The 56764-nt window shown below is 71.9% G+C and carries 50 protein-coding genes (2 of these 50 only partly in view); 27 read left to right on the top strand and 23 right to left on the bottom strand.

What is annotated here, in order from left to right:
* Positions 1 to 211, top strand: partial view of a class I SAM-dependent methyltransferase gene (locus tag ACWPOB_RS12200; RefSeq protein WP_455400970.1) — the end only. The gene continues 350 nt to the left of window position 1, outside the view; only the last 211 of its 561 coding nucleotides appear in the window; the start codon falls outside the window, past its left edge; the stop codon is at positions 209 to 211.
* Here the strand turns inward: ACWPOB_RS12200 and ACWPOB_RS12195 are convergent.
* Positions 162 to 1670 (bottom strand): dolichyl-phosphate-mannose--protein mannosyltransferase, encoded by a 1509-nt coding sequence (locus tag ACWPOB_RS12195; protein WP_455400988.1) that lies wholly within the window; start codon positions 1668 to 1670, stop codon positions 162 to 164. The two genes, ACWPOB_RS12200 and ACWPOB_RS12195, sit on opposite strands and share 50 nt — an antisense overlap.
* Before the next feature lie 71 nt (positions 1671 to 1741).
* Here ACWPOB_RS12195 and rsmI point away from each other — a divergent pair, with 71 nt between their 5' ends.
* The 3 genes from rsmI (at position 1742) to ACWPOB_RS12180 (ending at position 8400) form a co-directional block, all read left to right on the top strand.
* Positions 1742 to 2602, top strand: a complete 861-nt coding sequence (rsmI, locus tag ACWPOB_RS12190; RefSeq protein ID WP_455400969.1) for a 16S rRNA (cytidine(1402)-2'-O)-methyltransferase — start codon at positions 1742 to 1744, stop codon at positions 2600 to 2602.
* 33 nt (positions 2603 to 2635) lie between these two features.
* Positions 2636 to 4030, top strand: a complete 1395-nt coding sequence (locus tag ACWPOB_RS12185; protein WP_100057762.1) for an alanine/glycine:cation symporter family protein — start codon at positions 2636 to 2638, stop codon at positions 4028 to 4030.
* 386 nt (positions 4031 to 4416) lie between these two features.
* The gene (locus ACWPOB_RS12180) at positions 4417 to 8400 is read left to right on the top strand and encodes an nSTAND1 domain-containing NTPase (RefSeq protein WP_455400968.1); all 3984 of its coding nucleotides are present in this window, start codon (positions 4417 to 4419) and stop codon (positions 8398 to 8400) included.
* On the opposite strand, the gene ACWPOB_RS12175 is transcribed toward ACWPOB_RS12180, so the two are convergent.
* The 5 genes from ACWPOB_RS12175 to metG form a co-directional block, all read right to left on the bottom strand.
* Positions 8339 to 9643: an aminodeoxychorismate synthase component I gene (locus ACWPOB_RS12175; RefSeq protein WP_455400967.1), complete on the bottom strand. Its 1305-nt coding sequence runs from the start codon at positions 9641 to 9643 to the stop codon at positions 8339 to 8341. The two genes, ACWPOB_RS12180 and ACWPOB_RS12175, sit on opposite strands and share 62 nt — an antisense overlap.
* A 51-nt stretch (positions 9644 to 9694) precedes the next feature.
* Positions 9695 to 10570: an RNA polymerase sigma-70 factor gene (locus ACWPOB_RS12170; protein ID WP_100059174.1), complete on the bottom strand. Its 876-nt coding sequence runs from the start codon at positions 10568 to 10570 to the stop codon at positions 9695 to 9697.
* The gene (locus tag ACWPOB_RS12165) at positions 10567 to 11712 is read right to left on the bottom strand and encodes an FAD-dependent oxidoreductase (RefSeq protein WP_455400966.1); all 1146 of its coding nucleotides are present in this window, start codon (positions 11710 to 11712) and stop codon (positions 10567 to 10569) included. The genes ACWPOB_RS12170 and ACWPOB_RS12165 overlap by 4 nt, the downstream gene beginning before the upstream one ends.
* 107 nt (positions 11713 to 11819) lie before the next feature.
* Positions 11820 to 13028, bottom strand: a complete 1209-nt coding sequence (locus ACWPOB_RS12160; RefSeq protein WP_455400965.1) for a DUF2786 domain-containing protein — start codon at positions 13026 to 13028, stop codon at positions 11820 to 11822.
* Positions 13029 to 13070: 42 nt separating this feature from the next.
* Positions 13071 to 14618 carry a methionine--tRNA ligase gene (gene metG / locus ACWPOB_RS12155; protein ID WP_100057461.1) on the bottom strand — a complete coding sequence of 516 codons (1548 nt, stop codon included), beginning with the start codon at positions 14616 to 14618 and terminating at the stop codon, positions 13071 to 13073.
* A gap of 36 nt (positions 14619 to 14654) precedes the next feature.
* Here metG and ACWPOB_RS12150 point away from each other — a divergent pair, with 36 nt between their 5' ends.
* Both ACWPOB_RS12150 and ACWPOB_RS12145 read left to right on the top strand, forming a co-directional pair.
* Positions 14655 to 15485: a TatD family hydrolase gene (locus ACWPOB_RS12150; protein ID WP_006944914.1), complete on the top strand. Its 831-nt coding sequence runs from the start codon at positions 14655 to 14657 to the stop codon at positions 15483 to 15485.
* 52 nt (positions 15486 to 15537) lie between these two features.
* The gene (locus ACWPOB_RS12145) at positions 15538 to 16596 is read left to right on the top strand and encodes a maleylacetate reductase (RefSeq protein ID WP_029542080.1); all 1059 of its coding nucleotides are present in this window, start codon (positions 15538 to 15540) and stop codon (positions 16594 to 16596) included.
* A gap of 25 nt (positions 16597 to 16621) precedes the next feature.
* Here the strand turns inward: ACWPOB_RS12145 and ACWPOB_RS12140 are convergent, their stop codons facing one another.
* Positions 16622 to 17602, bottom strand: a complete 981-nt coding sequence (locus ACWPOB_RS12140; protein ID WP_455400964.1) for a pirin family protein — start codon at positions 17600 to 17602, stop codon at positions 16622 to 16624.
* A complete protein-coding gene (locus tag ACWPOB_RS12135; RefSeq protein ID WP_100057463.1) occupies positions 17603 to 18112 on the bottom strand; it encodes a VOC family protein in 510 nt (169 codons plus the stop codon).
* Between the two features lie 205 nt (positions 18113 to 18317).
* Here ACWPOB_RS12135 and ACWPOB_RS12130 point away from each other — a divergent pair, with 205 nt between their 5' ends.
* A complete protein-coding gene (locus ACWPOB_RS12130; RefSeq protein WP_455400963.1) occupies positions 18318 to 18743 on the top strand; it encodes a DoxX family protein in 426 nt (141 codons plus the stop codon).
* A gap of 40 nt (positions 18744 to 18783) precedes the next feature.
* On the opposite strand, the gene ACWPOB_RS12125 is transcribed toward ACWPOB_RS12130, so the two are convergent.
* Complete coding sequence (locus tag ACWPOB_RS12125) at positions 18784 to 19554, bottom strand: amino acid ABC transporter ATP-binding protein (RefSeq protein WP_100057465.1); 771 nt, start codon at positions 19552 to 19554, stop codon at positions 18784 to 18786.
* The gene (locus ACWPOB_RS12120) at positions 19551 to 21014 is read right to left on the bottom strand and encodes an amino acid ABC transporter substrate-binding protein/permease (protein ID WP_455400962.1); all 1464 of its coding nucleotides are present in this window, start codon (positions 21012 to 21014) and stop codon (positions 19551 to 19553) included. Before ACWPOB_RS12120 ends, ACWPOB_RS12125 begins: the two co-directional genes overlap by 4 nt.
* Positions 21015 to 21237: 223 nt before the next feature.
* Here ACWPOB_RS12120 and ACWPOB_RS12115 point away from each other — a divergent pair, with 223 nt between their 5' ends.
* From ACWPOB_RS12115 to ACWPOB_RS12095, 5 genes are all read left to right on the top strand, one after another.
* Positions 21238 to 22365 carry a transglycosylase family protein gene (locus ACWPOB_RS12115; RefSeq protein WP_455400961.1) on the top strand — a complete coding sequence of 376 codons (1128 nt, stop codon included), beginning with the start codon at positions 21238 to 21240 and terminating at the stop codon, positions 22363 to 22365.
* Positions 22366 to 22377: 12 nt separating this feature from the next.
* Positions 22378 to 23505, top strand: coding sequence for a transglycosylase family protein (locus tag ACWPOB_RS12110; protein ID WP_455400960.1), 1128 nt, complete (start codon positions 22378 to 22380; stop codon positions 23503 to 23505).
* Between the two features lie 87 nt (positions 23506 to 23592).
* Positions 23593 to 24459, top strand: coding sequence for a 16S rRNA (adenine(1518)-N(6)/adenine(1519)-N(6))-dimethyltransferase RsmA (gene rsmA / locus ACWPOB_RS12105; protein ID WP_455400959.1), 867 nt, complete (start codon positions 23593 to 23595; stop codon positions 24457 to 24459).
* Positions 24460 to 24726: 267 nt separating this feature from the next.
* The gene (locus ACWPOB_RS12100; protein ID WP_003937832.1) at positions 24727 to 24933 is read left to right on the top strand and encodes a cold-shock protein; all 207 of its coding nucleotides are present in this window, start codon (positions 24727 to 24729) and stop codon (positions 24931 to 24933) included.
* A 465-nt stretch (positions 24934 to 25398) separates the two neighbouring features.
* Positions 25399 to 25605, top strand: a complete 207-nt coding sequence (locus ACWPOB_RS12095) for a cold-shock protein (protein ID WP_003937833.1) — start codon at positions 25399 to 25401, stop codon at positions 25603 to 25605.
* A gap of 81 nt (positions 25606 to 25686) precedes the next feature.
* On the opposite strand, the gene ACWPOB_RS12090 is transcribed toward ACWPOB_RS12095, so the two are convergent.
* On the bottom strand, positions 25687 to 26676 hold the full coding sequence (locus ACWPOB_RS12090; RefSeq protein ID WP_455400958.1) for a helix-turn-helix transcriptional regulator: 990 nt from the start codon (positions 26674 to 26676) through the stop codon (positions 25687 to 25689).
* Positions 26677 to 26751: 75 nt separating this feature from the next.
* On the opposite strand from ACWPOB_RS12090, the gene ACWPOB_RS12085 reads away from it, so the two are divergent.
* Positions 26752 to 27678, top strand: coding sequence for a 4-(cytidine 5'-diphospho)-2-C-methyl-D-erythritol kinase (locus ACWPOB_RS12085; RefSeq protein WP_455400957.1), 927 nt, complete (start codon positions 26752 to 26754; stop codon positions 27676 to 27678).
* A 23-nt stretch (positions 27679 to 27701) separates the two neighbouring features.
* Positions 27702 to 29501: an ABC-F family ATP-binding cassette domain-containing protein gene (locus ACWPOB_RS12080; protein ID WP_455400956.1), complete on the top strand. Its 1800-nt coding sequence runs from the start codon at positions 27702 to 27704 to the stop codon at positions 29499 to 29501.
* 7 nt (positions 29502 to 29508) lie between these two features.
* Here the strand turns inward: ACWPOB_RS12080 and ACWPOB_RS12075 are convergent, their stop codons facing one another.
* On the bottom strand, positions 29509 to 30690 hold the full coding sequence (locus ACWPOB_RS12075; RefSeq protein ID WP_455400955.1) for an FAD-dependent oxidoreductase: 1182 nt from the start codon (positions 30688 to 30690) through the stop codon (positions 29509 to 29511).
* Positions 30691 to 30742: 52 nt separating this feature from the next.
* Here ACWPOB_RS12075 and ACWPOB_RS12070 point away from each other — a divergent pair, with 52 nt between their 5' ends.
* Positions 30743 to 31303, top strand: coding sequence for a PadR family transcriptional regulator (locus tag ACWPOB_RS12070; RefSeq protein WP_100057778.1), 561 nt, complete (start codon positions 30743 to 30745; stop codon positions 31301 to 31303).
* A gap of 27 nt (positions 31304 to 31330) precedes the next feature.
* Here the strand turns inward: ACWPOB_RS12070 and ACWPOB_RS12065 are convergent, their stop codons facing one another.
* The 3 genes from ACWPOB_RS12065 to ACWPOB_RS12055 are packed head-to-tail and all read right to left on the bottom strand — an operon-like array spanning position 31331 to position 34790.
* Positions 31331 to 32488 carry an acyl-CoA dehydrogenase family protein gene (locus ACWPOB_RS12065; protein ID WP_100057777.1) on the bottom strand — a complete coding sequence of 386 codons (1158 nt, stop codon included), beginning with the start codon at positions 32486 to 32488 and terminating at the stop codon, positions 31331 to 31333.
* Positions 32485 to 33279 (bottom strand): enoyl-CoA hydratase-related protein, encoded by a 795-nt coding sequence (locus tag ACWPOB_RS12060; protein WP_100057776.1) that lies wholly within the window; start codon positions 33277 to 33279, stop codon positions 32485 to 32487. The genes ACWPOB_RS12065 and ACWPOB_RS12060 overlap by 4 nt, the downstream gene beginning before the upstream one ends.
* A complete protein-coding gene (locus ACWPOB_RS12055) occupies positions 33276 to 34790 on the bottom strand; it encodes an acetyl-CoA acetyltransferase (protein ID WP_455400954.1) in 1515 nt (504 codons plus the stop codon). The genes ACWPOB_RS12060 and ACWPOB_RS12055 overlap by 4 nt, the downstream gene beginning before the upstream one ends.
* Before the next feature lie 99 nt (positions 34791 to 34889).
* Between ACWPOB_RS12055 and ACWPOB_RS12050 the strand changes: the two genes are divergently transcribed.
* The 4 genes from ACWPOB_RS12050 (at position 34890) to ACWPOB_RS12035 (ending at position 37697) form a co-directional block, all read left to right on the top strand.
* Positions 34890 to 35519 (top strand): TetR/AcrR family transcriptional regulator, encoded by a 630-nt coding sequence (locus ACWPOB_RS12050; RefSeq protein ID WP_100057175.1) that lies wholly within the window; start codon positions 34890 to 34892, stop codon positions 35517 to 35519.
* 101 nt (positions 35520 to 35620) lie between these two features.
* Positions 35621 to 36100, top strand: a complete 480-nt coding sequence (locus ACWPOB_RS12045) for a nuclear transport factor 2 family protein (protein ID WP_100057174.1) — start codon at positions 35621 to 35623, stop codon at positions 36098 to 36100.
* Between the two features lie 29 nt (positions 36101 to 36129).
* Positions 36130 to 36576, top strand: a complete 447-nt coding sequence (locus ACWPOB_RS12040; RefSeq protein ID WP_006938929.1) for a VOC family protein — start codon at positions 36130 to 36132, stop codon at positions 36574 to 36576.
* Positions 36577 to 36659: 83 nt separating this feature from the next.
* Entirely contained in the window at positions 36660 to 37697 is a 1038-nt protein-coding gene (locus ACWPOB_RS12035; RefSeq protein WP_455400953.1) for an enoyl-CoA hydratase/isomerase family protein, read from the top strand.
* Positions 37698 to 37823: 126 nt separating this feature from the next.
* Here ACWPOB_RS12035 and ACWPOB_RS12030 read toward each other — a convergent pair whose 3' ends face one another.
* Both ACWPOB_RS12030 and ACWPOB_RS12025 read right to left on the bottom strand, forming a co-directional pair.
* Entirely contained in the window at positions 37824 to 38357 is a 534-nt protein-coding gene (locus tag ACWPOB_RS12030; protein WP_455400952.1) for a hypothetical protein, read from the bottom strand.
* Positions 38358 to 38442: 85 nt separating this feature from the next.
* Complete coding sequence (locus ACWPOB_RS12025) at positions 38443 to 40110, bottom strand: peptide chain release factor 3 (RefSeq protein WP_006938923.1); 1668 nt, start codon at positions 40108 to 40110, stop codon at positions 38443 to 38445.
* A gap of 199 nt (positions 40111 to 40309) precedes the next feature.
* Between ACWPOB_RS12025 and ACWPOB_RS12020 the strand changes: the two genes are divergently transcribed.
* Positions 40310 to 41944 carry a fatty acyl-AMP ligase gene (locus tag ACWPOB_RS12020; RefSeq protein ID WP_100057172.1) on the top strand — a complete coding sequence of 545 codons (1635 nt, stop codon included), beginning with the start codon at positions 40310 to 40312 and terminating at the stop codon, positions 41942 to 41944.
* 38 nt (positions 41945 to 41982) lie between these two features.
* Here the strand turns inward: ACWPOB_RS12020 and pth are convergent, their stop codons facing one another.
* The 4 genes from pth to ACWPOB_RS12000 all read right to left on the bottom strand — a co-directional run bounded on the left by pth (position 41983) and on the right by ACWPOB_RS12000 (position 46205).
* A complete protein-coding gene (pth, locus tag ACWPOB_RS12015) occupies positions 41983 to 42555 on the bottom strand; it encodes an aminoacyl-tRNA hydrolase (RefSeq protein WP_455400951.1) in 573 nt (190 codons plus the stop codon).
* A gap of 100 nt (positions 42556 to 42655) precedes the next feature.
* A complete protein-coding gene (locus tag ACWPOB_RS12010; protein WP_455400950.1) occupies positions 42656 to 43261 on the bottom strand; it encodes a 50S ribosomal protein L25/general stress protein Ctc in 606 nt (201 codons plus the stop codon).
* A 206-nt stretch (positions 43262 to 43467) separates the two neighbouring features.
* Positions 43468 to 44937, bottom strand: coding sequence for an FAD-dependent oxidoreductase (locus ACWPOB_RS12005; RefSeq protein ID WP_455400949.1), 1470 nt, complete (start codon positions 44935 to 44937; stop codon positions 43468 to 43470).
* An 89-nt stretch (positions 44938 to 45026) separates the two neighbouring features.
* Complete coding sequence (locus ACWPOB_RS12000) at positions 45027 to 46205, bottom strand: aminotransferase class V-fold PLP-dependent enzyme (protein ID WP_100059090.1); 1179 nt, start codon at positions 46203 to 46205, stop codon at positions 45027 to 45029.
* A gap of 45 nt (positions 46206 to 46250) precedes the next feature.
* Here ACWPOB_RS12000 and ACWPOB_RS11995 point away from each other — a divergent pair, with 45 nt between their 5' ends.
* From ACWPOB_RS11995 to ACWPOB_RS11970, 6 genes are all read left to right on the top strand, one after another.
* The gene (locus ACWPOB_RS11995) at positions 46251 to 47495 is read left to right on the top strand and encodes an APC family permease (RefSeq protein ID WP_455400948.1); all 1245 of its coding nucleotides are present in this window, start codon (positions 46251 to 46253) and stop codon (positions 47493 to 47495) included.
* Between the two features lie 79 nt (positions 47496 to 47574).
* Positions 47575 to 48807, top strand: a complete 1233-nt coding sequence (gene egtA, locus ACWPOB_RS11990) for an ergothioneine biosynthesis glutamate--cysteine ligase EgtA (RefSeq protein ID WP_100057957.1) — start codon at positions 47575 to 47577, stop codon at positions 48805 to 48807.
* Complete coding sequence (gene egtB, locus ACWPOB_RS11985; protein ID WP_455400947.1) at positions 48804 to 50099, top strand: ergothioneine biosynthesis protein EgtB; 1296 nt, start codon at positions 48804 to 48806, stop codon at positions 50097 to 50099. The genes egtA and egtB overlap by 4 nt, the downstream gene beginning before the upstream one ends.
* A complete protein-coding gene (gene egtC / locus ACWPOB_RS11980) occupies positions 50092 to 50838 on the top strand; it encodes an ergothioneine biosynthesis protein EgtC (protein WP_455400946.1) in 747 nt (248 codons plus the stop codon). The genes egtB and egtC overlap by 8 nt, the downstream gene beginning before the upstream one ends.
* A complete protein-coding gene (egtD, locus tag ACWPOB_RS11975) occupies positions 50835 to 51791 on the top strand; it encodes an L-histidine N(alpha)-methyltransferase (RefSeq protein ID WP_100057954.1) in 957 nt (318 codons plus the stop codon). The genes egtC and egtD overlap by 4 nt, the downstream gene beginning before the upstream one ends.
* A gap of 81 nt (positions 51792 to 51872) precedes the next feature.
* On the top strand, positions 51873 to 53072 hold the full coding sequence (locus ACWPOB_RS11970; protein ID WP_455400945.1) for an MFS transporter: 1200 nt from the start codon (positions 51873 to 51875) through the stop codon (positions 53070 to 53072).
* Here the strand turns inward: ACWPOB_RS11970 and ACWPOB_RS11965 are convergent.
* Positions 53069 to 54352, bottom strand: a complete 1284-nt coding sequence (locus ACWPOB_RS11965; protein ID WP_455400944.1) for an MFS transporter — start codon at positions 54350 to 54352, stop codon at positions 53069 to 53071. The two genes, ACWPOB_RS11970 and ACWPOB_RS11965, sit on opposite strands and share 4 nt — an antisense overlap.
* Before the next feature lie 54 nt (positions 54353 to 54406).
* Between ACWPOB_RS11965 and ACWPOB_RS11960 the strand changes: the two genes are divergently transcribed.
* A complete protein-coding gene (locus tag ACWPOB_RS11960) occupies positions 54407 to 55048 on the top strand; it encodes a class I SAM-dependent methyltransferase (RefSeq protein WP_455400943.1) in 642 nt (213 codons plus the stop codon).
* Positions 55049 to 55157: 109 nt separating this feature from the next.
* On the opposite strand, the gene ACWPOB_RS11955 is transcribed toward ACWPOB_RS11960, so the two are convergent.
* On the bottom strand, positions 55158 to 56764 hold the 3' portion of the coding sequence (locus ACWPOB_RS11955) for a LuxR C-terminal-related transcriptional regulator (RefSeq protein ID WP_455400942.1). The gene runs 952 nt beyond the window's last position; only the last 1607 of its 2559 coding nucleotides appear in the window; its start codon lies beyond the right edge, outside the window — the gene reads right to left on this strand; the stop codon is at positions 55158 to 55160.

Raw genomic sequence — 56764 nt, 5'->3', positions numbered from 1 at the left:
ACCCGAGGGCGAGTTGTGGGTGTTCGACGAACCGCCGCCCGGCCTCGCCCTCGGACCGGTGTCGATGCGGATCAGCGCGCTGCTCTCGCGCTGCGGCTACGCGATCGTCGACATCGTCGAGCGCGACCGGACCATCGGCGTGCGGGCCGCGCCGGCGGACGTCACCGCCAGCTCGGCAGCCACAACTGCTGCTGCCACGTCTCCACGGTGATCGGCGCTGCGGTGAGGATCGGCCACAGCCACACGAAGTTCGCCACCACCAGGCCGACGTAGAGGCACACGACCAGCAGGCCGGTCGAGCGTCGCTCGGCCGAGGCCCGCGGCGAGCCGAGGACGTCGCCGAGCACCAGCGCCAGCCCCATGACTAGGAAGGGCGCGAGCGGGACCGCGTAGAAGTAGTACATCTGCCGGTCGAGCGTCGCGAACCACGGCAGCAACGTCGCCGCGTAACCGGTGAGCACCGCGGCCCACCGCCAGTCCCGCCGCACCAGCAGCTGCCACCCACCCCACGCGAGCATCGGCAGCGCCAGCCACCACATCGCCGGGGTGCCCACCAGCATGACCGCCTTGACGCACTGCTCGCCGCCGCACCCACGGATCTGCTCGCCGTCGGCGAAGTAGTACAGCATCGGACGCAACCCCATCGGCCACGTCCACGGCTTGGACTCCCAGGGATGCAGGTTGCCGGCCGAGTTCGTCAGCCCCGAGTGGAACTCGAGCACGGAGGCGCTGTAGTACCACAGCGACCGCAGGGCGTCCGGCACGAATGTGAACGCCCCGTCCGTGCCGATCTGACGACCCACCGCGTGCCGGTACACCCCGGTCTCGCCGGCGAACCACGCCCAGAACGTCGCCAGGTACACCCCGAGCGGCACCACCACCAGCGCGTACAGCGCCGGACCGACGTCGCGCAGCCCGGTCCCGAGCCACGGCCGTCGCACGCCGTAGGCCCGGCGGGCGGCGACGTCGAACGCCACCGACATCAGCCCGAAGAACGCGATCAGATACAGCCCCGACCACTTGGTGCCCACCGCCAGACCCAGCAGCACACCGGCCCCGAACCGCCACCACCGCACGCCCAGCCGGGGACCGCACACCGTGTCGGCGATGCGTCCCTCGGCGTGCACGCGCGCCATGCGTTCCCGCACCTCGTCCCGGTCGACGACCAGGCACCCGAACGCGGCGACCGCGAACAGCGCCAGGAAGATGTCCAGCATCCCGAGGCGCGACGAGACGAACGTGACGCCGTCGGCGATCAGCAGGATCCCCGCCAGGCCGCCCAGCAGGGTCGAGCGGGTCAGCCGCCGCACGATCCGCACCACCAGCAGGACCAGCAGCGTCCCGGCGACGGCGGCGGAGAACCGCCACCCCCACCCGTTGTAACCGAACAGCGCCTCGCCGAGCGCGATGAGCTGCTTGCCCACCGGCGGGTGCACGACGAGGCCGTAACCGGGGTTGTCCTCGATCCCGCCGCCGGTGAGCACCTGCCAGCCCTGCGGGACGTAGTGCTTCTCGTCGAACACCGGCGTCTTCGCGTCGGTGGGGTAGTGCAGCATCGTGAACCGGGTGATCGCCGCGATCGCGGTGACGAACAGCGTCACCACCCAGCCCCGGCCGCGGTCGACCGGACCGAAATCCGGTGCGGGCACCGTCGGGCCCGGGCTGTTCATCCGGCGGCGGTCCGATGCCACGGCAGGGCGCTCGTCCGTCACGGTCACGTCCCGATCGTAGGCTGAGACGCATGCAGGCAGACAATCCGGGACAGGGCCGGCTCGTGCTCGCCGCCACCCCCATGGGCGACATCGGCGACGCCTCGAAACGGCTCTGCGACGCGCTCGGCAGCGCCGACGTCGTCGCGGCCGAGGACACCCGTCGCACCAGGGCGCTCGCCGCCGCGCTGGGGGTCACCGTCACCGGACGGGTGGTCAGCTTCTACGACCAGGTGGAGGCCGCCCGGACGCCGGCGTTGGTCGCCGACGTCGAGGCCGGCAAGACGGTGCTGCTGGTCACCGACGCCGGCATGCCGTCCGTCAGCGACCCCGGCTACCGCCTGGTGTCGGCGTGCGTCGCGGCCGGGCTGCCCGTCACGTGCCTGCCCGGCCCGTCCGCGGTGACCACCGCACTCGCGCTGTCCGCGCTGCCGGTCGAGCGGTTCTGCTTCGAAGGCTTCCCACCGCGCAAGGCCGGGGCCCGTCGCGCCTGGCTGCAGACCCTCGCCGCCGAGCCGCGCGCGGTGGTGTTCTTCGAGGCCCCGCATCGCCTCGCCGCGTGCCTCGCCGACGCCGTCGACGTGCTCGGCGGGCAGCGGCGCGCCGCGGTGTGCCGGGAGCTGACCAAGACCTACGAGGAGGTGCGTCGCGGCACGCTCGCCGAGCTGGCGCAGTGGGCGGCCGACGGTGCGCGCGGCGAGATCACCGTCGTGCTCGAGGGCGCGTCGGCGCAGGTCGCGGAACCGGCCGAGCTGGTCGACGCGGTGGAACGGTTGGTGGCGGACGGAGTGCGGCTGAAGGACGCGTGCGCGCAGGTGGCGACGTCCGGGGTGTCCAAACGCGAGCTGTACGACGCGGTACTGGCCGCGCGGCAGGACGAGCCGTCGTCGTAGACTCTGCCCCTTACCGCGCAGCAGGAGGTACGGATGGAGTCGGTGAACGAATTCCTCGTCGAGGTCGCGTCGGTGGTATGGGGGCCGTACTTGCTCATACCGCTGCTGCTGGGCACCGGCGTGATCCTGACGGTGCGGCTGCGGGGCGTGCAGTTCCGCAAGCTGTGGCCGGCCCTGCGGCTCGGGCTGATCATCCGCAAGGACCCGGACGCCACCGAGGGTGACATCTCCCAGTACCAGGCGCTGACGACCGCGCTGGCCGCCACCGTGGGCGTCGGCAACATCGCCGGTGTCGCCACTGCCATCTACTTCGGCGGCCCGGGCGCCCTGTTCTGGATGTGGGTCACCGGTCTCGTCGGCATGGCCAGCAAGTACTCGGAGGCGTTCCTCGGCGTCAAGTACCGCGTCACCGACGCCAAGGGCGAGCAGTCCGGCGGCCCGCAGTACTACCTGGCCCGCGCCATCCCCAACAAGTTCGGCCTGGCGCTGAGCCTGATGTTCGCGGTGTTCGCCGTGCTCGCCAGCTTCGGCATCGGCAACATGACGCAGGCCAACACCGTCGCCACCCAGATGGACTCCACCTTCGGGGTGCCCACCTGGTTGTCCGGCATCGTCATGACGGTGCTCGCCGCCGCGGTGCTGCTCGGCGGCATCAAGTCCATCGGCAAGGTCACCGCCGGGTTCGTGCCCGCGATGATCCTGCTGTACGTCGGCGCCGGGATCATCGTCCTCGCGGTCAACATCACCGACATCCCGCAGGCGTTTGCCCTGGTGTTCTCGGACGCGTTCACCGGGACCGCCGCGACCGGCGGCTTCATCGGCTCGGTGTTCATGATCGCCCTGCGTTACGGCGTGGCCCGCGGCATCTTCTCCAACGAGTCCGGTATGGGCAGCGCCGCGATTGCCGCCGCCGCGGCGCAGACCACCCATCCGGTGCGGCAGGGCCTCGTGTCGATGACCCAGACGTTCATCGACACGATCATCGTCGTGACCTTCACGGGCATGGTCATCATCACCACCGGCGCCTGGAAGTCCGGCGAGCAGGGCGCGGCGATGACCTCGCTCGCCTTCTCGGAGGGCCTCGGCGGCGACTGGGGTAGCTGGATCGTCACGATCTCCGTGGTGTTCTTCGCCTTCTCGACGATTCTCGGGTGGTCGTACTACGGCGACCGCTGCGTCGAACGCCTCGTCGGCCGGGGCGGCGTCCTCCCGTACCGGGCGATCTTCGTGCTCGTCGTCTACGTCGGCGCCACCACCGAGCTCGAGGTGGTGTGGAACTTCTCCGATGTGATGAACGGGCTGATGGCACTGCCCAACCTGGTCGGCCTGCTCGTCCTCTCGGGTCTCATCGCCCGCGAGACGAAGGAGTACCTCGCCCGCGATCCGTACCTGCTCGGCGAGAAGAACAGCAGCACGCCGGCCCGGTAGGCGCGACCGGCCGCCGCTACGGCGCGGCCGAGGAGAGCGCGACGATCAGCAACACGGCGACGGCCACGATCAGGGCCGCGACCAACGTGGGCGGAACTCCGTTGACGATCCGGTCGACGAGCTTGTACACGATCCCTCGGTTCGGGTCGCGCGCTGCCTTCCCTCCGCATCGGGCGGAACCACCCCTCGTCGGGTTCCGGCCGGTGCGGAGGTGCAGCGCGTCGCGGGGTCTTCCCGCTCGGGAACAACTCTGTCGGGTGCATCCGGGGCGACCAACCGGTTCGCGGGCCGATCGCGATATCATCCCAGGTCAGGACTGGTGAGGAATTTTTCCGCAGCGGACGATCCGGGCCCGCGAGGGGTGCGGAGCAGGGAGGATGCGGGAGATGGAACCGGCGGACGAGCGAACCGAGGCGGAGCCGCGGCAGGTGTTCGCCGACCAGCTCCGGATTCTGTTCGCGGCGGCGGGACGTCCCGCACTCAAGAAGGTCTCCTCCGAGGCGTCGGCCGTCGCCCGCGCCGTGGGCAGCGATCGCACCGTGTCCGTGCAGCGGCTCAGCGACTGGCGATCCGGCGCCCGGGTCCCCGCCACCTTCGAGGCGATCCGCCCGGTCCTGGTCGTCCTGATCCGGTCCGCCCGGGCCCTGCACGCTCAGCCGCCGGCGCCCGGCCTCTACTCGATGAAGCAGTGGGAGCGGTGGTGGGAACTCGCCCGGGGACCAGCCGGGCGGGCCCGGGCGGAGACGTCCGAGGTGCCCGCCGCGGCGCCGCCCACCGGGGTGCGGCCCTACCGGGGCCTCGAGGCGTACCGCGAGCGGGACGCACAGCTGTTCTTCGGCCGGAGCCGGAGTGTGCGCGAGCTCGTCGAGACCGTCGTCGCCGCCCACGGGCACGGCATCGTCGTGGTGACCGGAGCCTCCGGCGTCGGCAAGTCCTCGCTCGTGCAGGCCGGCCTCATCCCGGAACTGTGCCGCGACGGCCGCTGGCGGCCGGTGGTCCTGACTCCGGGGCGGCACCCCGTGGCGCAGCTCGTCGAGTGCATACCCGACCTCGCCGAGATCCCGGACGCGGACGAGCCCTCCGCCGTCGCGCGGCTGCGCGCCGCCGCCGACCGTCAGGGCAGCTCGGGCCTGCTGATCGTCGTCGACCAGATCGAGGAGCTGTTCACCCACTGCGAGGACCCGGCCGAACGCTCGGCGTTCCTGGCGCTCCTCGATCGGGCCGCGACCGTGGGCGACGGCGACACCCCGATCGCGGTGGTGGCCACTCTGCGGTCGGACTTCTACGAGCGGGCCGTGACGTATCCCGTGCTGGCCCGGGCGCTGGAGCGGCACAGCAAGACGGTCCAGCCCCTGACCCGCGACGATCTGGTGGAGGTGATCTCCGCACCGGCGCGGCTGCTCGGCCTGCGGTTCGAGCCGGGGCTGGTGGAGCTGATCCTGCACGACCTCGGCGTGCTGACCGCCGACGACGTCGGCGGGGCGGAGCTGCCGCTGCTGTCGCACCTGCTCGACACCCTGTGGGAACGCCGGCGCGGCGGCCACCTGACCGTGGCCGGCTACGGCGCCACCGGCGGGGTGCGCGGATCGATCGCCGCCAGCGCGGAACGCGCCTGGGAGGAGCTCGACGACCGTGGCCGGCGCCTCGCTCGCGCGATGCTCGTGCACCTGGTCTACGTGACCGACACCGGCACCGACGTGAAGATCCGGCGTCCGCTGGACCGGTTGCTCGCCGTGGCCGGAGACGACGTCGACGCGGGGCGCCGGGTGGTCGACCACTTCGTCGCCGCTCGGGTCCTCGTCGTCGACGCGGGCAGCGTCGAGCTGCTGCACGACGCCGTGATCGACGCCTGGCCGCGTTTGAAGTCCTGGATCCAGGCGGACCGCTCGTACGCGGCGCTGCGCCAGCAGATCGAGGCGGACGCCGCCGGGTGGGTCGCGGGACGTCGGCATGCGGACCTGCTCTACCAGCGCGGCCGAATGGACCTCATCGCCGAGCACGAGGCCGGGGACCTCGCGGGGGGGACGCAGGCCGTCGGCGTCGAGGCCGCGCTGAGCCCGACCGCGGTGGCGTTCCTCCGGGAGTCGCGGCGGCAGATCCGCCGGCGGGCCCGGATCCGCAACGGCGCGATCGCCGCCCTCGTGTTGTCCACGATCGTCGCGGTGGTGATGGGGACGCTGGCCTGGGCGGGCAAGAACCGCGCGGAGGCCGAGCGCAGCGCCGCCCAGTTCCAGCAGGTCGTCGCGCTCGCCGACTCCATGCGCGAGAAGGACCCGTCCACCGCGGCCCAGCTGGCGCTCGCGGCGTGGCAGCTGCAGCCGGACAGCGAGGTCGCGTACTCGCGGCTCGTCGCGACCGAGCAGATGCCGCTGGCGCTGCCCCTCGAAGGCCACAGTGGTCCCGTCTACGGGGTGGCGATCGCGCCGGACGGCACGACCCTCGCCTCGGCCAGCGACGACGGCAGCGTGCGGTTGTGGGACCTGTCCGACCGGACCGCCCCGCGGCCGCTCGGAGCGCTGGTGTCGGACGAGCCCGAGTATCTGGCATCGGTCTCGTTCAGCCCGGACGGCACCCTGCTCGCGGCGGGTGGGGCGACGGGTGCGGTGTGGATCTGGGACGTCACGGATCGCGACCGGCCCGTCGCCCTGCTCACCGCCGAGATGCTCGTGCCGGAGGTCATCCACAACGTGCGGTTCAGCCCGGACGGCCGGTTGCTCGCCGTGCCGTACGACAACGGGTCGGTGGTGCTCGTCGACACGAGCGAACCCCGGACGCGGGGATTTCCCCGCACCGTCCTGCCCGCGCACGGGGCGGCCGTGCGGACCGTGGCGTTCCACCCCGGCGGCACCGTGCTGGCCACGTCGAGCGACGATCGCTCGGTGCGGTTGTGGGACCTGACCGATCCGGCCGCCGCCGCGCCCCTCGGCGAGCCGCTGACCGGTTTCCGCGACGTGGCGCATTCCGTCGCGTTCGCCCCCGACGGCCGGACCCTCGCGGTCAGCAGCGACGACGGCGTCCTCACGCTGTTCGACACCGCCGAGCCCGGGGCGGTACGGCCGGTCGGCCCGCCCGTGCAGGCGCACACCGGTGGGGTGTGGACCGTGGCGTTCGCGCCCGACGGCCGCACCCTGGCGAGCGCGTCGTGGGACGGGACCGCGAAGCTGTGGTCGATCGACTCGGAGACGCGAGCGGTCGACGAGATGCGGCCGGCCCTCGCCGGCAACGGCGGCGGCGTCCCGGCGCTCGCGTTCACCCCCGACGGTGCCGCGCTGGTCACCGGCGGTCACGACGGCACCATCCGGGTTTGGACGCTGCCGCGCGGACGCGTCCCGGTCGCGGATTCCGCCCTGACCCTCCCGGCGATCGATCGCACCGGCTCGCTCGTCGCGACCGGGGGCTACAACCCCACCGTGCCGCTGTGGCGGATCGGTTCCGACGGGCGCTGGTCACCGCTCGGTGCCGTGAACCGCCCGCGACCGCTGGGGGGTGCGGTGACGACCGCCCTGTCTCCCTCCGCCGCGACCTTGGCCACGGCCTCGACGACGGACGGCGAGGTCCACCTGTGGGACGTCCGGGACCCCACCGTTCCGCGGCTCTGGGCGAACCCGATCGTCACCGAGACCCGGTTCACGTCCGAACTCGCATTCGGTCCCGACGGCACCACCCTCGTCACGGGAGACGACGACCACTCCCTCGTGCTGTGGGACGTGTCGGATCCGGCGCGTCCGGTGAGCCGGGGAGCGCCGCTGCGGGGTCCGACGAACCTCATCCGCGCGGCGGCGTTCGCGCCGGACGGCCGGCACCTGGTGGTGGCGAGCGCGGACGGCTCGCTCTACGCCTGGAACGTCGCCGATCCCGCGGCCCCGGTCGCGGTGCCGGTGTCGGACGGCCATGCCACCGGCGTCAACGCCCTCGCGTTCAGCGCCGACGGCAACGTCCTGGCCACCGGCGGCGACGACCACACGGTCCGCGTGTGGGACCGCGGACCCGACGGGTCGTTCACCGTCCGCCCCGAGGCGCTGCGCGGGCACGCTGGCACCGTCTATTCGGTGTCGGTGACGCCGAACGGCCACGAGGTGGTCAGCGGCAGCGACGACGGGACGGTGCGGCTGTGGCACGTCGGCGACCCGGAGGACATGCACCCGGTGGGCGGCCCGATCACCGACGTCGGCGTCGGGCGGTGGCAGGTGGGCTTCCTGCCGGGCAGCAACGCCGTGATCGCGGCGGGTGGCGACGGGATGGTGCGCACGTGGGGCCTGGACGTCGAGTCGATCATCGCGCGGATCTGCGCGGCGACGACGGGCCGGATCACCGGATCGCTGCCGCAGTCCGATCTGCCGGTGGCCGGCCGGACGGTGTGCGGGGGCTGAGCGCCAGGATGCTGGCGGCCTTGTCGAGGCACTCCTGCCATTCGGCGTCCGGATCGGAATCGATGGTGATGCCCCCGCCGACGCCGAGACCACACGACCCCGGCGTGTCCGCGTCGCCGCGGCCGAACTCGACGGTGCGGATCGCCACGTTGAGTTCCAGCCCGGCGAGCGGGCTGGCCATGCCCACGGTGCCGCAGTACACGCCCCGCGAGTGCGGCTCCCAGACCTGCAGGAACTCCCGCGCCCGGAGCTTGGGACAGCCGGTCACCGAGGCCGGCGGGAACGCGGCCCCGAACAACCGCGCGGTGTCCACACCGGCTCGCAGCGTGGCCGCGACGGTGGACACCAGGTGCCAGACTCCGGGGGCCGGATGCACCCCGAGCAGATCCGGCACGGTGACCGTTCCGGTCTCGGCCACGCGTCCGAGGTCGTTGCGCACGAGGTCCACGATCATCACGTTCTCCGCGACGTCCTTGACGGACGCGCGCAGCCGGGCCGGATCCGCGCCGATCGGGAGCGTGCCCTTGATCGGGCTCGACGTCACCCGGTCGTCGTGGCGCGCGAGGAACAACTCCGGCGACAGCGACGCGACCGCCCCCCACCCGCCCGCGACGTAGGCGGCCCGGGCCGGCGCGGTGCGCTCGATCCCGTCGGCGAAGAAGTGCAGCGGGCTGCCCGACCAGGCGCCGGTGAAGCGAGTGCACACGCACGCCTGGTAGACCTCGCCGGCCCGGATCGCGTCGAGGCACTGCCGCACGCCGCGGCGGTGGGCGCCGCGGTCCGGCGCGGTCCAGTCGATGCGCCACGGCGCCCGACCGGAGGCCTCGGGCGCCTCGCGGACGGCGGCGGCGAGCCCGGCCGGGCACGGCGCGTCGGTGAGGCTCTCGTACCACCAGCAGCCGTCGTGGTCGAGCCGCAGCACGGTGTCCGCCCACCCCCCGGCCGCGCGAGGCAGCGCCGGGTGGGCGGGGGCTCGGTCCGGGTACGCCAGGTAGCCGATCCACCCACCGCCGACGACCGGCCCGTCGTCGCCGGGGCGCAGGGACGGGCCCTCGCGCAGGACGAACGCGTCGGAAGGCGGGGTGGCGACGGCCTCGACGTGGGGCGCGAGGACCGCCGCCGCGCCGAACCACGTGCCGGTCAGTGCGGCCGGAGGGGGCGCTCCCGCCGCCTCGGCGCGGGCGCCCAGCAGCCGCAGCACCTGCGCCGGGCTACCCCCGCCGCCGAGCCGTTCCATCCGCATGGGCACAGCCTCCCATGCGCTGCCGGACCGGGCCGAATCACACCGGGGCGCTCAGCGGACCGGCGGCATCACCCTGTCCGCCGCGCCGAGCTTGTCCGGGTTCCGCACCACATACAGGCCGGTGACCAGGCCCGCGTCCATCTCGATCATCATGACGAGGTCGAGCCGCTCGGCCGAGTACACCGCCAGCGCGGGCAGACCGTTGAACGACGCGAACTCGAAGCGCATGTCGGGCAGGGGCTTGCGCCCCAGGTTCCGCAGCAGCCGCGCGACCTTCTTCGCCCCGGACACCGGAACCCGTGCGGCCGTCGCCTTGCCACCGCCGTCGGCGACGTAGACCACGTCCGGGGACAGCACCTTCATCAGCGCCTCCACGTCGCCGGTGCCGGCGGCGGCGAGCAGTTCCTCGACCACCCGGCGGGTCTCCGCGCCGGACGCCGTGTACCGCTTGCGCCGCGCGTGCACGTGGCTTCGGGCGCGGTGGGCGATCTGCCGCACCGTCGCCTCCGGCCTGCCGACCGCCGCCGCGATCTGGGCGTGGTCGAATCCGAACACCTCGCGCAGCACGAACACCGCCCGTTCGAGCGGGCCGAGTGTCTCGAGCACCAGCATCATCGCCATCGACACCGACTCCGCGAGCAGGACGTCCTCGGCTGCATCCGGCGCCGTGCGTACCGGCTCGGGCAGCCACGGCCCGACGTAGTCCTCGCGGCGCCGCTGCGCAGTGCGCAGCGCGTTCAGCGCCTGCCGGGTGACCACGCGGCTCAGATACGCCCGGGGGTTGGCGACCTCGTCGAGGTCCACCTCGGCCCAGCGCAGGTAGCTGTCCTGCAGGATGTCCTCGCTGTCGGCGACGCTGCCGGTGATCTCGTACGCGATGCCGAACAGCAGGCCGCGGTGCCGGGTGAACAGCTCGTCGTGCGTCATCGCGGCGCCGCGATCGGATCGTGCGCAGCGGCCGGTCCCTTCGGGAAGGGATAGCCGTGCCCCCGTGCCTGCCGGCGCAGTGTCCACACCGTTCCGCGCACCACCATCTCCTTGCCGAATGCGCCCAACGTACCGCGCAGGGCGCCGCCGCGGGCCGTGTCGTCCGGGCGGGTGAGTTGCACGACGCCGGAGTCCCGGCCCAGCGAGATGCACTGCGCCACGAACCCGAGCGACAGCGGCTGCGGGTCCGTGCCCGTCAGCAGCGCCCATGCCGTGTCGGCACCGTGCGCGCCGAGCGGCAGCGCCGCCTGGCAGCTCATCCGGATGTGATCCTGGCCGTCGACGGTCACGGCGTCGCCCACCCCCACGACGTTCGCTGCGCCCGTGCTCCGCAGGGTGCCGTCGACCCGGAGCCGGCCGGCCCCGTCGACCGGCAACCCGCTCCGCCGGGCCAGGTCGGGCACCGTGAAGCCGCCCGCCCAGATCGTGAGTTCCGCGGGCACCGCGTCGCCGTCGGCGAGCAGCACCTCCCGCCCGGTGACCGCGACGACCCGGCCCGGCCGCACCCGGACACCGAGCCGTCGCAGCCGCGCGGCGACGAACCGCCGGGTGGCGCCGGGCAGGTGCGCGACGGGGTCCCCGACGAGGGTGCAGGTCAGGTGGGGATGTGCCTCGGCGATCTCGGCGGCCGATTCGACGCCGGTGAGCCCGCCGCCGACGACCACCACGCCGGCACCGTCGCCGAGCCCGTCGAGCGCGGCGGCCGTGTCCATGGCGCGTTCGAACTCGGCCGGCGAGTGCAGCCGGTCGGCGCCCGGGATCGCGGGCACGCCGGCGCCGCTGCCGACGGCGTAGATCGCGACGTCGAACGGCAGTGCCGTCCCGTCGGCGAGCAGCACCCGATCCGCACCGATCTGCACCGCGGTGCCGAGGTGCACGACCGCCGCCGGGTGCAGCACCTCGGCGAGGTCGTGCGCGGCCGCACCGGACCCGGCCGCGAGCTGGTGCAGCCGCACCCTCTCGACGAACACCGGTCGCGGGTTGACGACCGTCACCGATACCTCCGGATGCGCGGCGAGCATGCGGTTCGCTGCCATCACGCCCGCGTACCCGGCCCCGAGCACCACCACGTCGGTTGCCATCCTGACCACCCCTTCTGCTGTCGACGATTTCGCGGTCGTGCATGGGACACCGGCCGGCCTGCGAATGTGACAGGGTGCGGCGCGGCAGTGCTCACACAGCCGGGCCGCTACGGGGAACCGGGCGCGAGGAAGGCCGACTCGGCCGCGTCCCGGCCCGCGAACCACCCCTCGGCGTCGACGCTGCGTGTGCGCGTCGACCGGGTCATCGGGAACAACCGGCGGAACTCCGAGTCCACGGCCTCGGAGCGACGGGCCAGCAACGGGGCGAGCTGGGTGACGGCCATGCTCGCGTCGGCCGCGGCGGCCGCGGTGGCGCGCACGTCGGCCTGCCGCAGCCGTTCGCCGATCCGGTATGCGAACCCCGCCAGGAAGGCGCGACGGAACGCCGTTGCCGCGCCGCCGGTGCGGCCCCGGGTCCCGGCCGCGCCGCCGGTGCGGCCCCCGGTCCCGGCCGCGCGCACGGCCCGGCTCGCCTGCACCGACAGCGACGTGAACAGCACCTCGACCTGCTGCAGGTCGACGTCGGCGCCGACGATCGTGGCGATCCCGACCTTGGTGAACCACACCGTGCGCGTGCGGTTCGCGTTCCCGATCGCGGTGAGCAGCAGCACCTTCTCCTTCGCGTACGGGTTGTCGACGTGTACGCGGCGCCCCCGCGCGGTGCCGGTGTCGGCGCCGGTGAGCAGGGCCGCGCCGATCGCGTACCGGGTCATCAGCTCCTGTGCCTTGGCGGTGAGGGCCTCGGCCTCCTCCGGATAGTCCGTGGACTCGGCCTTCGCCAGGAGGCCGCGGATCCGTGCGAGCACTTTCGGGTCCGGGCACAGGGATTCGCCGGCCGTGGGGCCCGGGCGCAACGGCGGCCACTGCGACGGCGGCGGCAGGAGAGGGGCGAACCGCGGCAGGTACTTCCAGGCGAACGCGAGCCCCATCACCTGGAAGCGGGACAGGCCGGGCAGCTCGCGCAGCAGTTCGGCGCCGAGGTGGCGCACCGGTGCGTCGGGCGGAACCCGCTCGGCGATCCGCGCGGCACCGGGACAGCGCTCCGCGATCACACCGAGCTGCTGCACCCAGTCCATGGGCGCCCGGTCGGCCGCGTGGCTGCGCCGGGCGTCGTACAGCACCGCGGCGGCCGCCAGCGGGACGTCCGTGGCGTCGCCGGACCGGGCCGTCACGTGCAGCACGTCGGCGGGCTGCCAGCCGCGCTCGTAGGCGGCGCACAGTTCGTCGAGAAGTGGCCGGGTGCCGAGGTGGAAGACCTCGTCGGATGCCCCGGACCCCGCCGGCGCCTGTCGAAAGTATGTTCTATCTCGCCCCATGCGCGGGAGTGTGCACGAGGCCACCGACAGGCGGCGGGATGCCTATTCGTACCGCGGGAACACCGGGGCCGGAGCCGGCAGCTGCGTGCCCGGGGCGAGACGTGTGGCGATGTCCGCGAACTGCCGCGCCTGCGGGTCCTGACCCACCAGGTCGAGGATCTTCGCGGCCGAATCGGGCATCACCGGCTGCACGAGCAGGCCGACGATCCGCACGACCTCGAGCGTCACGTACAGCACCGTCGCCATCCGGGCCGGGTCCGTCTTGCGCAGCACCCACGGTGCCTGCGCGGAGAAGTACCGGTTCGTCTCGCCGAGGACGTGCCAGATCGTCTCCAGTGCGAGGTGCAGTGCCTGCACGTCGAACTCGGCCCGGACCTTCTCGAGCAGGGCGTCGGCCTGCGCGAGCAACGCGCGGTCGTCCTCGGTGAAGTCGCCGGGGGTCGGCACCACGCCGTCGAGATTCTTGGCGACCATCGTCAGCGAGCGCTGCGCCAGGTTGCCGAGTTCGTTCGCCAGGTCCGCGTTGATGCGCGTCACGATCGCCTCGTGGCTGTAGCTGCCGTCCTGGCCGTAGGAGATCTCCCGCAGCAGGAAGAAGCGCAGCGGATCGAGGCCGTACTGTTCGACCATCTCGAGCGGGTCGACGACGTTGCCGACCGACTTGGACATCTTCTCGCCCTTGTTGAACAGGAAGCCGTGCACGAACACCCGCTCGGGCAGCTCGATTCCGGCCGACATCAGGAACGCCGGCCAGTACACGGTGTGGAACCGGGTGATGTCCTTGCCGATGATGTGCAGGTTCGCGGGCCAGTAGCGGCGGAACGACTCCGCCTCGGTGTCGGGGAAGCCCGCGCCCGTCAGGTAGTTGGTGAGCGCGTCCACCCACACGTACATCACGTGCTCGGGGTGGTCCGGCACCGGCACGCCCCAGTCGAAGGTGGTGCGGGAGATCGACAGATCCTTCAGCCCGCCGGAGACGAAGCTGACGATCTCGTTGCGCCGGGTGGCGGGGGCGATGAAGTCCGGTCGCTCCTCGTACAGCTTCAGCAGCTTGTCCTGATACGCCGAGAGCCGGAAGAAGTACGTCGACTCCTCCGTCCACTCCACCGGGGTGCCGGACTCGGTGGCGATGCGCGCACCGTCCTCGAGCACCGTCGTCTCGGCTTCGGCGTAGAACGCCTCGTCGCGCACCGAGTACCAGCCCGAGTAGGTGTCGAGGTAGATGTCGCCGTTGTCGGCCATGCGCTGCCAGATGGCCTTGCTCGCCTCGCGGTGATCGGCGTCCGTGGTGCGGATGAACCGGTCGAAGGAGATGTTCAGCGACTTGTCCATGGCCTCGAACACCCCGGAGTTGCGGGCCGCGAGGTCCCGCACGTCCAGGCCTTCCTTCGCCGCCGTCTGCTGCATCTTCAGGCCGTGCTCGTCGGTGCCGGTCAGGAAGAACACGTCGAAGCCGTCGAGGCGCTTGAACCGGGCGATCGCGTCCGAGGAGATGTACTCGTAGGCGTGGCCGATGTGCGGGGCGCCGTTCGGATAAGCGATCGCGGTCGTCAGGTAGAACGGCGGGCGGGAGGCGGCAGGAACAGTCATGGTGCGTCCACTTTATAGGTAGATAGTGTATGGGCCGTGAGCCGAACCCGCCCCGCGCCCGAGCCTCCGCAGCCGCTCTCGCCTCTCGTCGATGCCCACACGCACCTCGACGCGTGCGGCGCGCACGACGCCGAGTCGGTGGCGGCGATCCTCGACCGGGCGGCCGCGGTCGGGGTCGGACGGGTCGTCACCGTCGCCGACGACATCGTCGCCGCCCGCTTCGCCGTGGACGCCGCGCACTGGGACGAGCGGGTCTACGCCGCCGTGGCGATCCACCCCACCCGTGCGAACGCGCTCGACGACGCCACCCGGGCCGAGATCGAGAAGCTCGCCGCCGACCCGCGCGTGGTCGCGGTGGGGGAGACCGGCCTGGACCTGTACTGGCCCGGCAAGCTCGACGGCTGCGCCGACCCGATCGAGCAGGAGGACGCGTTCCGCTGGCACATCGACCTGGCCAAACGGCTCGGCAAGACCCTCATGGTCCACAACCGCGACGCCGACGCCGAGTTGCTGCGCGTGCTGCACGACGAGGGTGCGCCGGAGACGGTGATCTTCCACTGCTTCTCGTCGGACGCGGACATGGCGCGGGCCTGCGTCGACGCCGGTTACCTGCTCAGTTTCTCCGGGACGGTGAGTTTCAAGAACGCCGCGGCGCTGCGTGCCGCGGCCCCGCTGGTGCCGCTCGAGCAGGTGCTGGTGGAGACGGACGCCCCGTTCCTGACGCCCCATCCGTTTCGCGGCGCACCCAACGAGTCGTACTGCCTGCCGTACACCGTGCGGGCGCTGGCGGAGGTCCGCGGCGCGGACCCGGCCGAGCTGGCCGCCGCGACCACCGCGAACGCCGAACGGGTGTACGGACTTTCGTAATGGTGTCGCCGTTCCGAGGCGGCCGGCCCGTGCGGCCGGGACAATGGACGGCATGCACAGCTTCGTCTACAACGCTCAGCCGTCCCGGGTGGTGTTCGGGCCGGGAACCGCGGCGCGGGTCGCCGACGAGGTGCGCCGCCTCGACCGCTCCCGGGTTCTCCTGCTCGGTGGTGAGCACGTCCGCCCGCAGGTGGAACTCGTCGAGAAGGCCCTCGGTGGGCTGCAGGTCGCCCGGTTCGACGGCGCCGTCATGCACACGCCGGTGGCGGTCACCGAGAAGGTGCTGGGCCTGGTCTCCGAGCACGACATCGATGCCGTCGTCGCCGTGGGCGGGGGGTCGACGACGGGACTGTCGAAGGCGATCGCGGTGCGCACCGGCGTGGACCAGGTGATCCTGCCGACCACCTACGCCGGATCCGAGGTCACTCCCGTCCTCGGGGAGACCGCCGACGGTGTGAAGACCACGCACTCGTCGCCGGCCATCCTGCCCGAGACCGTCATCTACGACGTCGAGTTCACCCTGTCGATGCCGATCCCGATGGCGGTGACCAGTGCGATCAACGCGATGGCGCATGCCGTGGAGGCGTTGTACGCCGAGCATGCCAACCCGATCGTCGACACGCTGGCGCTCGAGGCCATCCGCGCGATCGCCCGTGGCGTGCCGGTCCTCGGCGCCGACGCCGCGGACCGGGAGGGCCGCTCGGACCTGCTGCTCGCGGCGTGGCTGGCCGGCACGTGCCTGAGCGCGGTGGGAATGGGCTTGCACCACAAGCTGTGTCATGTCCTGGGCGGCAGTTTCGACCTGCCGCACGCGCCGACGCACACCGTGGTGCTACCGCATGTGATGGCGTTCAACGCGCCGTCGGTGCCGACCGTGATGAGCCGCATTGCCGACGCCCTCGGCACCCCCACGGCCCCGGCCGGGGTCTTCGACCTGGTGGCGGCGGCGGGCGGCCCGACGACGCTGGCCGAACTGGGGATGTCCGAGGGCGACCTCGACGAGGCGGCACACCTGGCCACCGAGCGGCAGTACCCCAACCCGCGGGAGGTGACCCGGGTCGGGGTGCGGCGACTGCTCGGGGATGCCTATGCCGGAGTCCGCCCCGAGTGACGGTGCGCGCCCAGTGTGTGCTCGCTCAGTGGGCGGTCGGGGGGTTGCGGCGCGGCCGGATCTGCGCGTTCGGCAGCGTCGGCGCGGGTAGCCGCGGCACCTTCCCGGTGTAGCCCTCGACCCGCCCGAAGCGTTCCCCCTCGCGCTGCCACTCGTCCCGGAACGCGACGATCTCGTCGTGGCTACGGCCCACGAAGTTCCACCACATGACGATCTCCTCGCCGAACGGCGTACCGCCGAGCAGGACGGCCCGCGCGGGTTCGTCGGTGAGATTGGTCAGGGGGAGCGTGGGGACTCCGGTGCCGACGTAGCCGAGCGCGGAGCGGGCGAGGACGGTGCCGGCGAGGCGGACGCTGCCGGTGTCGACGAGGAGACCGTGCTCGAACTCGGGATCGACGGCCAGTTCGACGGTCGCGCCCGGGTTGAGGGTGATCTCGGCGCCGAGCAGCGGGGTGAAGGTGTGCACGGGCGACGTGGACCCGGCGAGGGAGCCGAGGAACACGCTCACGGTCGCGCCCTCGATCCGGACGGGTTCGGGGGCATAGTGCTGGAAGTCGCGGGGTGCGCCGCGGTGCGCGTCGGGCAGGGCCACCCACAATTGGACGCCGTGCAGGACCGTCGTGGCCGGCGTGGAGACCTCCGAGTGGGCGATGCCGTGGCCGCCGGTCATGAGGTTCAGTTCGCCGGGGCGGACGAACGCGTGCTTGCCGAGGCTGTCGCGGTGCTCGATCTCGCCGGCGAACAGCCAGCTCACCGTCTGCAGGCCGGTGTGCGGGTGCGGCGCGACGTCCATTCCGCCGGTGGCGGCGACGTCGTCGGGCCCGTAGTGGTCGGCGAAGCACCAGGCCCCGATGAGGGACCGGGCTCGCTGCGGCAGGGTGCGGCGGACCGGCATCGCGCGCGGGCCGCCGAGCGGCACCTCGCGGGAGGTGATGATCTGCACACGGGTGGGGGCGGGCTCGGATTCGCAGCGGATCTCGGTGGGCTCGGCGTCGACGTTGCTCATCTACAGGACCTTGCTTCCGTACATCTCGCCGAGGGGGTCGGCGATGAGTTCGATGCGGGCGCCGTCGGGGTCGCGGAAGTACAGCGAGACCTCGCTGTGCTCGACGAGCTCGACGCCCGCGTCGGTCAGCTTGGTGCGCAGGCGTTCCCACCTGCCGGGCTCGACGCTGATCGCGATGTGGTGCAGGCCGCCGAGGACCTCCCGGTAGGGCCCGACGTCGAGCCCGGGGAAGTCGAAGAACGCCAGCAGGTTTCCGTTGCCGATGTCGAAGAAGAAGTGCGAGGAACCGGGGTAGTCACGGTTCTCGATCAGTTCGGTGAGAGGGAATTCGAGCACGTCCTGGTAGAAGCGCACGGTGCGTTCGACGTCGCTGCTGACGAGCGCGGTGTGGTGCAGCCCGCGGGCCGACGACGCGGGTCGCTCGTCGACCGGCCGGAGGTAACGGCTGCGCAGTTCCTCCCGCAGCGTCGCGGATCGGCGGCTGCGCTCCTCTTCCACGCTGGTGCCCACGATAGTGCTCCTTCGGCCGGTGATTGCCCCTTCGAGGAGCATACTCCACATTGTTGATTAGTCAACTACTTTTTGGTTCCCGACCCTCCGGCGGTCGAGGTGCCCGGGCACCCCAAGGTTGAACCTTCAACCTTGCGCAGCTACCGTGGACGCGGCTTCGATCGAAGGACGAGCCCCCCACCGCCCGCACCGAAAGGTCATCCCCATGAACAACCCCGTCCTGCGCAACGTCGGGCTGCTCGTCGCCCGAGTGGTCATCGGCATCGTCTTCCTGGTCCACGGCCTGCAGAAGATCAACCAGGGATACTCCGCCACCAAGACCGGATTCGAGGGCATGGACGTGCCCGTGCCCGCCCTGTCCGCCTTCTACGCCACCTGGGTGGAAACGCTCGGTGGCATCGCCCTCATCATCGGCCTGCTCGTGCCGATCTTCGGCGTCCTGCTGCTGATCAACATGCTCGGTGCGTTCTTCTTCGTCCACATCGGCAACGGCATCTATGTCACCGACGGCGGATGGGAACTCGTCGGCGCCCTCGGCATGGGTGCGCTGGTGCTCGCCGTCGTCGGCGCCGGCGCCTACAGCGTCGACGCCCTGCTCGCTCGCCGGGTGCGGTTCCTGCAGACCGCGTAGCCGTGGGCGAGGGCCGGCGTCCGGGGACCGGGCGCCGGCCTCAGAGCACTTTCGCGAGGAAGTCGCGGGTCCGTTCCTGGCGGGGGCTGCCGAACAGTTCCTTCGGCGTGCCCTCCTCGAGGACGTACCCGTCGGCCATGAACAGCACCCGGTCGGCGACCTCCCGGGCGAAACCCATCTCGTGCGTGACCACGACCATGGTCATGCCCTCGGCCGCCAGGTCGCGCAGCACCTGCAGCACCTCGCCCACCATCTCCGGGTCGAGGGCGCTGGTCGCCTCGTCGAACAGCATGATGTCCGGATTCATGGCCAGCGCCCGCGCGATCGCGACGCGCTGCTTCTGCCCGCCGGACAGGTTGGCCGGCTTCGCGTCGGCCTTCTCGGCCAGCCCCACCCGGTCGAGCAGGGCGAGCCCCCGCGCGCGTGCCTCCTCCTTGGTCGCACGCTTCGTCAGCACCGGTGCGAGCACGATGTTCTCGAGGGCCGTCATGTGCGGGAACAGATTGAAGTGCTGGAACACCATCCCGATGTGGCGGCGCACCCGGTCGATGTCGATCTTCCGGTCGGCGAGGTCGAACCCGTGCACCACCACCGAACCGGCGCTGATGTCCTCGAGCCGGTTCAGGCACCGCAGGAACGTCGACTTGCCCGAACCGGAGGGGCCGATCACGCACACCACCTCGCCGGCGAGGATGTCCACATCGATGCCCTTGAGCACCTCGTTCTCGCCGAACGACTTCTTCAGGCCGCGCACGCGGATCTTCACCTCGCGACCGTCCTCGAGCGGCTGGGCCGCGGCTGCCTCGGTCAACGGTTGATCCTCTTCTCGAGTCGGTCCGACAATTTGGTCAGCGCCATGATGACGACGAAGTAGATCACCCCGATGATCAGCCACATCTGGAACGACTGGAAGTTGCGGGCGATGATGATCCGCCCGGTCTGGGTGAGCTCGGCGATGCCGATCACCGACAGGATCGAGGTGTCCTTCAGCGTGATCACGAACTGATTGATGTACGACGGGATCATGGTGCGCACCGCCTGGGGCATGACCACCTTGCGCATCGCGGGCAGGTAGCCGATGCCGAGGCTGCGGGCGGCCTCCATCTGCCCCTTGTCGACGGACAGGATGCCGCCACGCACGATCTCGGCCATGTACGCGCCCGCGTTGAGCGAGAGCGTGATGATGCCCGCGGTGAACGCCGACATCTGGAATCCGGCCGCGGCCGGGATGCCGAAGTAGATGAAGAAGGCCTGCACCAGCAGCGGGGTGCCGCGGAACACGTCGACGTAGGTGGTGCCGATACCGCGCAGGACGATGTTGTGCGAGACCCGCATGAGGCCGAACAGCGCGCCGAGCACCAGCGCGATCGCGATCGAGACGACCGACAGCACGAGGGTCAGCCACAGCCCCTCGAGGAGCAGCTGCCAGGTGCTGCGGAGCAGGCCCGGGATGGAGTTGTCGGCCTGCGCGGCGCCCTCGCCGAGGTAACTCTCCACGATCTCGTCGTAGCGGCCGTTGTCCCGCAGGTTCTGCAGGCCCGCGTTGAACGCCGTGAGCAGCTCCGGGTTGCGGCCCTTGTTCACCGCGAACCCGTAACTCGCACCGGCCTCCTTCTCCGTGACCGTCTTCAGCCCGTTGCCCTGGGCGATGCCGTACGCCAGCACCGGGTAGTCGTCGAAGACCGCGACCGAGTTCCCGGTGCGGACCTCGTCGTACATGCTCGCCGAGTCGGCGAAGTAGACCGTGGTGAACCCGTACTCGTCCTTGATGGACTCGGCGAACGCGGCGCCCTCGGTGCCGTTCTTGACCGCGACGCGCTTCCCTGCCAGATCGGCGTACGACGCGACCTCGTCGTTGCCGGCGAGTACCGCCATCTGCACGCCGGACTCGAAGTAGGGATCCGAGAAGTCGAAGACCTGCTTGCGCTCCTCCGTGATCGACATGCCCGCGATCACGCCGTCGGCCTGGTCGGCCTGCACCGCCTGCAGGGCGGCATCGAAGCCCAGCGGACGGACCTCCACGGTGAAGCCCTGGTCCTCCGCGATCTCCCGGATCAGGTCCATGTCGATGCCGACGAAGTCGCCCTGCTCGTTCTGGAACTCGAAGGGCGCAAAGGTCACGTCAGTGGCGATGACATAGGTGCGGCCGGCGGCGGGGGACTGCGCCAGGGCCGCCGGCGCGGCAGCGAGCAGCAGCGCGCCGAGCATGCCGAGCAGGGTCAGCAGGGCCGCACTCCGCCGCGCCGGCGGACGGTGAATTCGGTCACCCAAAGTAATCCCACCTCTGTAATTCGCGCGTCGTGCGGCACGTTTTCCCGAGCGTCGAATCGACGCTAGCCCGCCCCTTCGTTCGCAGCCCGGCGATTGATCGAAAATTACGAATCGTCACCTACCTCGTTACCGAGAAACCGCAGGTAGAAATGCTGCAGTTGCCGTATCAATGCCGATTCGTTACCGTGCCGTGATCGAAGTTGTCGACAGTGCAGGAATAGCCGTGTCACCTTTCACCAAGATCAACCGAGCGAAATCGCCCACGCTGTACGTGGTCGTCGCCGCACTCTTCCTCACCCTTGCGGCCGGCGGCATCGCCGCCCTGATTCAGCACAAGGAACTCACCCTCGACGTGGACGGTGAGCGGATCGCGCTCAGCACCATGAGCTCCGAGGTCGGCGACGTTCTCGCCGGCGCCGGCTACCCCGTCGGCGAGCACGACGTGGTGGCCCCGGCCGTCGACGCCGAGGTGTCGGACGGGGACACGGTGGTGCTGCGGCGGGCGCGTGAGGTGCAGCTGAGCGTCGACGGTGCCGAGCGCACGGTGTGGACGACGGCGACGACGGTGGACGAGGCGCTGGCGCAGTTCGAGCTGGCGGCGGATGTGTACACCTCGGCGTCGCGGTCGCACCGGTTGCCGCTCGAGGGTGCCGAGCTCGACGTGGTGAGCCCGAAGACGGTGCGGTTGCTCGACGGCGGTGCGCCGGCGGTTCAGGTGCGGATGGCGGCGCCGACGGTCGGGGAGTTCCTGGCCGCGCACGGGGTGGCGCTCGAGCAGGCCGATTCGGTGGTGCCGGCGGTCGATGCGGCGCTGACCGACGGCCTCGAGATCCGCATCACTCGCGACCGTATCGAAACCCGCATCGAGAACCAGCCGGTCCCCGCGCCCGAGCAGCGCGTCGACGACCCGAACATGACCGAGGGTGAGACCGCGCTCGACAACCCGGGTGCTCCCGGTGAGCGCACCGTGACCCTCGACGTGCACACGATCGACGGCGTCGAGGTCGGCCGCACCGAGAAGTCCTCGACCACCGTCCGGGAGCCGGCTCCCGCGATCGTCCGCGTCGGCACCAAGCCGAAGCCGGCCGTGCCCGCCTCCGGACGCTCCTCCACCTGGGACTCCCTCGCGCAGTGCGAGGCCACCGGCAACTGGGCCATCAACACCGGCAACGGCTTCTACGGCGGTCTGCAGTTCACCCAGCAGACCTGGGCCGCGTTCGGCGGCACCCAGTACGCGCCGCGCGCCGACCTGGCCAGCCGCGAGCAGCAGATCGCCGTTGCCGAGAAGGTCCAGGCCGCGCAGGGCTGGGGAGCCTGGCCGGCGTGCACCAGCAAGATGGGCCTGCGGTAAGAAGTACGGCTTGTGTCCCCACTGACGAAGATCAACAACTCGCGCTCCGTGCTGTTGTACGCCGTCGTCGCGGCGCTCCTGGCCACCCTGGTGGCCGGCGCCGCGACGGCGCTCGCCCGGCACAAGACCGTGACGATCGACGTCGACGGGGACCGGCTCACCCTGGGCACCATGAGCTCCGAGGTCGGCGACGTCCTCGCCCACGCCGGCTACCCCGCCGGTGAGCGCGACGTGGTGGCCCCGGCCGTCGACGCCGAGGTGTCGGACGGGGACACGGTGGTGCTGCGGCGGGCGCGTGAGGTGCAGCTGAGCGTCGACGGTGCCGAGCGCACGGTGTGGACGACGGCGACGACGGTGGACGAGGCGCTGGCGCAGTTCGAGCTGGCGGCGGATGTGTACACCTCGGCGTCGCGGTCGCACCGGTTGCCGCTCGAGGGTGCCGAGCTCGACGTGGTGAGCCCGAAGACGGTGCGGCTGTTCGACGGCGGTGCGCCGGCGGTTCAGGTGCGGATGGCGGCGCCGACGGTCGGGGAGTTCCTGGCCGCGCACGGGGTGGCGCTCGAGCAGGCCGATTCGGTGGTGCCGGCGGTCGATGCGGCGCTGACCGACGGCCTCGAGATCCGCATCACCCGCCAGCGCACGGTCCGGGTCACCGAGACACAGCCGCTCGCGCCTCCGGAGCAGCGCCTCGAGGACCCCACCATGAACATGAGCCGGACGGTCGTCGAGAACCCCGGCGTGCCCGGCGTGCACGACGTCACCTTCGCCGTCACCACCGTCGACGGCGTCGAGACCACCCGCGAACAGATCGACGCCGTCGTCATCACCCCGGCGCAGCCGCGCATCGTGCGCGTGGGCGCCAAGCCGGGAACCGAGGTTCCGCCCGTCGAGAACAGCGACGCCTGGGACGCCCTCGCACAGTGCGAAGCCACCGGCAACTGGGCCGTCAACACCGGCAACGGCTACTACGGCGGCCTGCAGTTCGACCAGAGCACCTGGGAGCGCCAGGGCGGCCTGAAGTATGCGCCCCGCGCCGACCTCGCCACCCGGGAAGAACAGATCGCCGTCGCGAGCCGGATGCAGCGCGCCCAGGGCTGGGGAGCGTGGCCGTCCTGCTCGTCCCGCATCGGCGTGCGTTAGGTTCGGCACGTGCCAGACCATTCACCCGGCGACCCCGGCTCGACCCCCCGCGACGGTTCCGACGGGACCGCTCGCGACGGTTCCGACGTGACCGCTCGCGGTCGTGCCGCCCTGCTCGGTCCCGCCGAGGTGCGCGCCCTCGCGGAGGAGTTCGGGGTCCGGCCGACCAAACAACTCGGCCAGAACTTCGTGCACGACGCCAACACGGTGCGCCGCATCGTCTCGGTCGCCGGCGTGGGCCGCGACGACGTGGTGCTCGAGGTGGGCCCGGGCCTCGGCTCGCTGACGCTCGCCCTGCTCGACGTCGTCGACCGCGTCGTCGCCGTGGAGATCGATCCCAGGCTCGCCGAGCGCCTGCCCGCGACGGTCGCCGACCGCGCACCCGACCTCGCCGGGCGGCTCGACGTCGTCCTGAAGGACGCCATGCGGGTGTATCCGGCCGACCTGCCGGCCACCCCGACGGCGCTCGTCGCGAACCTGCCCTACAACGTCGCGGTGCCCGTGCTGCTGCACCTGTTCGCCGAATTCGACTCGCTGCGCACGGCTCTGGTGATGGTGCAGGCCGAGGTGGCCGATCGGCTCGCCGCCGAACCCGGGAGCCGCGTGTACGGCGTGCCCAGTGTCAAGGCCGGCTTCTTCGGCCACGTCCGTCGCGCCGGGTCGGTCGGCCGGGCCGTGTTCTGGCCGGTGCCCCAGGTGGAATCCGGGCTGGTGCGCATCGACCGCTACGCCGAGCCGCCGTGGCCCACGGACGAGGGGCACCGTCGCAGGGTATTCGCCGTCGTCGATGCCGCATTCGCGCAGCGCCGCAAGACGCTGCGGGCAGCGCTGAGCGGCTGGGCCGGTTCGGCCGCGGAGGCCGAGCGACGCCTGCTCGCCGCCGGGATCGATCCGTCGACGCGGGGGGAGAAGCTGGACGCCGCTGCCTTCGTGCGGATCGCCGGCACGCAGTGACGGCGCCGGGCAGGGCCGGCACGCAGTGACGGCGCCGGGCAGGTCGGTTCCTTCGCAGCGCTTGGCAGGCGGGCGGATCTGTGCTCTACTGGTACACGGTCGTTAGGTAGTGTGTTCGTGGTTTACCCCTCGCACATTTCTAGTTGCGAGCGGATGCGAAATTCCCACGGAATCCTTCTCAGCCGTCGAGTGACAGGCCCGGACGACGTCGTGTCGTTCGACGAAAGGTGAAGGCCACAAGGCTTTCCGAGAAGTATGAGGTTGAAAATGGTTGAAGGTACCGTGAAGTGGTTCAACGGCGAAAAGGGCTTCGGCTTCATTGCCCCCGCCGACGGCTCCGCGGACGTCTTCGTGCACTTCTCCGAGATCCAGGGTCGCGGCTTCCGCACCCTCGAGGAGAACCAGCGCGTGAGCTTCGAGGTCGGCCAGGGTCAGAAGGGCCCGCAGGCCACCGGCGTCACCGTCATCGGCTGACGTAGGTCGAACGCTCGCTGCGCGTTCTCCGGGCAAGTGCCTTCTCCGACGGCCTCGTGAGGTCGTCGTGGAAGTGCCGCCGTGAGAGGTGCATCCGAGCAGTGAAGAGGGGCCGGTCCGCAGGGACCGGCCCCTCTTCGTGTCCGTGGGCTGACGTCTTCGCCTCCGTGGGCTGACGTCTTCGCCTCCGGGGGCCGGCCGTCGTGTCCTGCGAAAACGTTTCGGCACAACGCTGTTTCGTGGCCGTTCCGGCGATATCGCTGGCGGTGCGGGCGCCGATGTGATCTACTTGCACTCGGTCGTTAGGTAGTGTTCGTGGTTCACCCCTCGCGCATTTCTGGTCGCGAGCGGATGCGATAGCCCACACGGAATCGTTTTCTACCGTCGAGTGACAGACCCGAGCGGCGATGTGTCGCTCGACGAGTGGGGAAGCCTGGTGCTTCCCGAATCTTCTTAGGAATGAACATGGTTGAAGGTACCGTGAAGTGGTTCAACGGCGAGAAGGGCTTCGGCTTCATTGCCCCCGCCGACGGCTCCGCGGACGTCTTCGTGCACTTCTCCGAGATCCAGGGCGGCGGCTTCCGCACCCTCGAGGAGAACCAGCGCGTGAGCTTCGAGGTCGGCCAGGGTCAGAAGGGCCCGCAGGCCACCGGCGTCACCGTCATCGGCTGACACACCCGCCTCACCGGCCGAATGTCACACGAGTTCGGTTCGATCGAATACGTGTGACATCCGGTCACCGCACGCGCCGGCTCAGTCGCTCACAGCGACGGAGCCGGCGCGTTCGTATCGCCGGGCCAGCAGCTCGTGGCGCCGTCCCGCGTGCAGGCACGCGTCCCGCAGTTCCGGCGGATCCAGCACGGTGAAGTCGACGTCGAACGCCGCGAGCCAGTCCGCGATCGACCCGAGCGACGCGCCGCCGAGCGCCACCGCGCAATGGTCGTCGTCGACCGGTTCGAGGGTTCCCCACTGCTCGTCGACCATGGGCGCGATCGACTCGAACGGCGCGTGCAGCAGCACCCGGGCCCGGACCCGGACCGACCCGCGCGCGATGCCCCGGGCCACGAACTCCGCGGCCCCGCCGGGTGGCAGCCCGCGTGTGATGAACCGCGGACCGGTGGGGATCTTCGGTTCCATCCGGTCGACGCGGAACGACCGCCAGTCCTGCCGGTGCAGATCCCACGCCACCAGATACCACCGTGCCCCGGAGCGCACCAGCCGGTACGGCTCCACCTCCCGCCGCGAGAATCCGCCGTCGTGCGTGCGGTAGTCGAAGCGCAGCCGCTCGTGTGCGTGGCACACCGAGGCGACGGCGGACAGCAGGCCCGCGTCGACCGCGGACGCCGCCGGAGCCTGCTCGACCACGTCCACCCGCAGCGCCTCGAGCCGGTGCCGCAACCGCGACGGCATCACCTGCCGCAGCTTGGCCAGGGCGCGGCCCGAGGCCTCCCCGATGCCCGTCACCGAGCCGGTCGCGCCGGACTGCAACGCCACCGCCACCGCGACGACCTCCTCGTCGTCGAGCAGCAGCGGCGGCATCTCCGCACCCGCACCGAGGCGGTACCCGCCCCCGACCCCGACGGTCGCGTCCACCGGGTAGCCGAGGTCGCGAAGCCTGTCGACGTCGCGGCGCACCGTGCGGGTGGTGATCTGCAGGCGTTCGGCGAGCTCGGTGCCGGACCAGTCCCGCCGGGTCTGGAGCAGCGACAGCAGGCGCAGCAGGCGAGCGGACGTTTCGCGCATGGCCCGAGCATGCCAGCGAACGAGGACAGCCGCCGTCCGCAATCGGTCCCGCGCGGGTGCGTAAGCTGTATATCCGTGCTGTCCGTCGTTCCGAGCCCCGTCACCGTGCGGGCACCGTCCAAGGTGAATCTGCACCTCGCCGTCGGTGACCTGCGCGACGACGGATACCACGAGCTGCGCACGGTCTTTCACGCGCTGTCGCTGAGCGACGAGGTGTCCGTCGCCCGCGCCGACACGCTGAGCCTGCGGGTACGCGGCGCCGACGCCGCGGCCGTCCCCACCGACGCCGGCAACCTCGCGTGGCGGGCGGCGACCCTGCTCGCCGAGCGCGCCGGACGCGCACCCGAGGTCGCCATCACGATCGACAAGGGCATTCCCGTGGCGGGTGGCATGGCCGGCGGCAGCACCGATGCCGCCGCCGCGCTCGTCGCCCTCGACGCCCTGTGGGGGCTCGGTCTCACCCGCGACGACCTCGACGAGTTCGCCGCCGAACTGGGCAGCGACGTCCCGTTCTGCCTGCACGGCGGTACCGCCATCGGCACCGGGCGCGGCGAGCGTCTGGTGCCCGTGCTCTCCCGCGGCACGTTCCACTGGGTGCTGGCCCTCGCCAAGGGCGGCCTGTCCACCCCGGTGGTGTTCCGTGAGCTGGACCGGCTCCGGGCCGAGGGCTCCCCGCCCCGGGTCGGCGGACTCGACAGCCTGCTGCAGGCGCTTGCCGCCGGCGATCCACACGCGCTGGCGCCGCTGCTGGGCAACGACCTGCAGGCCGCGGCCCTGTCGCTCGAGCCCGCGCTGCGGCGCACCCTGCGCGCGGGCGTGGAGGCCGGGGCCCTGGCGGGCATCGTCTCCGGGTCCGGACCCACATGCGCGTTCCTGTGCGCCGACGCCGCCGCGGCGGTGACGGTGAGCGCCGAGCTCGCCGGGGCCGGCGTGTGCCGGACGGTGCGCGTGGCCTCCGGGCCGGTCCCGGGCGCGCGCGTCGTCGACAACTCCCACCACTGATCTCTCGGAAGGCATTGCTCCGCGTGGCGAATCTGATCAACCTCGAACAGGTCTCGAAGTCCTTCGGCATCAAGCCGCTGCTGGACTCGGTGTCCCTCGGCGTGCAGGAGGGTGAACGCATCGGCGTCGTCGGCCTCAACGGCGGCGGCAAGACCACCCTGCTCGAGGTCCTCACCGGCCTCGAGGAGCCCGACTCGGGCCGGGTCAGCCGGGTGGGCGGGCTGCGCATGGCGGTCGTCACCCAGCGCGGTGTTCTGCCGCCCGGGTCCACGGTCGGACAGGTCGTGCTCGGGCCGCTGGGTGTCGCCGAGCACGAGTGGGCCGGCGACGCCCGGATCCGCTCCGTCCTCGCGGGCATCGGCGTCGACCGGCTCGGCCTCGACGCGCTCGTCGACGGTCTCTCCGGCGGCGAGCGACGGCGCGTCGCACTCGCGGCCGCGCTCGTGCAGGACCTCGACCTGCTCGTGCTGGACGAGCCCACCAACCACCTCGACGTCGAGGGCGTGCAGTGGCTCGCCGAGCACCTGCTCGCCCGGCGCAGCGCCCTCGTCGTCGTCACCCACGACCGGTGGTTCCTCGACACCGTCGCGACCCGCACGTGGGAGGTCGTGAACGGGCAGGTGGAGAGCTACGAGGGCGGCTACAACGACTGGATCTTCGCCCGCGCCGAGCGGGCCCGGCAGGCCGATGCGATGGAGGAACGGCGCCGCAACCTTGCGCGCAAGGAACTGGCGTGGCTGCGGCGCGGGGCTCCGGCGCGCACCTCGAAGCCGCGCTACCGCATCGAGGCGGCGGAGTCGCTGATCGCGAACGTGCCGCCGCCGCGGGACACGGTGGCGCTGGCGTCGTTCGCCAAACGCCGCCTCGGCCGGGTGGTCATCGAGCTCGAGGACGCGACGCTGACCACCCCCGACGGCCGGGAGCTGGTGCACGACCTCACGTGGCGGCTCGGCCCGGGCGAGCGGATCGGCCTGGTCGGGGTCAACGGATCGGGGAAGACGACGCTGCTGCGCACCCTCGCCGGGGAACTCGAACCGGCGTCCGGTCGTCGCATCCAGGGCAAGACCGTCGAGATCGGTTGGCTGCGACAGGAACTCGACGACCTGCCCACCGACCTGCGGGTGCTCGACGCGGTCAAGGATGTGGCTGAACGGATCACCCTGGGGGACAAGGAGGTCTCGGCCGGCCAGCTCGCCGAACGGCTCGGCTTCACCCCGGCGCGGCAGCGCACCCCCGTCGGCGACCTCTCCGGCGGCGAGCGCCGGCGGCTGCAGCTGACCCGGGTGCTCATGGCCGAGCCGAACGTGCTGCTGCTCGACGAGCCCACCAACGACCTGGACATCGACACCCTGCAGCAGCTCGAGGACCTGTTGGACGGCTGGGCGGGCACCATGGTGGTCATCTCCCACGACCGCTACCTGATCGAGCGGATCTGCGACTCGACATGGGCGCTGTTCGGCGACGGCAGGCTCACCAACCTCCCGGGCGGGATCGACGAGTACCTGCGCCGTCGCGCGGCGCTGGGCGACGGGGACATCCCGTCGTCGGCCTCCACCGTGGCAAAGGCGTCGACTCCGGATCAGGTTGCGGCACAACCGAAGCGCGACGGCGCGGCCGAGCGGTCCGCCCGCAAGGAACTGGCACGGCTCGAGCGGAGCGTGGCGAAGCTGACCGAGCGCGAGGAGAAGTTGCACCACGACCTCGCCGACGCGGCCACCGACCCCGATCGCCTGCAGAAGCTCGACGCCGAGCTGCGCAGCGTGGTCGCGGAGAAGGAAGCCGCCGAGGAGCAGTGGATGGAGCTGGCGGGAGAACTGGAATAGGGACCGGTTACCGGACGGTCTCCGGGACGCGATAGTCGTAGATCCAGCGCTGGTTGTCCCGACGGGACGCCGCGCGCAGGATCACCGGCAGGGCTGCGTCGCGCAGCACCCGGCGGACCTGGCCCACGGACTTGTAGCTGCCGTTGCGCCTGCCCTGCTCCACGATTCGCTCGACCCGGCCGCGGCGCAGGCGCTCGTAGGCCGCGAGCGCGTCGGCGGTGCCGGGGATGTCGCGCAGGCACCGGGCGAGCACGAGGGCGTCCTCGACGGCCATGGATGCACCCTGTCCCGACGACGGCGAGGCGGCGTGCGCCGCGTCGCCGACGAGCACCATCCGGTCGGTGCGCCAGGTGGGGACGGTGGGCAGGTCGTAGGTGCTCCATCCGCGGACGATCTCCTCGGTGGCATCGACGATCCGCAGCGCGGGACCGGCGTCGTCGGCGAAGAGGGTGCGCAGTTCGTCGCGCCACCGATCCGGGGTGAGCGCGGCGAGTTCCCCGGGGGCCGGTTCGGTGCGCCGGCCCGGGTTGGCGAACCACCACACGTCACCGTCGGGGTGGGCGAGGTACCCGAAGAAGCACCGCGCGCCGAAGACGAAGTGCGCCGTGCCCGGCTCCACGTCGAGCCGCAGGCCCTTCGCGAACCCGCCGGTGTTGAGGAGGCCGAGGTAGCGGGGCTCGGGGGCGTGGGGGTCGAGGACCGCGCGCGTGCGGGAGTGCAGCCCGTCCGCCCCGATCAGCAGGTGCGCTTCGGCCGACGTGCCGTCGGTGAAGTCGGCCCGCACACCGTCGCCGCAGGGGCGGGCGTCGGCCAGGTGTTTGCCGTATTCGATTCGCACGCCACGACGCAGAGCCTCGTCGCGGAGTACTCGATAGAGGTCGGCGCGTCGGAGGGTGCGGCTGGCCGCGCCGAACGAGGTCACGCCGCCGTTGTCGAACTCGGCCAGCAGTTTCCCGGTGCCGCTGGAGATGCGCATCCGGCGGGTCTCCATGCCGAAGCCGGCAAGGTCGAGGTCGAGCAGGTGCAGCGCCTCGAGGCCGTTGGTGGCGACGGTGAGGAACGCGCCCACGCCGTCCGCCATCCGGTCGTGCCCTTCGTAGACGACGGGGTGGAGTCCCGCCTGCTGTAGCGCCATCGCCGTGACCGGTCCGGCGATGCCCGCTCCGATGATCGCTACGTTGTTAGTCATATTTGCACTATACATAAAATGACTATGACGGGCGGGTGGATATGCTCCACCGATGGCCACACCGCGCAAATCGGTCCTCGCCATGGCGTTGTTGTCGATGCTCTCCGAGGAACCCATGCACGCCTACCGGATCCAGCAGCTGATCAAGGAGCGGCACAAGGACGACGTCGTCAACGTCGCGCAGCGCAACAGCGTCTATCAGACACTGGACAGGCTGCTGCGCGACGGCCTGATCGAAGTGCAGACCACCGAGCGGGCCGAGAACCGCCCCGAGCGCACCACCTACCGCCTCACCGAGCCGGGGCGCGTGATCCTGCGGCAATGGCTGACGACGATGCTCGCCGAACCGGCACGCGAATTCCCGGAGTTCCCCGCCGCTCTGGCATTTCTGCCCAGTCTCACCCCCGACGAGGCGGCCGCAGCATTGCGGGCGCGCGTCGCGGCGCTCGAGCGGAGCCTGGAGGCGCTGGCCGCCGGCCTGGCAGACGCGGCCGCGTTCCTGCCGCGGTTGTTCGTCGTCGAGGACGAGTACCGGCGGGCCGTGCTGGCAACCGAGCTCGGCTACGTGCGCGCGCTCACCGACGACATCGCCGCGGGCCGCCTGCGCTGGTGAGCGCGCGGTCGACCCGCCACGAGCCGCCTACAGCCCCAGCAGCTTGCTGATGATCTCGTTCATGATCTCGGTGGTGCCGCCGCCGATGCCGAGAACGCGGGCATCGCGGAAGTGGCGTTCGACCTCGCTCTCGCGCATGCAGCCGAGGCCGCCGAAGAGCTGCACCGACTCCATCACCGCGTGGTCGCACGCCCGGACGGCGAAGTTCTTCGCCATCGACGTCTCGAGCAGCATCGGCTCGCCGTTCACCCAGCGTTCGGCGACGGAGCGGCAGAAGGTGTGTGCCGCAGCGATCTCGGTTGCCAGCTCCGCGAGCCGGTGGCGCACCACCTGACGGCTCGACAGGGGCCTGCCGAACGTCTCGCGCGAACGGACCCACTCCACCGCCAGGTCGTAGCAGCGCTGTGCGGTGGCGACGGCCTGGAACGCGAGCGAGAGCCGCTCGCCCTGGAACTGCTGCGCGATCTGTGCGAAACCGCTGTTCTCCTCGCCGATCAGGTTCGCGACGGGCACCCGCACGTCGTCGTAGAACAGCTCGGCGGTGTCCGAGCACAGCCAGCCCATCTTGTCGAGCTTGCGCGAGACCGTGAATCCCGTTGTGCCGGTGGGTACGACGATCAGCGAGATGCCCCCGGCTCCGGCCTCGCCCGTGCGGACGGCGGTGGTGACGAAATCGGCGCGCGTGCCGGAGGTGATGTACAGCTTGGCGCCGTTGATCACGTACTCGTCGCCGTCGCGACGGGCGGTGGTCCGGATGCCCGCGACGTCGGAACCCCCGCCCGGCTCGGTGATACCCAGCGAGCCGATCATCCGGCCCTCGAGGGCGGGCCGGGCGAACCGCTCGATCAGGTCCCGGTTCCCGGACGCGACGATGTGCGGGGTGGCGATGCCGTGACTGAACAACGCGGAGATCAGACCCGACGAGCCGCCCGCGAGGATGATCTCCTCGAGGATCGCGAGCATGTCGAGCGGGTTGCCGCCGGAACCGCCGTGCTCCTCGGCGACCGAGGCGCCGAGCAGCCCGGCGTCGGCCGCCGTGCGGTGCAGCTCGGGCGGGACGGCGCCCTCGCGCTCCCAGGTGTCGAGGTGCGGGAGGATCTCCTTGCGGGTGAAGTCCGCGGCGAGCCGGCGCAGCGCGGCCCGCTCGGGGGTGTCCCAGGTTTCCCTGTTCAGCGTCGTGGTCATCGTCCGCTCCAGACGGGTGTGCGCTTCTCCATGAAGGCCATGACGCCCTCGAGGGTGTCGGCGCTGGTGGTCAGTCGGGCCAGGGCGGCGTCGGTCGCGGCCCACGCCTGTTCCTCGGACGGGACGATGCCGTCGACGATGCCGCGCGCGATCGTCTTGCTCGCCTGCACGGCCAGGGGTGCGCCGGCGGCGACGAGGTCGGCGAGCTCGAGCGCGGTGGTGAGGAGGTCGGTCCGCGGAACGACGCGGTTGACCAGACCCCAGCGCAGCGCGTCGGCCGCGGCCATCGGCTTGCCGGTGAGCACGAGCTCCATCGCGACGGCCCGAGGGAGGGCCTCGACGATCCGGAACACGCCGCCGGCGCCGGCGATGAGGCCGCGGTGGACCTCGGGCAGCCCGAACTCGGCGGTGTCGGCGGCGACGACGAGGTCGCTCGCGAGGGCGAGCTCGGTACCGCCGCCGAGGGCGGTGCCGTTGACCGCCGCGACGACCGGCTTGGTGATGTGGTGCCTGACGACGCCGGCGAAGCCCCAGTGCGCGGTCTCGGGCGGGGTCACCCCACCCGGGCCGGCGGTGCCGAGCGCCTTGAGATCGGCGCCGCCGCAGAAGACGCTGTCCCCGGCGCCGGTGAGGACGACGACGCGCACGTCCGGATCCTTGTCGGCGCGTTCCCACGCCTCGCCGAGGCCGGTGTGCACGTCGGCGTTGATGCTGTTGGCGGCCTTGGGCCGGTTGATGGTGACGAGCAGCGTGTGGCCGCGCTGCTCGACCAGGACGACGGGCTCGGTCATGCGGGGGTCTCCTCGGTGACGGGGTCGGTCAGGGTGACGGTGAGGGCGCCACCGCGGTCGACGACGTGGACGGTGCGGCCGGCGAGGCCGGGACCGCCGGCGAGCACCGCCGCGCCGGCAGCATCGGTGTAGCCGCAGACCCGACGGCCATCGGGGGTGGTGCCCACCAGGAACCCGACCGCCGGGTGGCCGTCGCGCCCGTATTCTGCGGTGGCCGTGTGGATCTCGACCTCTCCGGTGTAGTCGGCGGCGAACTCGGGCGCGGTGGCGGTCAGCATGCGGGGCTCGGGGTCGCCGACGTACCCGCGGGTGTGCGGGGCGGCGGCGAGCACGACGGTGTGCTGGTAGGTCAGGTAGCCGCCGTTGCCGTGGACGAGGGCGATCTCGGCATCGGTGCGCAGCCGGCGCGTGACGGCGACGAACGAGTGCAGCGTGTAGCTGTTGAGCGGTCCGCCGAAGAAGGAGTGGCCGCCGGTGACGCTCGGGACGGTCTCGCGGGGCAGGCCGAGGTGCTCGATGAGCAGCTTCGGCACCACGGGGAAGCAGCTGTAGGCGTCCACGATGTCGAGGTCGGCCGGCCGGAGATCGGTGCGTTCGAGGGTGCGGGCGAGGGCGTCGGCGAGCGCCGCGGACCGGCCGAAGTCGGCGCGGGCGAGGATGTCGGCCGGCTCGGTCGCGCCCGCACCGCCCCACACGTACACGATCCGGTCCTCGGCGACGCCGAGCTCGCGGGCGGTCGCGAGGGAGGTGACGACGACGGCGGCAGCCTGGTCGACGAACGGCATCGCGTTGAGCAGCAGCGGGTACGGGGCGGTGACCATCCGGTTGCGGGGGCCGACGGTGGTGATGTCCTCGGCGGTGCGCAGGTCCGGGTTCCAGGCGGCGGGGTTGCGGCCGGCGATCTCGGAGAACGCGGCGTACAGCTGGGCGGACCAGGCCAGCGACTCGTCGCGGGAGTGACCGAGTTCGTGGCTGAGCCGGTTCTCGAACAGCGGGTAGACGCGTGTGGGTGCGATCATCCCGGCGCGCTGCATGGCGGGGCTGCCGAGGTCGTCGGGGTCGAACGCCGGCGGCCCGCCGGGGTCGGTGGTCCAGCCGAGCGTGGCCGGGTCGGTGCCGGTCTTCGTCGCGGCGGTGACCGAGGCCTGGGATTCGCCGCCGACGAGGAGCGCGACGCCCGCGGCGCCGGTGGCGATCTCGTGGGCGATCCGGTCGAGCAGGGCAGCCGGCCAGTGCCCGCCGAGGGGGCTGGTGTGGGTGCGGACCGCTGCGGCGCCGAGACGGGTGGCGAGCAGGGCGGGCAGGTCGTCGTACGCCCAGCTCGCGGTCTTGACGGCGTACACGGAGTCGATGCGCTGGGCGAGTCCGTCGGCACCGGAGTCGGCGAGGGCGGCCACGGCGGCCTCGTGGATCAGGTCGAGCGGTTCGCGGGGGCCGGCGGGGGCGCCGGCGCGTCCGGAGCGCAGGTCGCCGACGCCGACGACGACGGGTACCCGGGCAGGGTCGGTCATGGCGGTCCTCGGGGGAGTTGTCCTGGATCGGTCACCCGCACACTAATACGGACTGATTCAGTCTGTAAATGGGATGGGGCGTCTGGCACACTGCAGACCGTGACCGAGCCGACCGTCCGTCGCCGGGGCCGACCCCGCGACGCCGACCTCGAGGACCGTGTCTACGACGCGGTGATCGAGGTCTACTCCGAGACCAGCTGGCGCGGCTTCACCATCGACGCGGTCGGCAGGCGCGCCCGGGTGGGCCGGGCGGCGCTGTACCGGCGCTGGGCCACCAAGGACGAGTTGCTCGTGCAGGCCCTCGAGGCGCGCAGCCCGCTGCCGGTGCCGATCGACACCGGGTCGTTGCGCTCGGACCTGGTCGAGCTCGTCACCCAGCTGCTGCGCGGCTACCGCACCACGCCCGGGCTGGTGAGCCTGCGCGTCGCGCTCGACGCGCGCGTGCACCCGGACCTGCTGGCCAACCTGACCTCCACGCTCAACCGGAGCCGCCTCGTCGCGGCCCGCACCATCGTGCTGCGGGCGGTCGAGCGCGGCGAACTGCCCCCGGCGGTCTCGGTGACCCTGCTGCTCGAGATGGTCACCGGCGCGGCGCTCAGTCACGTGCTGTTCTCCCTCGCCGACCCGGGATCGGCGGCGGACGACGACGCCTATGCCCGCACGCTCGTCGACGCCGCGATCCGGGCGCTGGTCGCGGAACGGGAACACGATCCAGGTGCCGTGACCTAACTGCAACCGTATTGCCCGGCGAGCCGCCGAAATCGATACCCTCCGAGGGTGATCCCGGCTAGCCTGGCTGACAGGTCTTACCTGTGGTGGGAGGCGCGAGAATGGATCTGCAGGCGATAGGTGAGATCGAGCGGCTGAAGTACCGCTACGCGCGGGCGCTCGACACGAAGTCGTGGATCGAACTGGCCGACACCATGGTTCCCGAGGCCACCGCCGTCTACGGCGAGCACCTGAGTTTCGAGTCGCGCGACGCGTTCCTGAACTTCCTCGAGAACACCCTCGGATCCCACGTCCTCACCGAACATCACTGTGGCCATCCCGAGATCGACGTCGAGGGCGACACGGCCACGGGCATCTGGTTCCTGGCCGACACGGTGGTGGTGCCCGAGGACGGGCTGGTGATGCGCGGGTCCGCCTACTACCACGACCGCTATGTGCGCTGCCCCGACGGACGCTGGCGCATCTCCCATACCGGATACGAAAGAAACTGGGAGACAGTCACATCCGTGTCCGACATGCCCAGCTTCCGGCTCACGTCGAACCGGTGGTCGCTGCTGCAGCAGCCGCCGCGCGCATCCTGAGCCACCCGAGAGGAGGGGGACCCCGCCCGATGACCGCGACCGACACCGAAGTCTTCCCCCGGGCCGGTGCGCTCCCGTACCTCATCGTGGCGCGCGCCCGCAGCGCCATCGACTGGTACCGGCAGGTGTTCGGCGCGACACTGGCGGCGGACCCCGTGGTGCTGGAGGACGGCCGGATCGGGCACGCCGAGCTGGTCTTTCCGACCGGAATGGTCTACCTCGCGGAGGAGTTCCCCGAGATGGGCCTGGCCGCACCCGAGGCCGGCGCGACGTCGGTGAGCCTGATGCTGCCGGTCGCCGACACCGACGCCGTTCTCGCGAAGGCCCACGACGCCGGCGGCACCGTCGAGCGCTGGATCGCCGAGAGCCACGGTCACCGCAACGCCACGCTGCTCGATCCGTTCGGGCACCGATGGCTGCTCATCGGCCCCCCGACCGGTCGCCGGCAGGACGGCACCGCCGGTACCGGACAGTAGGCCACGGTGCGCCGAGTTCGACACGCGCGCCGCCGGGCTCACACGATCGGCCGTCGGGGGAGCGGCCCGGTAGGCTCCGCCCCGTGACCGACACCTTCATCCGCACCCGCGTCGCCAACGGCATCGGCGAGGTGGTGCTCGACCGGCCGGTGGCGCTCAACGCCCTCGACTCGTCGATGATCCGCGACATGTACGAGGCCCTGCTGGCATGGCGCGACGACCCCGAGATCACCGCGGTGCTGGTCACCAGCGCATCCGACCGGGCGTTCTGCGCGGGCGGCGACATCAAGCCGGTGCGGGACGCCGCCGTGGCCGGCGACACCGCCGCGGTGCGGGACTACTTCGCGAACGAGTACCGGCTCGACGAACTGGTCGCCACCTACCCCAAGCCGTACCTCGCGCTCCTCGACGGCGTCACGATGGGCGGCGGGCTGGGCATCTCGGTACACGGCGCGGTGCGCGTCGTGACGGAGAAGGCGATGCTGGCGATGCCGGAGACGGCGATCGGCTTCATCCCCGACGTCGGCGCCAGCCACTTCCTGCCGCGACTGCGCGGCACCACCGCCCGCTGCGACGCGGTCGGACTGTATCTGGCGCTGACCGGCGCCCGCGCCGACGCGGGCGACGCCATCGCCGTCGGCCTGGCCACCCACTTCGTTCCCAGTCACCGGATCGAAGCCCTCGCCGACCGGATCCGCGAGGGACACTGGCAGCTGGCGCTCGACGAGTTCGCCGAGGCGGCCCCCGCATCGGCGATCGCCGACCGGTACGCCGACATCGACGCGGTGTTCGGCGACGGCACCGTCGCCGACGCCGTCGAACGGCTCTCCGGCGACCACGACCTCGAGGAGCAGTGGGCCGTCACCACCCGCGCGGCGCTGTGCGCGGCGTCCCCGACGAGCCTCTGGGCCACCGCGGAGCTGCTGCGTCGCGGCGCCGAGAGCACCCTGGGCGAGTGCTTCGCGCGGGAACTCGAGGTCGCGGTGCGGATCACCGCCGAGCCGGACTTCGCCGAGGGGGTGCGCGCGGTGCTCGTCGACAAGGACCGCAACCCGTCGTGGTCGCCGCGGGGGATCGGCGAGGTGGACTCGGCCGTCGTCGCGGGGCTGTTCCGGGAGTAGACGCTCGGCCGGCCGCAGTCCCGCGCGGGGAGTGGGGCGCGACGAGAGGACGCATCCGCGCACGAAATCCTCAGCAGTGCGGGTTGTTTCATGGGCAGCCGACCGGCGGGTGCGCGGATGCGGGCGTCAGCGTGCGGTGCGCTGCGGCGCGAGCAGGTCGACGACGATCTCCTGGCCGCCCAGCACGGCGCGGATCTCCGGGTTCTCGAATCCGCCCGCGACGAGGTACTCGCCGAGCAGGGTGAGCAGTTCGTCGGTGTCGATCGTCGGGTCGGAGGCGGGGGGACGCTGCGCACGGGCGGCGAGTTCGGTGTGCGCCAGTCGCGCCGCGATCCGCACGGATGCCACTCCCATCGAGTTGCGGCGCGACGCGGCGGTCGGCGTGCTGTCCGCGGCGACGCCGTTCGTGCCGGCGACGATCTCGTCGAAGCTCGGCAGCGAGAGCGGATCGGTGCCGTTGCCACCGGCCTCGTCGGCGACGTCGTGGTCCGCCGCGTGGCTTCCCACCGAATGCGGGGCGGACGCGCCGTTACCGGTCAGGGTTCCCGGCAGGGGATAGACGAAGGTGCCCGCCCGCTTGGGACCCGGCGACTCGTCCGCCGGGTCGGAACGGCCGCGCAGCGGCGTGCCGTCGGTCGGTGCGGCCGAGTCGTCGTCCATGAACGCTCCTGACATCCGCGAGCTCGGTCGGCTCGACGGCACAGCAAACTACCAGTAACACCAGCCCCACGCACCACGGGCGTCCCTAATCGGCGGTGGCCACCAGCGGCTCGAGGGTGAGCTCGGGAAGTTCCTTCTGGATGTACTGCAGCCGCCACTTGTCGCTCACCAGCGCCAGCAGCACCCCGTCGGAGCGGGTGAAGACCTCGACGCCGCGCTGCCGGTTCAGCTCGTCCGCCGAGGCCGCGTCGGTGCGGCGGGCCAGCGCGTAGCCGAGCGGTTCCATCCGCGGCTCGACGTTGTACTCGGCCTTCATCCGGGCCGCCACCACCTCGAACTGCATGGGACCGACGGCCGCCATCACCGGGGACGCGTCGCCGCGGATGTCGTTGCGCAGGATCTGCACCACGCCCTCGGAGTCGAGTTGATCGACGGCCTTGCGGAACTGCTTGTACTTCGAGGCGCTCTCGGCGCGCAGGATCGAGAAGTGCTCGGGCGCGAACGACGGGATCGGCGGGAACTCCACCTTCCTGTCCACGTACAGGGTGTGCCCGGGCGCGAGAGCCGTGGCGTTGACCAGGCCGACCACGTCGCCGGGGTAGGCATTCTCGACCGTGGACCGTTCCCGGCCGAACACCGTCAGCGCGTACTTGGTGGCGAACGGCTTGCCCGTCTGCGCGTGCGTGACGACCATGCCGCGCTCGAACACCCCGGACACCACCCGCATGAACGCCAGGCGGTCGCGGTGCGCGGTGTCCATGCCCGCCTGCACCTTGAACACCACGGCGCTGAACGGGTCGTCCACGTTGCGGGAGTTGCCGTTCACGTCGAGCCGGGCGCGCGGCGGCGGCGCCAGCGCGACGAGGGTGTCGAGGATCTGCCGGACGCCGAAGTTGAGCATCGCCGACGCGAAGATCACCGGCGAGGTCTGCCCGGCCAGGAACAGCTCCTGGTCGTGGTCCTGGCCGCTGGCAGACAGCAGCTCCGACTCCTCGGCCGCCTCGATCCACGTCTCGCCCTCACGGTCCTCGGCCTCGCCGGGGGAGAGCCGGTCCTCGGGGGCGATCTTCGCGCCGCCGGCGGTGCGGGTGAACTTGACGTACTCGACGGGTGCGCCGTCCTCGCCGCGGCGCAGCAGGCCGCGGAAGTCGCCGGCGATGCCGACGGGCCAGAACAGAGGGGTGGGGGTCAGGCCGATGCGCTCGTCGATCTCGTCGAGCAGTTCCAGCGGGGTCCGGCCGGGCCGGTCCCACTTGTTGATCACGGTGATGACGGGGATGCCCCGGTGCCGGCACACCTGGAACAGCTTGAGCGTCTGCGGTTCGAGGCCCTTGGCGGCGTCGATGAGCATCACCGCCGCGTCCACGGCGGTGAGCACCCGGTAGGTGTCCTCGGAGAAGTCGGAGTGGCCGGGGGTGTCGACGAGGTTGATCACGTTGACGACGTCGTCGCCGGACTCCTCGGAGCGGTAGTTGAACTGCAGCGCCGTGGAGCTGACGGAGATGCCGCGGGCCTTCTCCATCTCCATCCAGTCGGACACGGTGGACTTGCGCCCGGCTTTGCCGTGCACCGCACCGGCCTCCGCGATGACCTTCGCATGCAGGGCCAGCGCCTCGGTCAGCGTGGACTTGCCGGCGTCCGGGTGGGAGATCACTGCGAAGGTGCGGCGGCGACCCGCTTCCGCGAGCACTTCCTTCGACGACACGGCGGTGTTGCCGGCGTCGTTGCCGGTGGAAACGGGCGGGGTAGTCAACGCGGAAGAACCTCTCGAAGCGGATGTGCGGCTCGTGGATGCGCGCGAGCGGCTCGCGCATCGCAGACAACTCGTCCATGTTACTCGGCGATTGAATGTCGATTTCCGCCAGATTCGGTCACATTCGCCGAAGAGACTCCCCCTCGGCGCGGATCGGGGGCACCCTGGGCGTGGTCGTATCCGGCGTGAGGAGTGGTTCGTGAGCAGATTCACCGACGAGATGTACGAGACCGCGGCTCGCTCGCCGCATGCTCTGGTCACCGGCGAGCCGGACGCCCCGCGGCGGCAGACGTGGGGGCAGATCCACGAGCAGGCCCGGCGCATGGCCGGTGCCCTCGCCGCGGCCGGCATCGGCCACGGCGACGCCGTCGGCATCCTCGCCGGGAATCCGGTGGACATCGCACCCGCCTGCCAGGCCGTGTGGATGCGCGGTGGCTCGGTGACGATGCTGCACCAGCCCACCCCGCGCACCGACCTGGCGCTGTGGGCCCGCGACACCGAGGTCGTCATCGGCATGATCGGCGCCCGCACCGTGGTGCTCGGCGCCCCCTTCGAGATCGCCGCGCCGCTGCTCGCCGAGCGGGGCATCCCCGTCGTCACGATCGCCGAGATGGACGCCGGCACGCCCGTCGACCCGCTGCCCACCGACGAACAGGACGTCGCGCTGCAGCAGCTGACCTCCGGGTCCACGGGATCCCCGAAGGCCGTGCAGATCACGCACGAGAACTTCTACGTCAACGCGTACGCGATGATCGAGCGGATCAAGTTCTCCCTCGACGACGACGTGATGGTCAGCTGGCTGCCGCTGTTCCACGACATGGGGATGGTCGGGTTCCTCAGCGTGCCCATGCAGGTCGGCGCCGAGGTCGTCTCCGTGACCCCGCTCGACTTCCTGCGGTCCCCGCTGCTGTGGGCCGAGCTGATGAGCAAGTACCGCGGAACCGTAACGGCCGCACCGAACTTCGCGTATTCACTGCTGGCGCGCAAGCTTGCGCAGGCGCCCGACGGCGCGGTCGACCTGTCGTCGGTGCGGTGGATGTGGAACGGTGCCGAGCCGGTCGACCCGGACACCATGGAGGCCCTCGCCGCCGCCGGCGCCCGGTTCGGCCTCGACCCCGCCGCCCTCGCGCCGGTCTACGGCATGGCCGAGACCACCCTCGCGGTCTCGGTGCCGGACCCCGGACGCGGGCAGATCCTCGATCTCGTCGACCCCGACCTGCTCGAGGCCGGCGGGATGGCGGTGCCGTCGAGCCGGGCCAACGCCCGTCGCCTGCCCACCCTCGGCCACCTCGTGCCCGGCCTCGAGGGCCGCGTCGTCGGCCAGGACGGGGAGGTGCTGCCGCCCCGCGGCGTCGGCATCATCCAGTTGCGCGGCAGGGCGGTCACCCACGGCTACCTCACCATCGACGGTCCGGTGCCCGCGCAGGACTCGCAGGGCTGGTTCGACACCGGCGACGTGGGCTACTTCACCGAGGACGGCCTGGTCGTGGTGTGCGGACGCGTCAAGGACGTCATCATCATGGGCGGGCGCAACGTCTATCCCACCGACATCGAACGGGCCGCGTGCAGCGTCGACGGCGTGCGCCCCGGCAACGCCGTCGCGATCCGCCTCGACGCCGGCGACAAACGCGAGTCGTTCGCGGTCGCCGTCGAGACCAACCGGATCGACGATCCGGAGGAGGTGCGCCGCATCGAACACGACGTCGTGCACGCGGTCGTCGCGGAGGTGGGGGTGCGGCCGCGCACCGTCGCGGTCCTCGGGCCGGGCAGCATCCCGAAGACGTCGTCGGGCAAGCTGCGCCGCGGCAGCTCCGTCCACCTGCTGGGCGGCTGACGCCGCGCTCAGTCCACCTGCTGGGCGGCTCGCCGCGCTCAGTGCAGCCTGTTCTGCGCCTCTTCCAGGCCGACCCGCAGCAACAGCTCCACCGCGTCGGCGGCCTGCTCGCGGATCAGGTCGAGGTCCTTGCGTTCGGTCGCGGAGAACGGCTTGAGCACGTAGTCGGCCGGGTCCATGCGGCCCGGCGGGCGGCCGATCCCGATGCGGGTGCGCAGGTAGTGCTTGGTGCCGAGGGCACTCGAGATCGACCGCAGCCCGTTGTGGCCGTTCTCGCCGCCGCCGAGCTTGAGCCGGATCGCGCCGAAGTCCAGGTCCAGCTCGTCGTGGAGGACGACGACGTCGGCGGGCTCGACGGAGAAGAACCGCGCGAGTCCCGCGACCGGGCCGCCCGAGAGGTTCATGTAGGTGCGTGGCTTGGCGAGGATCACCTGCCGGCCGTCGAGGCGGGCCTGCACGATGTCGGCGTTGCTGCGCTTGTGCGCGCTGAACTTCCCGCCGACGCGGGCGGCGAGCGTGTCGGCCACCATGCAGCCGACGTTGTGGCGGGTCTTCTCGTACTGCGAGCCGGGATTGCCCAGCCCCACGACGAGGGCGGTGCCGTCGCTCACTTGGCGGTGTCCTTCCGTTGCGGCGGGTGTTGCTACGACGGCGGCGCGTCATCCCGTGGGATGACGCGCCGCTCGTCACGTCACGCGGAGCCGGTGGGGCTCAGGCCTCCTCGGCCTCGGCAGCCTCACCCTCCGCGGTCTCGCCCTCCATCGCGGCGGCGGTCGGTGCGGCGACCACGTTCACCAGCAGCAGCTCCGGGTCGCCCTGCAGGGTCGCACCGGCGGGCAGCTGCACGTTGTTCGCGAGGATCTGGGTACCGGCCTCGACACCCTCGATGGACACCTCGACCTGCTCGGGCAGGTTCAGGGCGTCGGCCTCGAGCTGGACGGTGTTGACCTCGTTGACGACCAGGGTGCCGGAGGCGGCCTCACCGGTGACCACGAGCGGGACCTCGACGGTGACCTTCTCGCCCTTCTTCACGACGAGCAGATCGGCATGTTCGATGTAGTTGCGGATCGGGTGCACGACGACCGACTTGGTCAGCGCCAGCTCCTCGGCGCCGTCGACCTCGAGGGTCAGCAGGGCGTTGGTGCCGTGGGCGCGCAGCACGGCCGCGAACTCACGGGCCGGGAGGGCGAGGTGCTTGGGGTCCGTGCCGTGGCCGTACAGAACGGCGGGGACCTGACCGTCGCGGCGGGCGCGGCGGGCGGCACCCTTGCCGAACTCGGTACGGACGGCGGCTACGAGACGGTTTTCGTCGGACATGCTGAAAGGCTCCTACGCATATGGCTCGAACTGGGGCGGTCTTCCCGGCGAGGGGCGACGCGCGCGGCCAGGAGCGTGGACACGCTCGAGCGGAGCCGCAGCCGCGTCGATCACGGTGAGCCAGCGATTTCGCGGTTCACCCTCGCCGAGACAACTCGAACGACTCTACCGGATCCGCCCGAGCCAGTCGAACGCCGCCCCTGCGCTCAGCCGCGGGCGGCGGCGGTGCCCGCCCGCCGGCCGAAGAAACTGCCATCGCCGAGGGAGATGCCGCTGCAGTATCCCCACGCCGACAGCCCGGCCGCCGCCCGTCCCGCCGCGAACAGCCCCGGGATCGGCGCGCCGTCGACGTGCAGCACCTCCGAGTCCGGGCTCGTGCGCAGGCCGCCGAGCGTGAACCCGCCGGTCATGCCGCGCAGGTCGATCGCCGCGACGGGCGAACCGATCGGCTTCACCCATTCGCGCTTCTTGCCCAGCAGCGGGTCCTCGCCCCGTGCGGCGTGCCGGTTGTACAGCTGCACCGTGGACTGCAGCGCCTGCTCGGGCAGACCCATCTCGGCCTCGAGTTCGGCGACGGTCTCGCACACCCACTTCGGCTGATGCCGCAGCTGCTCCGACGACGTCGGGGCTGCGATCCCCGCCTCGTACGCCTCCTCGTCGATGACGAGGAACGCCTCGTTGTCGTTCTTCAGCAGGGTCAGCTGACCGATGCGGCCCGGGTAGGTGTCCTCGGGCACGTATCGCTGGCCGCGCCCGTTGACGAGAATGCCGCGCGCGATCAGCTGAGGATCACAGAAGAACGCCACCTCGGTCGCGTTCATGTGCGCGAGGTCGGCGCCGAGGGCTTGCGCCATCCGGATCGCCCGACCGTCGTGCTCCTCGATCGACGCGGCGGGACGGCCCACCAGATGCGGCGCGTACGCCCGCACCATGTCGTCGTTGTAGGCGAAGCTGCCCGTGGCGAGAACGACCCCTCGGCGCGCCCGGATCGCCAGGTCGGTGCCGTACCGCTTGGCCAGCACCCCGACCACCCGTCCGGACGCATCGGTGACGAGGGTCTGCACCCGCACGTCGTACTCGGCGCGGACCCCGAGCGCGGCGGCCTTCTCGGTGAGCGGCTTCATGAGCATGTAGCCGCCGCCCTGCTCGCCGGTGCGCTTGTTGCTCATCTGCGGCACGTGACCGCGCGGCGCGGGCCGGGCGACGGTGCGGAACGGCGCCGAATTCTCCCCGCCGGTGTACTGCAGGCCCGCGTCGGTGGGTGGCTCCCACCCGGGCTCGCCCCAGAACTCGTGCTTGAACGGCACCCCGCACTCGACGAGCCAGTCGAAGTGCGCGACGGAGCCCGCGCAGTACGCGGCGATCTTCTCCTCGTCCACGCCCGGTCCGAGCGCCGCGGTCAGGAACGCGCGCATGTCGTCCACCGAGTCCTCGAACCCGCAGGCCCGCTGCACGGCCGTGCCGCCGCCGAGGTAGACGAATCCGCCGGCGAGGGCGGCCGCGCCGCCCCACCCGCCGGTGCGCTCCAGCACCAGCACGTCGGCTCCGGCGTCGGCGGCGCCGACGGCCGCGCAGACACCGGCGATGCCGTATCCGGCGATCACGACGTCGGCCTCGAGATCCCAGGCGGGGATCCGGTCGACGGGCACAGGACGGACGGGACTGGTCTCGGTCATCGCGATCCTCTCGAAGTGGTGCGGGGATTCGCACACCTTGACCACGCGACCTGGGGGAGCGATACCGGCTGTCCCGGTTGCCGGGACGGTCAGGACCGGGTGAGCGACCGCACGGCCGCCAGGAACCGGTCCACGTCGGCGGGGGAGACGAAGTAGTGCGGGGAGGCCCGCACCACCGACTCGAGCCGCCGCGCCGACATCTCGAGCAGCGTCGAGCCGCGCCCGCTGACCGTGACCGTGATCGCCGCGGCGGCCAGCGCGTCCCGCAGTTGCGCCGGATCCCAGCCGTCGACGGTGAACGAGACGATGCCGCTGTGCTCCTTGCCGAGGTCGCGCACGGCCACGCCGGGGATCCGGCCCAGCCCGTCGCGCAGGTGCTCGGCCCGGTAGGCGACCGCCTCGGTCACCGCGTCGACACCGAAGTCGAGCAGGTAGTCGACGGCGGCGCCGAGCCCGAGGCGGGCGGCGACGTTCGTCTCCCACAGCTCGAACCGCGTCGCGTCGTCGGCGACCCGGTACTCGTCCGGGGCCGTCCACTGCGCGCTGTGCAGGTCGAGCACGGCCGGTTCGAGCTCGGTGATCAGCCGGGGGCGGACGTAGAGGAAGCCGGTGCCGCGAGGCCCGCGCAGCCACTTGCGACCGGTCGCGGAGAGCGCGTCGACGTCGAACTCGGGCACGCTCACCGGCAGCTGGCCGACGGACTGGCACGCGTCGAGCAGCACCAGCGCACCGACCTCGTGCGCGGCGTCGGCCACCTCCCGCACCGGGTTGACGAGCCCGCCGTTGGTCGGGGCGTGCACGACGGACACCAGCTTGACCCGCTCGTCGAGGGTGCGGCCGAGGGCGTCGACGTCGATCCGGCCGAGCGCGTCCGTGGGCATCGTCTCCACCGTCGCGCCGGTCGCGCGGGCGCGCTGCAGCGCGGAGACGGCGTTGCTGGCGTATTCGGAGCGGGTGAGCAGGATCCGGTCGCCCTCGCCGAGCGGCACCGAGTAGAAGAAGCTCGCCCACGCCCGGGTGGCACTCTCGACCAGCGCGATCGACGACGCCTCGGCGCCGATCAGCCGCGCGATCGAGGTCTTCACCGCGGCGAGGTCGTCGGCGCGTTCCGCGGCCGCGACGTACCCGCCGACCTCGGCCTCGCGCCGTAGATGCGCGACCGTCGTCTCCAGCACCGGGGTGGGCGGCAGCGACGAGCCCGCGCTGTCGAGGAAGACCCGGTCGAAGCAGCCGGGCGTGTCCCGACGGGCGCGTTGCAGGTCGAGCATCGAGGACGTACCTCCCGTTCATGTCTTCGTGGTTGGAATGTACGCGTGAGCGAATCGACACCCCTGCAGCGCCGGCTCGGCACCGGTGACGCCGTCGCCATCGGGCTCGGCGCGATGATCGGGGCGGGGGTGTTCTCGGCGTTCGCGCCGGCCGCTGCCGCGGCCGGCGCGGGCCTGCTCGTCGGCCTGGCCCTCGCCGCGGTCGTGGCGTACTGCAACGCCACGTCGTCGGCGCAGCTCGCCGCGCAGTACCCGACGTCCGGCGGCACCTACGTGTACGGCCGGGAACGGCTCGGACCGTGGTGGGGGTTCGTGGCGGGCTGGGGCTTCGTGATCGGCAAGACCGCCAGTTGCGCGGCGATGGCCTTGACCTTCGCCTCCTACGCCGTGCCGGAACCGTGGCGGCGGCCGGTCGCCGTCGCCGCGGTCCTCGCCCTGACCGCCGTGAACTACCGGGGCATCACCCGCACGGCCCGGCTCGCGCGCATCATCGTGGCGATGGTGCTCGTCGCCCTCGCCGTGGCGGTGACGGCGAGCTGGGCCGGTCCCGGGGCACAGCCCGCCGATCCGTTCGGCCCCGTCGGCGGCGGCGCGTACGGGGTGCTGCAGGCGGCCGGTCTGCTGTTCTTCGCCTTCGCGGGCTACGCGCGGATCGCGACTCTCGGTGAGGAGGTGCGCGAGCCGGGCCGGACCATCCCGCGCGCGATCGTCGGCGCCCTCGGAGTCGTGGTGCTGCTCTACGCCGTCGTCGGGGTGACCCTGCTCGCGTGCCTCGGGCCGGACCGGGTGGCGTCGAGCAGCGCGCCGCTGTTCGACGCGGTCCGCGCGGGCGGCTGGGCATGGGCGGCGCCCGTCGTGGTGGCCGGGGCCGCGGTCGCGTCGCTGGGCGCACTGCTCGCCCTCGTGACGGGCGTCGGCCGCACCGCACTCGCGATGGCGCGGCAGGGCGATCTGCCGCGCCCGCTGGCGGCGGTGCATCCGCGATTCGCGGTGCCGCACCGGGCCGAACTCGCCGTCGCTGCGGTGGTGTGCCTGCTCGTCGCGACCGTCGATCTGCGGGGAGTGATCGGATTCTCATCCTTCGGGGTGCTGGTGTACTACCTCGTCGCGAACCTGTCCGCCTTCACCCAGCGGGACGGGCACCGTCGCTACCCCCGATTCCTGCAGGTGATCGGTGCCGTCGGGTGCGTTGCGCTGACGCTGACGCTGCCGCCGGGCGCCGTCGGGGTCGGCGCCGCCGTGCTGGCGGTCGGTGTCCTCGCACGGGCGACGCGCCGGGCCGTGCCGTGAGCGTTCACCCGCATCCTGTCGCCGGTTGACGTTAGGCTCGTCCGTGAGCTGGCCCACAGGCGAGGGAGGGGCGGACCGAGTGGTGATCACAGTCGACACGGCGGTGCCGCGCGCGGACGCCGGCATCGCCTCACGAACCGCCGCCGAACTGCACGTGCGAAGGGTGAGCTTCCGCTTCGGGCCGCCCCGGCTGATCGGCGTGGAACTGGAATGGCTCACCGCCCGGGCCGACGGCACGAGCGCCCGGCCGGAGCTGCAGGCGATCCTCGAGGCCCTCGGCCCGCACGCCCCCCGGCAGCTGGCTCCCGGCTCCTCGGCGCGGCCGTTGCCGTCGGGCAGCGCCGTGACCCTCGAGCCCGGCGGGCAGGTCGAACTGTCGAGCGTGCCGTGTGGCTCGGCGCGGCAGGTCTGCGACCGTCTCACCGCCGATGCCCGCATGCTCCGTGCGCTGCTGGCGCGCCGGTCGGTGGACATGATCGACGCGGCGGCCGACGAACTGCGCCCACCGCAGCGGCTGCTGCGCACCCCCCGGTACAGCGCGATGGAGCTGCGGTTCGACCGGATCGGGCCGCTGGGCCGGTTGATGATGAACAGCACCGCCGCCACTCAGGTGAGTGTCGACGCCGGCGCCGACGACGACGAGCTGGCCCGCCGGTGGCGGGTGCTGCACGCCGTCGGACCGGCGCTCGTGGCCGCGTTCGCGTGTTCCCCCTCGCTGCGCGGCGCCCCGGACGGAACCTGGGCGTCGCAGCGGATGCGGACCTGGCTGGCACTGGACGCCGACCGCACCACGCCCGTCCCCGATCCGGCGCACTACCCGGCCTGGGCGCTCGACGCGCCGCTGCTGTGCGTGCGCGCGTCCGACGGGGACTGGCATGCGCCGCCGGGCGCGTCGTTCGCGGACTGGCTCCTCGGCGATCTCGACGACGAGATCGGGCGCCGGCCCACCGTCGCCGACCTGGACTACCACCTGACCACCTTGTTCCCGCCGGTGCGTCCCGCCGGGCATCTCGAGGTCCGGTACATCGACGCCCAGCCGGGTGCCCTCTGGCAGGTCCCGGTCGCCGCGGTCGAGGCGCTGCTCACCTCGTCGGCCGTGATGGACGAGGCCCTGGCCGTCGCCGCACCCGTCGTGGACCGCTGGCAGGAGGCTGCCGAGTTCGGTCTCGCGGACCTCGAGCTCCGGGCCGCGGCGGTCGGACTGCTCGCCCTCGCCGCGGAGGCGTCGCCGGACATGCGGTTCACCACGGCCCTGGACACAGCGGCGGCGCGGTGCTGCCGCGGTCGCACCCCGGAGGTCCAGGACCGGTGAGCGGTCTGCGCACCCGGCTCGGCCGGGACCTCGCCCGCGCGCGGGCGAGGGTCCTCGCGCTGACCGACATCGACGACGCGGAGCTCACGGCCCAGCATTCGCCGCTGATGAGCCCCCTGGTGTGGGATCTCGCGCACATCGCCAACCAGGAGGAACGCTGGCTGCTCCGGGCGGCCGGCGGTCAGGGCGGTGTGCGCCCGGACGTCGACGACCTCTACGACGCCTTCCGGCATCCCCGCGCTGACCGCCCGGCGCTGCCGCTGCTCGGGCCGGCGGAGGCCCGCGGCTACGCAGCGGAGGTCCGCGCGCGGGCGGCGGACGTGCTGGCGCAGTGTGAATTCGACACCGACCTCACCCGCGACGGATTCGTCTTCGCGATGAGTGTCCAGCACGAGGTGCAGCACGCGGAGACGATGCTGGCCACACACCAGTTGCGGGCGGGATCGCCCGTGCTCGACGCCCCACCGCCGCCGCGGCGCGCCGAGCCGCCGGCCGCGGACGAGGTGCTGATCCCGGGCGGCGAGTTCGAGATGGGTACCTCGACCGATCCGTGGGCGCTGGACAACGAGCGGGCCGCGCACCGGGTGTACGTACCGGCGTTCGCGATCGACACGGTGCCGGTCACCAACGGGCGCTACCTCGAGTTCCTGGCCGACGGCGGCTACGCCCGCCGGGAGCTGTGGAGCCCGGAGGGATGGGTGCACCGCGAGCAGGCGGGTCTCGAGGCCCCCCAGTTCTGGACCCGCGACGACTCGGGCACGTGGTGGCGCCGCCGGTTCGGGGCGGTGGTGCCGCTCGATCCCGACGAGCCCGTCGTGCACGTGTGCTTCCACGAGGCGGAGGCGTTCGCCCGCTGGGCCGGGCGCCGGCTGCCCAGCGAGGCCGAATGGGAGAAGGCCGCCCGCTGGGACCCGCTGACCGGCGCGAGCCGGCGCTACCCGTGGGGCGACGAGGAACCGACCGAGGCCCACGCCAACCTCGGCCAGCGGCACCTCGGGCCGGCCGTCGTCGGCGCCTATCCGGCGGGTGCGTCGCGCCTCGGCGTGCACCAGCTGATCGGCGACGTGTGGGAATGGACGGCCTCGGGGTTCGAGCCGTACCCCGGGTTCACCGCCTTCCCGTACCGGGAGTACTCGGAGGTGTTCTTCGGCGGCGACTTCCGGGTGCTGCGCGGCGGCTCGTTCGGCACCGACCCCGCGGCCTGCCGTGGCACCTTCCGCAACTGGGACCTGCCGATCCGGCGGCAGATCTTCGCCGGCTTCCGCTGCGCGCGGGACGTGCCGGATGTGTAGACACCTGGGATATCTCGGGCCGGTCCGTTCCGTGAGCTCCCTGGTGACCGAGGGACCCCGGTCGCTGATGCGCCAATCCTGGGCGCCGAAGGACATGCGCGGCGGCGGCACCATCAACGCCGACGGGTTCGGGATGGCATGGTGGGGCGCGGACGGCTTGGGCCGCTACCGGAACCCCGCTCCGATCTGGTCCGACCCCTTTGTCGCCGAAGGTCTTTCGCATATCAGTGCCGGAGCCGTCATGGCGTCGCTGCGCTCGGCGACGGAGGGCATGCCCGTCGAGCGCTCGGCCTGCGCCCCGTTCACCCGCGACGGCTGGGCGTTCAGCCTCAACGGGCTGGTCCGCGGATGGCCCGGTTCGCTCGTCTCGCTGGCCCAGCGCCTGCCGGTGGCCGAACTGCTGCAGCTCGAGTCGCCCACCGACGCGGCCGCGCTGTGGCTGCTGCTGTACTCGCGGCTGCGTTCCTCGCGGCCCGAGCAGGCGCTGATGCGGCTCGTGCACGACGTGCTCGCGGTCGCGCCGGGTTCGAGGCTGAACCTGTTGCTGGGCAACGGTTCCGGGTTGTGGGCGACAGCCTGGTACCACTCGCTGTGGACCCTCGTCGACGAGGACGTCGCCGTGGTGTCCTCGGAACCGTACGACGACGATCCGCGCTGGCGTCAGGTGCCGGACCGGCACCTGGTCAGCGCCCGACCGGGGCACCTCATCGTGTCCCCCATGGAGGTGGCCGTTTCATGACGGTGGACGTGTACCTGACCCCGGAGCAACTCGACGAGTCGCTGCGGGCCGACGCGCGCCGCGGGCTGACGTCGTCGCCGAAGTGGCTCTCGCCGACCTGGCTCTACGACGCGCGCGGCGGCGAGCTCTTCGACCAGATCACCCGCCTGCCGGAGTACTACCCCACTCGCACCGAACGGGCTCTGCTGCAAAAGCATTCACCGGAACTGGCCGACGAGGCCCGTCCCGAGATGCTCGTCGAGCTCGGGTCGGGCTCCTCCGAGAAGACGGAGATCCTGCTCGACGCGCTGCAACCGTACATCCATACGTACGTACCGCAGGACGTGTCGGAGGCCGCCCTGCAGCCCGCGGTGACCCGGCTCTCGGCCGAGTACCCGGACCTGACGGTGCGGGGCGTCGTCGGAGACTTCACCGGCTCGCTCGCCCACCTGCCCGGCGGCGGACGCCGCATGATCGCGTTCCTCGGCGGCACCATCGGCAACCTGGCGCCCGCCGAGCGTGCCGCGTTCCTCACCGATCTCGCCGCGGTGCTCGAGCCGGGGGAGTGGCTGCTTCTCGGCATCGGCCTCGTCACCGACCCGGACGTGCTCGTGCCGGCCTACGACGACGCGGCCGGGGTCACCGCGGAATTCGACCGCAACGTGCTGAACGTGCTCAACAACCGGCTCGGTGCGGACTTCGAACCCGGGAAGTTCCGGCACGTCGCCGTGTGGGACCCGATCAACGAATGGATCGAGATGCGGCTCGAGGCCACCGAGCCCATGACCGTCCGAATTCCCGGGCTGGATCTCGAGATCTCCTTCGCGGCGGGCGAGCAGCTGCGCACCGAAATCTCCGCCAAGTTCCGTCTCGACGGGATGGGCCGTGAACTGACCGAGGCCGGGTTCGTCGTCCGGCGCGAATGGATCGATCCCGACGGGAGGTTCGCGCTGATCGGCGCGAGCCGCGGCTGAGCCGCGCATCGGCGGCCCCAGGCCGCCGACGGCAGGAAGCCGGTTGGACAGCACCGGCCCGGCCGCGCGAGGCTGGCAGACGTGACGTCGACCCGGCCCGTGCTGACCGCCCCCGTGCTGCTGCTGATGGCGGCGGCCACCGGTTTGTGCGTGGGCGGCAACTACTTCAACCAGCCCCTGCTCGACTCGATCGCCGCCGCCCTGGGCACCTCCCACTCCGCCGCCGCAGCCACCGTCACCATCGCCCAGGTCTCCTACGGCCTCGGCCTGCTGTTCCTGGTGCCGCTCGGTGACATGTTCGACAAGCGCCGCCTCACGGTCGGGCTCATGCTCGCCGCCGCGGCCGGCCAGGCGATCAGCGGAGTCGCCCCGAACATCGCGGTGCTGGCCGTCGGCACGGCGATCGCAGGGCTGTTCTCGGTGGCCGCGCAGGTGCTGGTGCCGTTCGCCGCGACCCTGGCCACACCGGAGCGCAGCGGCCAGGCCGTCGGGACGGTGATGAGCGGCTTGGTGCTCGGCATCCTGCTCGCCCGAAGCGTCGCCGGGCTCCTCGCCGGCGTCGGCGGGTGGGCCACCGTCTACCGGGTGAGCGCCGCCGTGATGGTCGTGGTCGCGCTGGCCCTGTGGCGGGTGCTGCCGACGTCGCGACCCGCCGAGCGCATCGGTTACGGGACCACGCTGCGTTCGCTCGGGACCCTTGTGCGCACCCAGCCGCGGCTGCGCACCCGGTCGCTGCTCGGCGCCCTGTCGTTCGCGTCCGTGAGCGCCCTGTTCTCGACGATGGCGTTCCTGCTGGCCGGCGAACCGTACGGTTTCGACGAGGTGCAGATCGGACTGGTGGGCCTGGCCGGGGTCGCCGGCGCGGTGATGGCCAACCTCACCGGCCGCCTCGCCGATCGTGGACTCGCGCAGCTCACCTCGGGCGTCGGCGCGGCGGTGCTCGTCGCGTCGTGGGCCGCGCTGGCCGCCGGCGCGTACTCGCTGGCGTGGTTCCTGATCGGGATGGTCGCGATCGACCTGGCGCTGCAGGCCATCCACATCAGCAACCAGAACATCGTCTACGCGCTGGCGCCCGCGGCGCGTTCCCGCATCAACGCGGTGTACATGACGACGTACTTCATCGGCGCCGCTGCCGGTTCGGCGCTCGGCGCGGTCGCGTGGACGAGCGCCGGCTGGACCGGGGTGTGCCTGTTCGGGGTGGCGGCGGCCGTCGTGACCGCGCTGGTGTGGGTGGCGGACCTGCGGGTGGCGCGACGGGCCGTCGCCGTGCCGGCCTGCTAGTGGACGGCGGACTGCGCGACGTGTGCGGACCGGCGCGCCAGGACCGGAAGGATCACCAGCGACACCGCCGCACCGGTCAGCGCCAGGGCGGGGAACCCGGCCGCCGCGACGACGAGCCCGGAACCCAGGCCGCCGCCCGCCCCGGCCAGTGCGACGAACAGGTCCGCGGTGCCCTGCGTGGCCGCGCGGGACTCGAGCGGCACCGCATCGGTGACGAGCGCGGTGCCGCTCACCAGGCCCAGGCTCCACCCGAAGCCGAGCAGGCCCAGCGCGAACGCGAGCGCCGCCACCGAGTGCGGCGGGGCCAGCGCCGCGGACACCCCGGAGGCCAGCAGGACGAGTCCCGCGGCGGCCGCGACCCGGTAGGGCCCGATCCGGTCCACGAGCATCCCCGCGATCGGTGACGGCAGGAACATCGCCGCAACGTGGATCGCGATGACCACGCCCGTCGCGCCGACGTCGTGCCCGTGGTCGCGCATGTGGATCGGCGTCATCGTCATCACCGCCACCATCACGAGCTGCGTGACGATCATGACCACGACCCCGGCGGTCACTGCGGGCGTCCACGGCCGGCCCGGCGCCGGCGTGTCGCCGGCCGGCGCCGGATCCTCGCCGGCGGTGCCGCTCAGGGTTTCCGCGGCGGTGGCGCTCAGGGCTTCCGCGGCGGCGCGGCTGCGGGCGAGCAGGAGCGGGTCCGGGCGCAGCAGCACCCACAGGACGACGGCGGCGAGACCGTAGGCGACGCCGGAGAGCACGAACGGCCCGGACAGCCGGGGAATGCCCCACGATTCGGCGGCGTCGCCCATCACGGTGGTCAGGTTCGGGCCCACCACCGCCCCGAGGGTCGTCGCCACCAGCACCGTGCTCACGGCGCGGCCGCGCCGCGCCGGGGCGGCCAGGTCGGCGCCCGCGTAGCGCGCCTGCAGGCTCGTCGCCGTGCCCGCGCCGTAGACGAACAGGGCCGCGAACAGCAGCACCGCGGTGTCGAGCGCCGCCGCGGCCACCACGCCCGCGCTGCCGATCGCGCCCGTGGTGTAGCCGAACGTCAGGCCCCCACGGCGCCCGGCGCGCTGCGAGATCCGCCCCACGGCGACGGCCGCGGCCGCCGACCCGATCGTGAACAGGGCGCTCGGCACCCCGGCGAGACTCGTGCTGCCCAGCATGTCCTGCGCGAGGAGCGCGCCGACGGTCACACCGGCGGCCAGGCCCGCGCCGCTGAGGATCTGCGCGGCCACCAGCACGGTCAGGACGCGGCGCTGTTCCGGGATCGGTTCGGTCACAGCCGGGAGGGTACGCCGGTAACGTCGACGGTGACCCATCGGTGAGGAGGCACGGTGACCGATTCGGAGAAGGTCGAGAACGAAAACGCCCGCGTATCGCGGATCTTCGACGAGATGTCGAAGAACTACGACCGCGGCATGGGCCTGGTCGAGCGGCTGATCCTCGGGCCGGCCCGGCACTGGGCGGCCGCGCAGGCCCGCGGTCGCGTCGTCGAACTCGCCGTCGGCACCGGGCTCAACCTTCCCCTCTACGGTCCGGAGGTCGAGCACGTCGTCGGCATCGACATCTCACCGAGGATGCTCGAACTCGCCCGGGCGAAGGCCTCCGCCGATCCGCGCGTCGAACTGCGGGAGGGCGACGTCCAGGCCCTCGACCTGCCCGACGCGAGCGCCGACACCGTGCTCTCGACCTTCACGTTCTGCACCGTGCCCGACCCGGCCCGCGCCGCCGCCGAGGCGTATCGCGTGCTCGTCCCCGGCGGCCGCGTCGTCCTCGCCGAGCACGGGCCGTCGACGAATCGGGCGCTGCGCGCCCTGCAGCGGGGCATCGAGCCGCTCAGCATCCGCTTCGGCGCCGACCACCTGCTCCGCGACCCCGCCCCCTATCTCACCGAGGCCGGGTTCGTGGTCGACGACGTGCACCGCACCGGGCGGATGGGCATCGTGTTCCGGGTGCTCGCCCACAAACCGGCGTGACCGCCCCGAGCCGAGCGAACGTGCCATCGCGTCGATCTGCGGAGATGAGCGATACATTCGCTCGGTTCGGGAGGGGACATCGGCGCCGGAAAGGGCCGCGGAAGTGTGCCTAGAGATCACCGGTCACCGGCAGCAGCCGCAGCTCCCGCGCCCGGGTGATGGCCTCGACCCGGGTGTGGACCTCGAGCTTGCGGTAGATGCTGCGCAGCTGCGTCTTGACCGTGTTCGGGGAGACGAACAGGAGCCGGGCGATCTCGCTCTGCGGTGATCCGTCGGCCAGCAACGCGAGCACCTGCCTCTCCCGCGGGGACAGCTCGACCCGCACGACCTCGTCCGGGAACACCGCCCCGACGGAACCGCCCGGCACCGCAATACCGCTGCGCTCGACGAGCTCTCGCCGATGCCGGTCCGGCACGGTGGTGAAGGCGCGCCGATTGCCGAGCGTCCGAGCGAGCGTGCAGGCGCGCTCCCAGCACACGATCGCGGACCGGAGATTGCCGAGATCGAGCTGCACGGCGGCGTCCAGCAGCAACGCCTCGAGATGGGCCCGCGGGAATCCACAGTCCGGCCACGACACCCGCGCGAGCTTCTTGGCGGCCCGGCCGGGACACCCGCCGAGCAGATCCACCCGCGCGTCGGAGACGACGAGTATCGGATGGTGCCGGGGCTCCTGGTCCGCCACGGCGCGGGCCAGGTTGCCGTTGCCGAGAGCCAGGTGCAGGTCGATCTCCGTCGCGGTGAGCAGCGTCCGGGAGAACGCGCCGTCGCCGTGCCGGTGGGCGTGGCCGGCGACGGTGTGGTGCAACCACGTCAGACCCGCGTACGCCTCGAGGGTGAGCAGGGCGTGCTGGGCGTGGGCGTAGGCGACGAACCCCCACAGCTCCTCCCGATCGCTGGGCGCGCCGAGCAGCTCGATCATCGACTCGGCCGCGCCGACGTCGAGCGCGTCGAGGTGGGTCAGGGCCGCGGCGACCCGGCCGCCGACCTTGACGAGTTCGCCGAAGAGCCCGTCGGACGGTTCCGTCGTCGCCTCCCGGGCGAGCCACCGGCGGGCGCGCGGGACGTCGCCGACCAGAGCCCAGTTGAGCGCCGAACTGCCCGCGGCGTTCTGGACGATGTAGGGGGTGTCCGCGGCGACACCGCCGCGGTAGGCCAGTTCGAATTGCCGGTTGGATTCGGCCAGCTCCGCGACGAGCTGGAAGGTGATCGCCCACTGGACGCGCAGCAGCGGCAACTGCGGGGTGATGTTGTCCGGCTGGTGCATGAGCATGCTCTGTACCAGCGGCTCGAGCCGTCGCGTGCAGTCGGCGCCCTGGACGAAGTCCCCGGCGACACGCAGCGCGAGCGACTGCACCGTCGCCAGGTGCAGGACGTTCGCGGCGTCCGGCCCGGCGCCGAGCGTGTGCAGCTCGTCGGGTTCGTTCGGAAGCGACGCCCGCAGGATGGGGTGGTCGGCGAGCATCTGCACGAACAGCGCCCGTCCGGCGAGCACCGCCGGGTAGTCCTCCAGGAAGTCCTCCGGGATCGTCCGCAACACGAGGATGAGCACCTCCAGGTGCTCGGAGACCATCTCGCCCCAGCTGCGCTCCACGATGCCCGCGGCCATCGTCCAGTTGCGAGCCTCGGCCGCGTACACCGCGGCCTGCGCCGGCCGGCCCGCGTCCCGGTGCAGGCGCGCGAGAAAGGTCATCAGCTCGTCGACCCGTGCGGGCTCCT

The sequence above is a fragment of the Rhodococcus sp. 2H158 genome, assembly GCF_053764755.1.
Note: the sequence above shows the minus strand (reverse complement) of the source record. Positions and strands in the feature narration are given on the sequence as shown.

Coding starts and splice junctions, on each gene's coding strand:
- ACWPOB_RS12195 (WP_455400988.1), bottom strand. CDS start 1,670: ATGAACAGCCCGGGCCCGACGGTGCCCGCACCGGATTTCGGTCCGGTC.
- ACWPOB_RS12065 (WP_100057777.1), bottom strand. CDS start 32,488: ATGACCACGACGCTGAACAGGGAAACCTGGGACACCCCCGAGCGGGCC.
- metG (WP_100057461.1), bottom strand. CDS start 14,618: ATGACTGTTCCTGCCGCCTCCCGCCCGCCGTTCTACCTGACGACCGCG.
- ACWPOB_RS12130 (WP_455400963.1), top strand. CDS start 18,318: ATGAACAACCCCGTCCTGCGCAACGTCGGGCTGCTCGTCGCCCGAGTG.
- ACWPOB_RS12165 (WP_455400966.1), bottom strand. CDS start 11,712: ATGGCAACCGACGTGGTGGTGCTCGGGGCCGGGTACGCGGGCGTGATG.
- ACWPOB_RS12000 (WP_100059090.1), bottom strand. CDS start 46,205: ATGCTCGACCTGCAACGCGCCCGTCGGGACACGCCCGGCTGCTTCGAC.
- ACWPOB_RS12030 (WP_455400952.1), bottom strand. CDS start 38,357: ATGGACGACGACTCGGCCGCACCGACCGACGGCACGCCGCTGCGCGGC.
- ACWPOB_RS12095 (WP_003937833.1), top strand. CDS start 25,399: ATGGTTGAAGGTACCGTGAAGTGGTTCAACGGCGAGAAGGGCTTCGGC.
- ACWPOB_RS12075 (WP_455400955.1), bottom strand. CDS start 30,690: ATGACTAACAACGTAGCGATCATCGGAGCGGGCATCGCCGGACCGGTC.
- ACWPOB_RS12060 (WP_100057776.1), bottom strand. CDS start 33,279: ATGACCGAGCCCGTCGTCCTGGTCGAGCAGCGCGGCCACACGCTGCTC.
- egtD (WP_100057954.1), top strand. CDS start 50,835: ATGACGGTGGACGTGTACCTGACCCCGGAGCAACTCGACGAGTCGCTG.
- ACWPOB_RS12070 (WP_100057778.1), top strand. CDS start 30,743: ATGGCCACACCGCGCAAATCGGTCCTCGCCATGGCGTTGTTGTCGATG.
- ACWPOB_RS12005 (WP_455400949.1), bottom strand. CDS start 44,937: ATGACCGAGACCAGTCCCGTCCGTCCTGTGCCCGTCGACCGGATCCCC.
- ACWPOB_RS12090 (WP_455400958.1), bottom strand. CDS start 26,676: ATGCGCGAAACGTCCGCTCGCCTGCTGCGCCTGCTGTCGCTGCTCCAG.
- ACWPOB_RS12145 (WP_029542080.1), top strand. CDS start 15,538: ATGCACAGCTTCGTCTACAACGCTCAGCCGTCCCGGGTGGTGTTCGGG.
- ACWPOB_RS12010 (WP_455400950.1), bottom strand. CDS start 43,261: ATGTCCGACGAAAACCGTCTCGTAGCCGCCGTCCGTACCGAGTTCGGC.
- ACWPOB_RS12185 (WP_100057762.1), top strand. CDS start 2,636: ATGGAGTCGGTGAACGAATTCCTCGTCGAGGTCGCGTCGGTGGTATGG.
- ACWPOB_RS12140 (WP_455400964.1), bottom strand. CDS start 17,602: ATGAGCAACGTCGACGCCGAGCCCACCGAGATCCGCTGCGAATCCGAG.
- ACWPOB_RS12175 (WP_455400967.1), bottom strand. CDS start 9,643: ATGCGGATGGAACGGCTCGGCGGCGGGGGTAGCCCGGCGCAGGTGCTG.
- ACWPOB_RS12040 (WP_006938929.1), top strand. CDS start 36,130: ATGACCGCGACCGACACCGAAGTCTTCCCCCGGGCCGGTGCGCTCCCG.
- ACWPOB_RS12170 (WP_100059174.1), bottom strand. CDS start 10,570: ATGACGCACGACGAGCTGTTCACCCGGCACCGCGGCCTGCTGTTCGGC.
- ACWPOB_RS12100 (WP_003937832.1), top strand. CDS start 24,727: ATGGTTGAAGGTACCGTGAAGTGGTTCAACGGCGAAAAGGGCTTCGGC.
- ACWPOB_RS12055 (WP_455400954.1), bottom strand. CDS start 34,790: ATGACCGACCCTGCCCGGGTACCCGTCGTCGTCGGCGTCGGCGACCTG.
- egtC (WP_455400946.1), top strand. CDS start 50,092: ATGTGTAGACACCTGGGATATCTCGGGCCGGTCCGTTCCGTGAGCTCC.
- ACWPOB_RS12180 (WP_455400968.1), top strand. CDS start 4,417: ATGGAACCGGCGGACGAGCGAACCGAGGCGGAGCCGCGGCAGGTGTTC.
- ACWPOB_RS12160 (WP_455400965.1), bottom strand. CDS start 13,028: ATGGGGCGAGATAGAACATACTTTCGACAGGCGCCGGCGGGGTCCGGG.
- ACWPOB_RS12045 (WP_100057174.1), top strand. CDS start 35,621: ATGGATCTGCAGGCGATAGGTGAGATCGAGCGGCTGAAGTACCGCTAC.
- rsmI (WP_455400969.1), top strand. CDS start 1,742: ATGCAGGCAGACAATCCGGGACAGGGCCGGCTCGTGCTCGCCGCCACC.